This window comes from Rhizobium sp. Root483D2 (assembly GCF_001426685.1).
Taxonomy (GTDB): Bacteria; Pseudomonadota; Alphaproteobacteria; order Rhizobiales; family Rhizobiaceae; genus Pararhizobium; species Pararhizobium qamdonense.
Map to the genome: position 1 here is coordinate 57,672 of NZ_LMFB01000019.1, position 57,671 is coordinate 115,342.

49 protein-coding genes (2 of these 49 cut by a window edge) are annotated in these 57,671 nt (G+C 59.9%); 22 read left to right on the forward strand and 27 right to left on the reverse strand.

Going from position 1 to position 57,671, the window contains the following annotated elements; all coding sequences use genetic code 11:
• Positions 1-231: the final stretch of an FCD domain-containing protein gene (locus tag ASD32_RS16520; RefSeq protein WP_060639145.1), read on the forward strand. It extends 459 nt beyond the left edge of the window; only the last 231 of its 690 coding nucleotides appear in the window; the start codon falls outside the window, past its left edge; the stop codon is at positions 229-231.
• Between the two features lie 51 nt (positions 232-282).
• On the opposite strand, the gene ASD32_RS16525 is transcribed toward ASD32_RS16520, so the two are convergent.
• Together ASD32_RS16525 and ASD32_RS16530 are read right to left on the reverse strand one after the other, a co-directional pair.
• Positions 283-1,371 (reverse strand): aldo/keto reductase, encoded by a 1,089-nt coding sequence (locus ASD32_RS16525; protein WP_060639146.1) that lies wholly within the window; start codon positions 1,369-1,371, stop codon positions 283-285.
• A 26-nt stretch (positions 1,372-1,397) separates the two neighbouring features.
• Positions 1,398-2,390: an MBL fold metallo-hydrolase gene (locus ASD32_RS16530; RefSeq protein WP_060639547.1), complete on the reverse strand. Its 993-nt coding sequence runs from the start codon at positions 2,388-2,390 to the stop codon at positions 1,398-1,400.
• A 124-nt stretch (positions 2,391-2,514) separates the two neighbouring features.
• Between ASD32_RS16530 and ASD32_RS16535 the strand changes: the two genes are divergently transcribed.
• The gene (locus ASD32_RS16535; RefSeq protein ID WP_060639147.1) at positions 2,515-3,420 is read left to right on the forward strand and encodes a LysR family transcriptional regulator; all 906 of its coding nucleotides are present in this window, start codon (positions 2,515-2,517) and stop codon (positions 3,418-3,420) included.
• 94 nt (positions 3,421-3,514) lie between these two features.
• On the opposite strand, the gene ASD32_RS16540 is transcribed toward ASD32_RS16535, so the two are convergent.
• Together ASD32_RS16540 and ASD32_RS16545 are read right to left on the reverse strand one after the other, a co-directional pair.
• Complete coding sequence (locus tag ASD32_RS16540) at positions 3,515-4,012, reverse strand: lipocalin-like domain-containing protein (RefSeq protein WP_060639548.1); 498 nt, start codon at positions 4,010-4,012, stop codon at positions 3,515-3,517.
• A 55-nt stretch (positions 4,013-4,067) separates the two neighbouring features.
• On the reverse strand, positions 4,068-4,904 hold the full coding sequence (locus ASD32_RS16545) for an SDR family oxidoreductase (protein ID WP_060639148.1): 837 nt from the start codon (positions 4,902-4,904) through the stop codon (positions 4,068-4,070).
• A gap of 94 nt (positions 4,905-4,998) precedes the next feature.
• On the opposite strand from ASD32_RS16545, the gene ASD32_RS16550 reads away from it, so the two are divergent.
• On the forward strand, positions 4,999-5,937 hold the full coding sequence (locus ASD32_RS16550; RefSeq protein WP_060639149.1) for a LysR family transcriptional regulator: 939 nt from the start codon (positions 4,999-5,001) through the stop codon (positions 5,935-5,937).
• 21 nt (positions 5,938-5,958) lie between these two features.
• Here the strand turns inward: ASD32_RS16550 and ASD32_RS16555 are convergent, their stop codons facing one another.
• From ASD32_RS16555 to ASD32_RS16565, 3 genes are all read right to left on the reverse strand, one after another.
• Positions 5,959-6,561: an rRNA adenine N-6-methyltransferase family protein gene (locus tag ASD32_RS16555; RefSeq protein ID WP_060639150.1), complete on the reverse strand. Its 603-nt coding sequence runs from the start codon at positions 6,559-6,561 to the stop codon at positions 5,959-5,961.
• A 111-nt stretch (positions 6,562-6,672) separates the two neighbouring features.
• Complete coding sequence (locus tag ASD32_RS16560) at positions 6,673-7,653, reverse strand: SDR family oxidoreductase (protein ID WP_060639151.1); 981 nt, start codon at positions 7,651-7,653, stop codon at positions 6,673-6,675.
• Positions 7,654-7,809: 156 nt separating this feature from the next.
• The gene (locus ASD32_RS16565; RefSeq protein WP_060639152.1) at positions 7,810-9,123 is read right to left on the reverse strand and encodes an MFS transporter; all 1,314 of its coding nucleotides are present in this window, start codon (positions 9,121-9,123) and stop codon (positions 7,810-7,812) included.
• Positions 9,124-9,285: 162 nt separating this feature from the next.
• Here ASD32_RS16565 and ASD32_RS16570 point away from each other — a divergent pair, with 162 nt between their 5' ends.
• The 13 genes from ASD32_RS16570 to ASD32_RS16630 all read left to right on the forward strand — a co-directional run bounded on the left by ASD32_RS16570 (position 9,286) and on the right by ASD32_RS16630 (position 25,213).
• Positions 9,286-10,209: an AraC family transcriptional regulator gene (locus ASD32_RS16570; RefSeq protein ID WP_060639153.1), complete on the forward strand. Its 924-nt coding sequence runs from the start codon at positions 9,286-9,288 to the stop codon at positions 10,207-10,209.
• Positions 10,210-10,532: 323 nt separating this feature from the next.
• Complete coding sequence (locus ASD32_RS16575; RefSeq protein ID WP_082546800.1) at positions 10,533-11,039, forward strand: 2Fe-2S iron-sulfur cluster-binding protein; 507 nt, start codon at positions 10,533-10,535, stop codon at positions 11,037-11,039.
• The gene (locus ASD32_RS16580; protein ID WP_060639154.1) at positions 11,036-12,022 is read left to right on the forward strand and encodes a xanthine dehydrogenase family protein subunit M; all 987 of its coding nucleotides are present in this window, start codon (positions 11,036-11,038) and stop codon (positions 12,020-12,022) included. Before ASD32_RS16575 ends, ASD32_RS16580 begins: the two co-directional genes overlap by 4 nt.
• Positions 12,023-12,072: 50 nt before the next feature.
• Complete coding sequence (locus ASD32_RS16585; RefSeq protein WP_244490197.1) at positions 12,073-14,364, forward strand: xanthine dehydrogenase family protein molybdopterin-binding subunit; 2,292 nt, start codon at positions 12,073-12,075, stop codon at positions 14,362-14,364.
• Positions 14,365-15,055: 691 nt separating this feature from the next.
• Positions 15,056-15,916 (forward strand): helix-turn-helix domain-containing protein, encoded by an 861-nt coding sequence (locus tag ASD32_RS16590; RefSeq protein WP_244490198.1) that lies wholly within the window; start codon positions 15,056-15,058, stop codon positions 15,914-15,916.
• 2 nt (positions 15,917-15,918) lie between these two features.
• Positions 15,919-17,016, forward strand: coding sequence for an extracellular solute-binding protein (locus ASD32_RS16595; protein ID WP_060639157.1), 1,098 nt, complete (start codon positions 15,919-15,921; stop codon positions 17,014-17,016).
• Positions 17,017-17,075: 59 nt separating this feature from the next.
• On the forward strand, positions 17,076-18,794 hold the full coding sequence (locus ASD32_RS16600; protein ID WP_060639158.1) for an iron ABC transporter permease: 1,719 nt from the start codon (positions 17,076-17,078) through the stop codon (positions 18,792-18,794).
• Positions 18,787-19,863 (forward strand): ABC transporter ATP-binding protein, encoded by a 1,077-nt coding sequence (locus tag ASD32_RS16605; RefSeq protein WP_060639159.1) that lies wholly within the window; start codon positions 18,787-18,789, stop codon positions 19,861-19,863. The genes ASD32_RS16600 and ASD32_RS16605 overlap by 8 nt, the downstream gene beginning before the upstream one ends.
• Before the next feature lie 7 nt (positions 19,864-19,870).
• Entirely contained in the window at positions 19,871-21,076 is a 1,206-nt protein-coding gene (locus tag ASD32_RS16610) for a CoA transferase (protein ID WP_060639160.1), read from the forward strand.
• Positions 21,073-21,921 carry a CoA ester lyase gene (locus tag ASD32_RS16615; protein WP_060639161.1) on the forward strand — a complete coding sequence of 283 codons (849 nt, stop codon included), beginning with the start codon at positions 21,073-21,075 and terminating at the stop codon, positions 21,919-21,921. Before ASD32_RS16610 ends, ASD32_RS16615 begins: the two co-directional genes overlap by 4 nt.
• A complete protein-coding gene (locus ASD32_RS16620; protein ID WP_244490184.1) occupies positions 21,918-22,934 on the forward strand; it encodes a hydroxyacid dehydrogenase in 1,017 nt (338 codons plus the stop codon). Before ASD32_RS16615 ends, ASD32_RS16620 begins: the two co-directional genes overlap by 4 nt.
• Before the next feature lie 7 nt (positions 22,935-22,941).
• Positions 22,942-23,619 carry an RraA family protein gene (locus ASD32_RS16625; RefSeq protein WP_060639162.1) on the forward strand — a complete coding sequence of 226 codons (678 nt, stop codon included), beginning with the start codon at positions 22,942-22,944 and terminating at the stop codon, positions 23,617-23,619.
• Positions 23,620-24,406: 787 nt separating this feature from the next.
• A complete protein-coding gene (locus ASD32_RS16630) occupies positions 24,407-25,213 on the forward strand; it encodes a PhnD/SsuA/transferrin family substrate-binding protein (protein ID WP_060639163.1) in 807 nt (268 codons plus the stop codon).
• A 520-nt stretch (positions 25,214-25,733) separates the two neighbouring features.
• Here the strand turns inward: ASD32_RS16630 and ASD32_RS16635 are convergent.
• Positions 25,734-26,528 carry a hypothetical protein gene (locus ASD32_RS16635; protein WP_060639164.1) on the reverse strand — a complete coding sequence of 265 codons (795 nt, stop codon included), beginning with the start codon at positions 26,526-26,528 and terminating at the stop codon, positions 25,734-25,736.
• A gap of 203 nt (positions 26,529-26,731) precedes the next feature.
• Here ASD32_RS16635 and ASD32_RS16640 point away from each other — a divergent pair, with 203 nt between their 5' ends.
• From ASD32_RS16640 to ASD32_RS16655, 4 genes are all read left to right on the forward strand, one after another.
• Positions 26,732-27,025, forward strand: a complete 294-nt coding sequence (locus tag ASD32_RS16640) for a hypothetical protein (protein ID WP_060639165.1) — start codon at positions 26,732-26,734, stop codon at positions 27,023-27,025.
• Positions 27,026-27,290: 265 nt separating this feature from the next.
• Entirely contained in the window at positions 27,291-29,087 is a 1,797-nt protein-coding gene (locus tag ASD32_RS16645; RefSeq protein ID WP_060639166.1) for a hypothetical protein, read from the forward strand.
• A gap of 104 nt (positions 29,088-29,191) precedes the next feature.
• The gene (locus tag ASD32_RS16650; RefSeq protein WP_060639167.1) at positions 29,192-31,726 is read left to right on the forward strand and encodes an SH3 domain-containing protein; all 2,535 of its coding nucleotides are present in this window, start codon (positions 29,192-29,194) and stop codon (positions 31,724-31,726) included.
• Complete coding sequence (locus ASD32_RS16655; protein WP_244490185.1) at positions 31,727-32,737, forward strand: transporter; 1,011 nt, start codon at positions 31,727-31,729, stop codon at positions 32,735-32,737.
• Positions 32,738-32,782: 45 nt separating this feature from the next.
• Here the strand turns inward: ASD32_RS16655 and ASD32_RS16660 are convergent, their stop codons facing one another.
• The 16 genes from ASD32_RS16660 to rsgA form a co-directional block, all read right to left on the reverse strand.
• The gene (locus ASD32_RS16660) at positions 32,783-33,877 is read right to left on the reverse strand and encodes a DUF1254 domain-containing protein (RefSeq protein ID WP_348270742.1); all 1,095 of its coding nucleotides are present in this window, start codon (positions 33,875-33,877) and stop codon (positions 32,783-32,785) included.
• Positions 33,864-34,286 carry a DUF1214 domain-containing protein gene (locus ASD32_RS31015; protein WP_348270743.1) on the reverse strand — a complete coding sequence of 141 codons (423 nt, stop codon included), beginning with the start codon at positions 34,284-34,286 and terminating at the stop codon, positions 33,864-33,866. Before ASD32_RS31015 ends, ASD32_RS16660 begins: the two co-directional genes overlap by 14 nt.
• A gap of 110 nt (positions 34,287-34,396) precedes the next feature.
• Positions 34,397-35,266: a DUF1254 domain-containing protein gene (locus tag ASD32_RS31020; RefSeq protein WP_348270744.1), complete on the reverse strand. Its 870-nt coding sequence runs from the start codon at positions 35,264-35,266 to the stop codon at positions 34,397-34,399.
• A gap of 61 nt (positions 35,267-35,327) precedes the next feature.
• Positions 35,328-36,302 (reverse strand): HAD family hydrolase, encoded by a 975-nt coding sequence (locus ASD32_RS16670; RefSeq protein ID WP_060639168.1) that lies wholly within the window; start codon positions 36,300-36,302, stop codon positions 35,328-35,330.
• 11 nt (positions 36,303-36,313) lie between these two features.
• On the reverse strand, positions 36,314-37,273 hold the full coding sequence (locus tag ASD32_RS16675; RefSeq protein ID WP_060639169.1) for a formylglycine-generating enzyme family protein: 960 nt from the start codon (positions 37,271-37,273) through the stop codon (positions 36,314-36,316).
• Positions 37,274-37,417: 144 nt separating this feature from the next.
• Positions 37,418-38,659: a BatD family protein gene (locus ASD32_RS16680; protein WP_060639170.1), complete on the reverse strand. Its 1,242-nt coding sequence runs from the start codon at positions 38,657-38,659 to the stop codon at positions 37,418-37,420.
• Positions 38,660-38,739: 80 nt separating this feature from the next.
• The gene (locus tag ASD32_RS16685) at positions 38,740-40,296 is read right to left on the reverse strand and encodes a VWA domain-containing protein (protein WP_060639171.1); all 1,557 of its coding nucleotides are present in this window, start codon (positions 40,294-40,296) and stop codon (positions 38,740-38,742) included.
• Positions 40,293-41,282 (reverse strand): VWA domain-containing protein, encoded by a 990-nt coding sequence (locus ASD32_RS16690; RefSeq protein WP_060639172.1) that lies wholly within the window; start codon positions 41,280-41,282, stop codon positions 40,293-40,295. Before ASD32_RS16690 ends, ASD32_RS16685 begins: the two co-directional genes overlap by 4 nt.
• The gene (locus ASD32_RS16695; RefSeq protein ID WP_060639173.1) at positions 41,269-41,781 is read right to left on the reverse strand and encodes a DUF4381 domain-containing protein; all 513 of its coding nucleotides are present in this window, start codon (positions 41,779-41,781) and stop codon (positions 41,269-41,271) included. Before ASD32_RS16695 ends, ASD32_RS16690 begins: the two co-directional genes overlap by 14 nt.
• On the reverse strand, positions 41,781-42,731 hold the full coding sequence (locus tag ASD32_RS16700) for a DUF58 domain-containing protein (RefSeq protein ID WP_060639174.1): 951 nt from the start codon (positions 42,729-42,731) through the stop codon (positions 41,781-41,783). Before ASD32_RS16700 ends, ASD32_RS16695 begins: the two co-directional genes overlap by 1 nt.
• A gap of 9 nt (positions 42,732-42,740) precedes the next feature.
• Positions 42,741-43,715, reverse strand: a complete 975-nt coding sequence (locus tag ASD32_RS16705; RefSeq protein WP_060639175.1) for a MoxR family ATPase — start codon at positions 43,713-43,715, stop codon at positions 42,741-42,743.
• Positions 43,716-43,780: 65 nt separating this feature from the next.
• Complete coding sequence (locus ASD32_RS16710) at positions 43,781-45,397, reverse strand: arylsulfatase (protein WP_060639176.1); 1,617 nt, start codon at positions 45,395-45,397, stop codon at positions 43,781-43,783.
• A 336-nt stretch (positions 45,398-45,733) separates the two neighbouring features.
• Positions 45,734-47,269, reverse strand: a complete 1,536-nt coding sequence (locus tag ASD32_RS16715; RefSeq protein WP_060639177.1) for a SpoVR family protein — start codon at positions 47,267-47,269, stop codon at positions 45,734-45,736.
• Positions 47,270-47,284: 15 nt separating this feature from the next.
• Positions 47,285-48,595: a YeaH/YhbH family protein gene (locus tag ASD32_RS16720; RefSeq protein WP_060639178.1), complete on the reverse strand. Its 1,311-nt coding sequence runs from the start codon at positions 48,593-48,595 to the stop codon at positions 47,285-47,287.
• Positions 48,596-48,620: 25 nt separating this feature from the next.
• On the reverse strand, positions 48,621-50,570 hold the full coding sequence (locus ASD32_RS16725; RefSeq protein ID WP_060639179.1) for a PrkA family serine protein kinase: 1,950 nt from the start codon (positions 50,568-50,570) through the stop codon (positions 48,621-48,623).
• Between the two features lie 425 nt (positions 50,571-50,995).
• Positions 50,996-52,018 carry a ribosome small subunit-dependent GTPase A gene (gene rsgA, locus ASD32_RS16730; protein ID WP_244490186.1) on the reverse strand — a complete coding sequence of 341 codons (1,023 nt, stop codon included), beginning with the start codon at positions 52,016-52,018 and terminating at the stop codon, positions 50,996-50,998.
• 276 nt (positions 52,019-52,294) lie between these two features.
• On the opposite strand from rsgA, the gene ASD32_RS16735 reads away from it, so the two are divergent.
• Positions 52,295-52,588 carry a hypothetical protein gene (locus ASD32_RS16735; protein WP_060639180.1) on the forward strand — a complete coding sequence of 98 codons (294 nt, stop codon included), beginning with the start codon at positions 52,295-52,297 and terminating at the stop codon, positions 52,586-52,588.
• 82 nt (positions 52,589-52,670) lie between these two features.
• Here ASD32_RS16735 and ASD32_RS30695 read toward each other — a convergent pair whose 3' ends face one another.
• On the reverse strand, positions 52,671-52,925 hold the full coding sequence (locus tag ASD32_RS30695; RefSeq protein WP_060639554.1) for a hypothetical protein: 255 nt from the start codon (positions 52,923-52,925) through the stop codon (positions 52,671-52,673).
• An 89-nt stretch (positions 52,926-53,014) separates the two neighbouring features.
• Complete coding sequence (pepT, locus tag ASD32_RS16745) at positions 53,015-54,247, reverse strand: peptidase T (protein WP_060639181.1); 1,233 nt, start codon at positions 54,245-54,247, stop codon at positions 53,015-53,017.
• A 362-nt stretch (positions 54,248-54,609) separates the two neighbouring features.
• Here pepT and ASD32_RS16750 point away from each other — a divergent pair, with 362 nt between their 5' ends.
• Positions 54,610-56,232, forward strand: a complete 1,623-nt coding sequence (locus ASD32_RS16750; RefSeq protein WP_060639182.1) for an ABC-F family ATP-binding cassette domain-containing protein — start codon at positions 54,610-54,612, stop codon at positions 56,230-56,232.
• Between the two features lie 28 nt (positions 56,233-56,260).
• On the opposite strand, the gene ASD32_RS16755 is transcribed toward ASD32_RS16750, so the two are convergent.
• Positions 56,261-57,671, reverse strand: the 3' portion of a protein-coding gene (locus tag ASD32_RS16755; RefSeq protein WP_060639183.1) for a hypothetical protein. Its footprint extends 785 nt past the window's final position; the window shows 1,411 of its 2,196 coding nt (coding positions 786-2,196); the start codon falls outside the window, past its right edge; it ends in the stop codon at positions 56,261-56,263.

Sequence of the window (57,671 nt, forward strand, 5' to 3'; positions counted from 1 at the left end):
TCGGCGTGCAGCAACACGATGCTGCGTGCGCTCTATGAAACCGTGCGCGAACAGCTGACGGAAACACAGCGCCAGCCAATCCCGATAACCGACCCGGCCCGCATGAGCGCGTCCATCGCGGAGCACCGTCGTATCATAGCGGCCCTGCGCTCCAATGATCCCACTTCTGCGCGTGCTGAAATGGAAACGCATATCCGCAATACGGCGCGCTGCGCCGGGCTCGAACCCTAGAAAGAACGTCATGCGGCAGGAGCCCTGATGCGTGCGGCGATTGACGCCGCTTTATTGGAGGCGCCTTGAAGCGTTTGCCTGCGCCTCTCTAATAAGGCCCGAATACATTTTCTCCTTGCCCGGATACCAGGGCATCGTTCCAATGGAGCCGAAGCCGGCGATCGTTTCCATATGCGCGACCATACGGGCGCGCATGCGCTCGTCTGGAAGCGGACCGGTCATCGCCTGCACGTTGTCGCTCATATGATCCGGGTTTGATGTTCCGCACAGCACGCTCGTGACAGCAGGATGCGCCATGACCCACTTCAAGAAGAACTGCGCCCAGCTCGTCGCGCCAAATTCCTGCGCAAAACCCGGAAGAGGCTGGCCTTCAACAACTTTCATGAGCCGCGCCTTTTCGAGCGGCAGATTGATAAGCACGCCGACGCCCTTATCGGCAGCCAATGGCAGCAGGCGCCGCTCGGCGTCGCGGCTGAAGATCGAGTAATTCGTCTGGATGAAATCGACATCGTCGCGTTGCACGATGGCCGCGAGTTGATCCTGAGCGGAGGTCTCATGATGCGTCACGCCGACATGGCGGATCAATCCTTCCTTTTTCCATGCCTTCATCAGCGGGATCACGACCGGCGCATTGGTAATGCTGTGGCATTGCATGAGATCGATCATGCCCCGCCAAGTGCGCAGCCGCGATTGCCGGAAGCTCTCCTGCGCATGGCTTTCATCGCCGAGATATTCTCCCGTCGACCACACCTTGTTGGCGAGGAATAGCGCGTCTGAGCCCGGAAATTCACCCATGAACTGGCCGACGCTCACTTCTGCCGAACCATAGAGAGGCGATGTGTCGACGACGCGACCGCCGGCCGCGACATATCTTTCGAAAACCTGCCGGAGGCTATCGCGAGCATCGCCGGGCCTCAGATCGAATGTCAGAAACGTACCAAGGCCAAGTGCCGTCACCGTTTCACCGGTGCGCGGCAAAATGCGGGTCAGGATATCGGGCTTGGGGGCGGATTTTGGCAAAGCTGAATTTGCGCCCTGCGTCTGCGCCACGGCGGTGGCAGGACCGGCGAGGGCCAGGCCGGTTGCTGCTGCACTCACCGTTCCGAGGAACTTGCGTCTGTTGATCTTCGACTGGTCCATGGGAGATCTCCTGTGTGAGCTTACTGTCAAAACTGCCAGTTGGCAGGCACCCAGGCGTAACCGCCATCGGTCTTGAGCATTCGGCCAAGGCCGGGAAACGGATAGTGGAAACCGAGCACCGGAATCTGATCGGCGGCCGCCCTGTCGAAAATGCGCCGGCGAGAGGCAAGTGCGGTCTCCTTGTCGCGGTCGGGCCCCGGAAGCCAGGACCTGTCCACGTTGACAACAGGGTGGTAGGCAAGGTCGCCGGTCAGCATCAACTGATCATTTCCCGAATGCACGAGGAACGTCGCCATACCGGGCGTATGCCCTGAGGCGACAATTGTCGTCAGTCCTGGCAGGATTTCGGCGCCGGCCTCATACAGTTCAACGTCGCTTGTAACCGGCTGCAGGCTGCTCTTGATGGCTGCAGCAAAGCGCAGGCGGAATTCTTCCGGGACCGGCATGTAAGATAGGTCAGGATCCGTGAGGACGAAGAAATCCCAGTCGGCCTTCGGCAGGAAAACGGTGGCGCGGGGAAAAGCCCTGCCACCGTCAGCAGCCCTGAGATTACCAACGTGGTCTGGATGAGTGTGCGAAATGACAATTGCGTCGATATCGGCTGCGCTGAGCCCGATCGCAGCCAGGTTCTCAAAAAGTCGGCCACCATTTGGACCCATCGTGCCACCGGCCCCGGCTTCGATGAGGATGCGCCGGCCGCCTGTTTCGATCAGGAGGGTGTTCAAGTTGAGTGCCAGGTGGTCGGTTGGAAGAAATGCGCGCCGCAGAACCTCCTGTAGCTCTGCCTCTGTAGCGTCGCTTGCATAGACCCGTGGCGGACCGCCAATCATACCGTCGCTCAAAACCGTTGCGCTGATTTCGCCAACGCGAAAGCGATAGTGACCGGCATTGCCGCTAAGAGAGGATTTTGTCTGTGCTTTTGCAATGCCGTTGCCGCTCACGCCTGGCAAGAGCATGCTCGAGGCGCCGGCGACGGCAGAGAGCATCACGGCCCGTCTCTTGATGGTGAACGCGTTCATCATGGTTCCTTTCAAAATCAATGAGACGCCGAGGCGTATCAGGACATCTCGAAAGACCATGACATCCACGCGCTGCGCTGATAAGTGATGTAAAATAGATCGGCTTGATAAGGTGAGCTTCGCAATGAGTGCGTTACGTCTCGATAGTTTTGATGTTTTTGCCGCTATTGTCCGCTGCGGTGGTTTCCGCGCTGCGGCGCTGGAACGTGGCGTGTCTTCGTCGGCATTGAGTCAGACCATCAACGCGCTGGAAGAGACACTTGGTATTCGGTTGCTCAATCGGACCACCAGAAGTGTCTTTCCAACTGAAGCGGGGCAACGTCTGCTGGACCGCCTTAATCCGGCCTTGACGGACATCAGGCTTGCCATCGCCGAGGTCGATGAGTTGAGGGATACGCCTTCGGGAACCTTGCGGATCAACGCGCCTGCCCCTGCCGTTGATCATCTTCTGTGTCGCCTCGTCTTCGAGTTCATGGAAACATATCGCGAGGTAAAAATAGAAATCATCAGCGACGCTGCAGTGATCGACATCGTCGAACAGGGATTCGATGCTGGCGTGAGGTTCGGCAAGCAGTTGGCCCAGGACATGATTGCAGTCCCGTTAGGGCCATCGCTCAGATATGCGATCGTTGCCTCTCCGGATTACATCGAACGGCGAGGGCGGCCCGAAACGCCGCACGATCTCGTCAATCATGATTGCATAAGGCGACGGTTCCCTGGCGGCACGTTGGTGACATGGCGGTTCACCAATGCAAGCGAAGAGCTCGATGTCACGCCGGACGGACGGCTGACACTCAGTTCGGCGCATAATGAGCTTCAGGCAGCATTGGCCGGCAAAGGCATCGCGCACGTTCTGGACGACTACGCGAAACCTTATGTTGAAAGCGGTCATTTGGTTGAACTCCTCATCGACTGGAGCCCTTCCTTGCCAAGCTGGTTTTTGTATTACCCCAACCGCCGTCTTCCGAGCGCGGCCATGCGCGCATTTCTGGACTACATCAGAGGCTATAAATGGGACACCGGCACATAACCGACCGGCCCGGCGAGCACACCGATTTTGAACAGCAAACGACGGTGTACGGTCATGTGGTGTCTCTTCTGGTACGATTTCCGCTGTTGACGGCTTATTGGACGCGTTCCCATTCGATGACGATCTTTGTGCCTTCCGGACGTTGAAAGCTCTCATGCATGCGATCGCCGACAACGGTCAGAGTGAGTTCCTGTGTCGTCCGTGTTCCGCCGACCCAGTTCGGAAACGTTGAAGCCTCCACGCGGTTACCGCTGAATGCACCGTTTTCATCGACCGTATAGGTGCCGAAGAAACCAATATTGCGCGCCATCGCATCGCGATTTTCCGTATCGGTACCGCCGCCTCGGGCATTTGATGTGAAGCGAGGCGTATCGGCGTCCGTCAGCACTTCGACGAAATGCATGTCCGGTGTGAACACGAGCAGTCCGAGTGGGCGCTGCCCGTAAGCCGGGGTATTTGCGCCCTCCGGGTCGATCTGCGCCGAGATCATGCGCCAGGTTCCAACGATCTGATTGACTTGAGCCGTCTGCGCGGCGGCGGCGACCGGAGACAAGGCGATGAACGCGCAGAGAAGCGCTGATCGAAGTTTCATGAGGAATTCCTTTGCGATAACGTTGTTGGGTGCGAGCAAGCTTGATCTCCAAGCATCAAAGGTCCTGCCGGTCAGCGGAGTGTGCAATCTGCTGTTGCCCTTTGATTGCCTCCAGACGTGCGGCGAGTGCTGTCGAAATGGACGCGTAGGCGGTGCTCCCAAGCGCGAGACGCAAGCCGGGTCTGGCGCTGTCGGCGGCCGAGATGATCGCCGTGACTGTTCGAGCGGCGTCACCCTTCACGACGAAGCTGCCGTCGCTGATTGCTCGCCGCACGGCGCCCGCTGGGGTGTTCTCGTAGATGTCCATAGGGGCGGCGCGCACGAGACCGGCACCGAAATTCGTTCCCGTCGGGCCTGGTTCGACAATGATAAAATCTATGCCGAGAGGCGCAACTTCCTGTGCGACCGACTCCACAAACCCTTCAATGCCCCATTTGATCGCATGATAGAGGCTGAAACAGGGATAGGCGATCTGACCCCCTTCCGACGAAATCTGGATGATGCGTCCACCGCCCTGTTGGCGAAGCCACGGCAACGCCGCCCGGATGATTTGTATCGAGCCTGTCAGGTTCGTCGCGATTTGTTGATCGATCTGATCGTTGGTCAGTTCTTCCGCTGCGCCGAACAAGCCATATCCCGCGTTGCTGACGACAACATCAATCTGTCCCATCTCCTCGAACGCCCTGTCGATCGCTTTTTGGATGCTGGCAACGTCGGCCAGATCCAGGAGCGAGGCACAAAAGTTTCCGCCGTAGCGTTGCTCAAGATCCAACTGCATATCTTTTTTGCGTACCGTGCCGACGACCCTGTCGCCGCGGGCGAGGAGCTGTTGTGTCATCTCTTGACCTAAGCCAGAGGACACGCCGGTGATTAGCCAGGTCTTCATCGTCATAAACCCTTTCATAAGAACTCAGTTTAATGTAGCGAAGACCAATTGGTGCAATAAGACATCCAATTCAGGATGACCAAGTGCAAAGAATTCACGAATGGTTCGGCCAACCCTAAACGACCTTGCGTCATTCGCTGCGGTGGCCAACCATCGCAATTTTCGCATCGCCGCAGAGACACTCGGCATCTCGCGGTCGGCTCTGAGCCATGCCATCATCGCTCTCGAGAGCAAGCTCGGTATCCGGCTTTTCAATCGCACCACGCGCAGCGTGTCCCTCACGCAGGCGGGGGCGCAGTTGCTCGCGCGTCTTGACCCCGTTCTTCAGGATCTGGATGCGGCGCTCGACACGCTCGCCGAAAGCCGCGGAACGCCCAGCGGAATTTTGCGGATCAACGCCAACAAGAGCGGCGCGCGCATTCTTCTTCGCAGCGTCATTCCTCATTTTCTCGATAGCCACCCGGAAGTCGAAATCGATCTCGTTTCGGAAGGGCGCCTCGTCGACATCGTCGATCAGGGATTTGACGCCGGAGTACGGCTGGCCGAAGCCGTGCCGCAGGACATGGTTGCCGTGACGTTCGGCGGCACCGTCCGTTTCATAACAGTTGCCGCGCCGCGTTATCTCAAGGACAGGGTGCCCCCTGGCACGCCGGATGACCTCCAGGCCCACGCCTGTATCCGGCAGCGCCTGCCCAGCGGAAAGCGGTATCGGTGGGAGTTTTCGAGACGAGGGGCGGAGGTTGCGATCGACGTTCCAGGTAAGCTCACATTGGACGACAACGACCTTCTCGTTCAAGCTGCAGTGGACGGCCAAGGCATTGCCTACGTTCCGGATAGCTTTGCACATCCGTTCCTGGCCTCGGGGCAACTTGTCACGCTCCTGGACGAGTGGTGTCCGCCAGTCCCCGGCTTGGTCCTCTATTACCCTCGCAACCGCCATGTCCCGGCAACATTGCGGGCGTTCATCGATACCATGAAGGTCATCTTCCAAGATGAGGACAACAGGAAGCAACACCGCCATTCAACGCGTAGCGAATGAATGGCGTTATCGTCAGGGAGGTCATGTCACCTCATGGACGGTGCGCCTTGGAGCACGGCGGCTAACACGATAGACTGCCGCAGGCGGGACGTTTGCAAGTGTGCGCCCCACATAAGTGGCTTTAAGGCCCAATCGGTCGAGTAATGGTCTTGGTATCGGACATCTTGGGCCATACGTAAACTGATAAAAGGCGCCGTTCTGGCGCAGGTGCGAGAACGCACCATCAAGTATGGCAATAACCTTTCGCGCCGGCATCGAAAGAAGCGGGAGCCCACTCACGACTGCGCCCACTGGAGTGTGCGGTTGGAGCGCCAGTGTGATTAAATGCGCGGCGTCCATCTGAATGGTTCTGGCCTTGGGAAACCGAACTTCGAGCTGCACCGCAAAGTCTGAACCGTATTCGACCAGTACAAGGTTTTCTTCTGCGACGCCCCTGCCGAGCAGAGCCGTCGTGAACACTCCGGTTCCGGGCCCCAGTTCAATAACCGTCCCGGTTTCTTGCGAAATCTCCGTTGTCATTAAAGCTGAAAGCGCTCGGCCAGACGGCGTGATGGACGCGACCTGTAACGGCGCAGAAAGCCAGGCTCGAAAAAACAAAGAGGCTTCGGCGATCCTGCTTGTCATCACTTGTTACTCGCGATGGCGGGTATAAAACGCTCCGCCAGTCCCATCGCCATCAAACCAAATAGGCCATAGAGCCCAATCCATTCTACGAGGGTGCCAAGAGGATCCATGTCAGAGATCCCCGCTTGTTGCCGCACCGAGATGAGCGACCGCCGGGGGCGGAACCTGTCTGTCGAAGGCAACGCCGGTCAATTGTTCGGACGCCTGCCACAGACGGTGCGCGACATGCGTTTCCAATGCTTGGGCGGGGATTTGCGATATCGCGGGATATCCTCTCGTCTCGCCGAATTTATGGGGGCCGTAATAGGCGCCACAGCGTGCCGCAGTTGACGTGGCTGCGAAAAGGGTGGGCAGTGCGCCTTGCGCCGCCGGCTGAAACAGGAACCACAGCAACGATCTGATGCGGCCTTGGGCGCTCACCCGTCCCGGCCCGTTGTGAAGCAGGTCGGTGCGTGAGATGCCGGGGTGTGCTGCGATGCTCGTGATGCCCCAGCCGGCCGACTTGCTGCGACGCTGAAGCTCGAGCGCGAACATCAAACATGCCAGTTTCGACTGGCTATAAACGGGCATGGGCTTGTAGTCATGCTCCGCTTGCAAATCGCTGAAGTTGATTGCGGCATTGCCGCCGCGCACGGCCACGCTCGACAGAGTCACTAGCCTGGGCGTTTCGCCGCGCATCAGCAGTGGAAGAAGCTGCGCGGTGAGCGCAAAATGGCCGAGATAGTTGGTGCCGAACTGCAATTCAAAGCCGTCGACGGTTGTCTTGCGGGTTGGAGGCATCATTACACCGGCATTGTTGATGAGAACATCTATATGATCTCGTTCACCCTTTAACCGCTGGCTGAAAGCCGCAATCGACCCAAGGTCGCCAAGGTCGATTGCCTCGAAAGTAACGGAAGCGTTCGGCACATCCTGCCTGATCCGTCGCATCGCCTCGGCGCCTTTGGCAGGATTGCGGCCGGCGATGATGACGTCACCGCCCGCCCGGGCCAGGGCTACGGCATCTTCGAAACCTAAGCCACCTGTGCCGGTGACCACAATCGTTCGGCCCTTCTGGGACGGCATATCCTCAAGTGTCCAGAATTTGGTCATTGTCTTTCCTTTCGGGAGAGAAGCAAGATTTGCAGGTCCGCCGAAGATGCCAATTTGCGGGGCATTTTCAGCGCACTCCGGAGTCGCCATGGGGTGAAGGCGACCTTCTCAGATCGGGAATGGGGCGATGTCATCGTTTGACGCAGTTGGGCGCGGTCAGCGATGGCGGAGGAAAGCCGCGATGCGTTGATTTGTGATCAGGTAGACGATGCCGGTCAGAACGCTCGCCAAGGGCACGATCAACAGGCCAAGTCCGAGGCCGTTTGGAATGTTGGCTGCTGTAGCTGCATCACTGACGATGCCAACGATGAGGGGGCCGAGTGCCGGGCCGGCGAGACCGGTTCCGATCATCACGAGGCTGGTCGCTTGTGCCTGACGTCCCGGACCAGCAATCAGATGCGCAGCCCCGAAGCCCCAAGGCAACATGAACGAAAACGACAGCATTCCGGGGACGAAGAGCGCGATGGACATCCATCCGGTTGGTGCAAACAGTGCTGCCGTCGTCGTTACGCTGGCGACCAGGAAAAGAATGGCCGGGGGGCCGAGCACCTTGCCGGTGCCGGAGCGAACAGCGTAGTCAAACCAGCGTCCACCGCCCAGTGTCCCGATAATCCCCATCAGCCCTTGCAACATGCCGAAGGAAATGCCGACCTCGGTTGCGGTGAAGCCATATGTGCGGATCAAAAACGGAATGGAAAAGGCATAAAAGGGCGCTCCTGCGAAGCCCAGGAAAACGGCACCTGTGAACAGCCAGCGGAACGGCGGAGACGATAGCAGATCAAGGCTGGTTCGCAGAAAGGGTTCGTTGCGACCGGCTGTCAGGGGAAGCGGGGGAGTAGGGCCGGTGACAAGAATGGTCAACAACCCGATCAAGACGCCGATCGCTCCCGCGCCCATCAAAACGATGCGCCAGCCGAATACATCTGCAATCGCGCCGCCGGCCGCAAATCCCACCATCGTGCCCAGGGGGATGCCCATTGCGAAAAGACCGATGGCAAGACCGCGCCGCTCCGGCCCAATTTTGCGGACGATGAGAGCATGACCCGCCGGTACTGCGCCTGCCTCTCCGAATGCGACACCGAAGCGTGTGAGGGCCAGGAACATGAAACTCGCGGCAAAACCGCCGAGTGTCGTCATGACGCTCCAGATCAAAACGCAGGACACCAGCACCAGCCGCGGTGATCCCCGATCCGCCGCACGGGCAAGTGGCAATGATAGGAGTGCGTAACACACGGCAAATGCAAGGCCGGTGAGCAGGCCCATCTGCGTGTCGCTCAACGATAGGTCTGCTTTGATTTTTTCCGCCAGGATGAATGGAAGTATTCGATCGATCTGCGAGAACACGTTGATGAGCAAAAGTATGATGCATATGGCAGCCATTCGCAGGCCTTTTGCGTAGTCCCGGCTGGCGGCAGCGGGTAGGGGTCGTATCTCTGAAGGGTCTATTGACCGGGCGACAATTTCTGTCATCTTGGGGTCACTCCTCGCTTGGTTGCACCCTTAAGCTAGATGGAGTGTCCCATGACCAGAATGCCCGAACCCTCAAGAAACTTGCCTATTCCTACAGAAGGCGATACCGTCGCGGGTGACGGCCGCGTGTTGCCATGGCCACAAAAACAACCGGAATCGCGCTTGGCATCACCGATACTCAACGCTGTAACGACGTATATCGAGAGTCAGGGTGGTGGACAGGGTTTGTTTCCGACCGCCATTGATGGGTTCAGCATCGTGCGTTCGTACCAGGCGATGATGCCGATGCGTGCGCTCTATCGTCCTTCACTTTGTGTCGTTCTTCAAGGCGCGAAGGAAATCCGGTTCGGTGGCGACCGGCTTGACTACCGCGCAATGGAATGCCTCGTTGTCAGCATTGGGCTTCCAGCGGCAGGACGCATCGTGGAGGCCAGTCCCGAGTATCCGTATGTGGGCGTCCTGATTGATTTCGACGTCGTCACGATGCGGCAGGTTCTGGAACAGCTCGACACCCCGCCTTCTCCAGCCACTACTTCCGGCCCTTGCGCGTTCGTGGGAAAAGTGGATCAACCACTTGCGGATTGCATCCTGCGTCTTGTCAGGATGACAGAAACGCCGAAAGCAATTCCGATACTGGCGCCCTCAGTCATGCGCGAAATTTGCTATTGGTTGCTCAGCGGTCCACATGGCGGGGAACTCTGCAAACTGGCATTGCCCGAATCGAACATCGAGCGGGTCGTCAAGGCAATCGCGACGCTGCATGTCAACTTTGCGCAGACATTGCGTGTCGAGCAGCTGGCAGATGTGGCGCGCATGAGCCCGTCGTCATTTCATCAGCACTTCAAAGCGTTGACCTCGATGACACCTCTGCAGTTCCAGAAACAACTCCGGCTCCTGGAGGCAAGGCGCCTCATGGTGGCCGAGGCCGCCAATGTGGCCGATGCTGCCTACAAAGTGGGATACGAAAGTCCTTCACAATTCAGCCGGGAATACTCACGTGAGTTCGGGATCGCGCCGAAACAGGATGTTCTAAACCAGCAGCGGCTCTACAATGAATATGCCAGCCGCACGGTTCGAACCGCCTGAGCTGCAGGACGCGACGTGGCAACCGATTTCGAGAGTGCAAATCCTGAGACCCAACACCAAGTTGTCCTCTGACGATCGGCTAGCACGAAACTAGCCGCTCAACGAGGAACGACAAACGCGACGATCCCATCTCTACAAACAACCTCAGTATCTCCGCGCGAAAATGAGCGAATGCACCAAGCATTTGTGATGGAGGCGCTGGCAAGCGGGATCAGGTATTGCATTTTCTTACACGGTTGATGTTTCGCGGAACCATCATTGAAGCTGCGTGTTTCGCTGTGTCGGACTGATAAAAATACGCTGTGCAATCACGAGGCCATCACATGTCGATAATGATTAACGGGTCGCCGGCCGAACTACCGCGCGATGCACGCATATCGCTTCTGGATTTTCTGCGTGAGGAACTGCACCTCACCGGCACCAAAAAGGGTTGTAACCAAGGCGCATGCGGGGCCTGTACGGTGCTGGTTGAGGGGGAACGGATTTTGTCCTGCCTGGCGCTGGCCATCCAATATGACGGGCGCGCGGTCACGACGGTGGAAGGACTTGCGGCGCCTGATGGCCTGCATCCGTTGCAACAGGCCTTTATCGACCATGACGGCTTCCAATGCGGCTATTGTACGCCTGGCCAGATCTGTTCGGCAATCGGGATGGCCGCAGAGGCAAAGCGCGGCGTTCCAAGTCATGTCAGCGCCGATCTGCGCGCCGACGTGGTTCTGACGCGTGAGGAACTGCAGGAGCGCATGAGTGGCAACCTCTGTCGCTGCGGCGCGCATAATGGGATCATCGATGCGATCCGCGATACGGTCGCTGCGGAGATGGTGGCATGAACCCGTTCGAATATGTGCGTGCGGCTGACGCTGCGGAAGCGGTGCGGCTGGGGCAGGGAAGTACAACTGCTTACCTTGGGGGCGGTACCAATCTAGTCGATTTGATGCGCGAGACGATAGCGCGTCCCGACAACCTCATTGACGTAACGAGCCTCTCAGCGGCGATCGAGGAAACAGAAAGCGGAGGCCTGATGATCGGCAGCGCGGTTCGTAACACCGCATTAGCCGAGCATGACATGGTGCGAAGCCGTTACCCGGTGCTCTCACGCGCAATTCTGGCGGGCGCTTCGGCGCAGATCAGGAATATGGCGACGGTTGGCGGCAACCTGCTCCAGCGGACTCGATGCACTTACTTCTACGACACCGACGGTTCGAGCTGCAACAAACGGACGCCGGGTTCGGGGTGCGATGCAATTGAGGGGTTCAACCGAATTCATGCGATTTTCGGCGCGTCCTCCGCATGCGTTGCGACACACCCATCTGATATGTGTGTTGCGCTCACAGCGCTGGATGCGACCGTCCATCTCCAAAGTACGGACGGCGTACGGACACTCCCCTTTGCCGAATTGCACAGGCTGCCGGGCGATCATCCGGAATTCGATACGGTACTCAGGCCCGGCGAACTTATCACCGCCGTCGAATTGCCCGCTTTGTCGTCCGAAGTTCGTTCGAGCTATCGCAAGGTTCGCGACAGGGCAAGCTATGCCTTTGCGCTGGTGTCAGTCGCTGCCGTGCTTGAAGTGGAGGATGGCCACATCAAAGATGTGCGCATCGCGCTGGGTGGCGTCGCACACAAGCCGTGGCGCGCGTCAAAGGCTGAAGCAGTGTTGCTTGGCCGTCCTCTGACGGAAAAAATTCTTCAGGATGCGGCGAGTGCCGAACTGAGCGATGCCAAGCCACTCCGCGATAACGGCTTCAAGATCGAACTTGTCAACCGCACCCTCGTGGCCGTCCTCGGCGATCTTACAGGAGCAACAGCATGAGCATCGTCGATACCGTCAAGGGCGCGGCCCAGGCCGCGGTGCAGGGAGCGATGGCAAAACTGGTGCCACTGGCGCCCGACAGCTGGATTCCGGGCGGCGTTCCCGATCCTTTGATACGCCGCCAGCATGGGTTAATCGGCAAGCCGGTCTCGCGTCTCGACGGCATGTTGAAGGTGAAGGGCGCAGCGACGTTCGCCGCCGAGTTTCCGCTTGAGAACATGGCCTATGCTGCACTTGCCTATGCAACGATCCCGCGCGGACGGATTGCGACGCTCGACACATCTGCCGCGGAGGCGGCGACCGGTGTCGTGGCCGTGATGACGCACAAAAACGCGCCAAGAATGAACGCGCCCGCAGTTTTTGGAACGTCGCCGAGCGCGGCCGGCCCCGCCGATTTACCGATCATGCAGGATGATCGTATCCATTGGAACGGGCAGCCCATCGCGGTTGTGCTTGCTGAAACTCAGGAGCACGCGGATCACGCCAAATCCTTGATCGTCGCGACTTATGCTATTGAACCATCGACCACCTCGCTTGCAAAAGCCAAAGCCGCAGGCGCACAACCAGCGCTGTTCATGGGCGAGCCATTGCTGACCGAAATTGGCGATGCAGAGGCGGTGTTGGCGGCGGCCGCACACAAGGTCGATCACATCTACACAACACCGAGGCACAATCACAATGCGATCGAGTTGCACGGCGCGAGCATAGCATGGGTTGACGGCGAACTGGTCATTCACGATGCCAGCCAGCTCGTCACAATGGAGGCCGCAACAATTGCAGGCGTATTCGATCTCAAGCCGGAGCAAGTTCGCGTGACGTCCCCCTTTGTCGGTGGCGGTTTTGGCGGTAAATGCCTGTGGGACCATCAGATCCTCGGTGCTGCCGCAGCAAAGGTTTCGGGACGCCCGGTTCGCATTGCGCTGACGCGTGAGGGAGTATATCGCGGTGTCGGTGGCCGCACGCTAACCGAACAGCGTGTTGCGATCGGAGCGACCGCAGACGGTCATTTCCAGGCGATGATCCACACCGGTATTTCAGCTGTAAGCCCGCACAACAACATGCCCGAGGCTTTCATCATGGGAACGCGCTCGGGCTATGCGGCGGATAGTTTCAAGCTGTCGGTCGAGACCGTCACGATGAACATGCTCGCCAACACCTTCATGCGCGCGCCGGGCGAATCCGTCGGGACATTTGCGCTGGAATCGGCAATCGACGAGTTGGCAGCCGCGTTGCAGATCGATCCGGTCGAACTACGCATCCACAACGAACCCGAGAAAGACCCGACCTCGGGCTTGCCTTTTTCCGCGCGCCATATCGTCGAGGCATGGCGGTCAGGCGCTGAGCTTTTCGGGTGGGACCAGCGGAGCAAGACGCCCGCCACCCGGCGCGACGGAGAGTGGATGGTCGGCATGGGCTGCGCGACAGCGACCTATCCATATAACCGCATGCCAGGGGCTGCTGCACGGATCACACTTCACCGGGACGGACCGGATGGTGTTGGCGCGATCATTGAGGTCGCAGCGCACGAAATGGGAATGGGAACGTCCACCACCACGGCCATGGTTGCGGCAGAGCGTCTTGGCCTGCCGATGGACGCGATCGAGGTCCGCTACGGCGATTCAAATATTCCCGGCGCCATTCTGGCGGGTGGATCGCAACAGACCGCAGCGATCGGAGGTGCGATGATTGCGGCGCATAACGCCTTGGTCGCCAAATTGTTGAAGCTTGCAGGCAACGATTCGCCGCTTGCGGGTTTGGCACTCGAAGAGGTTGGCAGTGAGGATGGAGGCCTGGCCAAGCTGGACGATCCCACACGCAGGGAAGGCTATGCCTCGATCCTCGACCGCGCGCAGTGCGACAGCATCACTGTTGAGGAAAAGGCGTCGCAGCCACTGGAATCGATGCACTGGTCGATGCATTCACATGGCGCGGTCTTTTGCGAGGTCCGCGTCAATACGGTTACCGCAGAGACGCGCGTCAGCCGCATCCTGGGATCCTATGATTGCGGCCGGATCCTTAACCCAAAGACTGCGCGCAGCCAGTTCCGTGGTGGCATCATCATGGGGCTAGGGCTGGCGCTGATGGAGGAGACGCAGTTCGATGAGCGCAATGGCCGGATCATGAACCCTAGCCTGGCCGAGTATCACGTGCCGGTGCACATGGACGTCCCCGAAATCGATATAATCTGGACCGACATCGCCGATCCCCACACGCCGATGGGAGCGCACGGCGTCGGCGAGATCGGCATTACCGGCGTCGCTGCCGCCGTGGCGAATGCGATCTACAACGCGACAGGCAAGCGCATCCGCGACCTGCCGATCACGCTCGATAAGCTGCTGTGACACCAGACGATCGCGCGCGTCGGGCAATGGGTCGACATCGACGGTATACAACACGACTTGCTCCAAGTTTCGTAATTGGCGCCGTTCAGACGGACTAAGTCCCTATGGTAAGCTGGAGAAAGCCGGTCATTAATTGGCCGCCTCAAACCAAAGATTAAACCGGGTCTGGCGTCTCCAAACAAGACGAGTGACCAACCGTTGCGATGCGGGCGTCCCGACCGATAGCCCATCACTCGATCCCCTGTCTTGGGATCATCTCCTGACATTGAAATCGGCGGATCTCAGGCTCGCAAGATGTCGGCCGTAACTGTAGGCGCTGTCCCGCTTGGCGATAGCGCCTTTGAGGCCGCGGAAGCGGGCATTTTCCATAATATGGCGTCGAACCGAAGCTTCAAAGGCAAACAGGACCGACGCCATTGCCGCCCGCTGCACATCGCGGCGGCCTCCGCAATGCGCCGAAATCGGAGTGCCCTTCAGCGCTTCGTCTGGCGGGGGACGAGGTAGGGCTTTTACTTGATCCTTGGGCCCCCGCATCCAGATGTCCCTTCTTCCAGTGCTAGCAGCAGAACAAGTATCGCCTTTTCATGGATGCTTGACCACGCAAGGTGTTCGAATCGGTGGTCAGAAACCCATAGGGATCATCGCTTGCCGGACCGTTCTTGACCTTGCGAAGGATGGTCCATTGAGCGGCATGAATGAACTTTGCGAAATTCGACATTGGCCACATGGGTTGACAACGGACCTCATGTTCATTATTACGAACTCATTCATTATAGTGAACAAAACGGGAGAAGTTCTGTTGAGTGGCCGTGGTGTGGAGCGCGTTCTTGATATGATCGAATGGTTCGCAGCCACGACTGCGCCTGCCGGGCTGTCTGAGATCGCGGCGGCATTGGTGATGCCCAAGTCAAGCGCGCTTCAGATGCTTCAGTCTCTGACAGAGCGCGGCTATATCCAGCGTCTGGACAATGGCGAATACGAGTTGCGCCGTCTGCCAGGCGAGATTTCGGCGGACGGCCGAAACTACGGCGCGCTTATTGCACTGGTATCGCCTTATCTTCTCGAGGCTGTGCAGCAGACCGGAGAAAGCGGCTTCATCGCCGTTCTCGAAGACCAGTCGATCCGCTACCTCAACAAAGTCTTGCCGAAGCGCGAAATATTGTACGACCGGGATATCGTTCCAACGCGCCCGGCGCACAAGGTCGCGAGCGGCATCGTTTTGCTATCGCGCGCAAGCAAGGCGGAAATCGATCGCTACGCGGTGTTGGCATCGCTCACCGAGCAGGAACATTCCAAGCTTCAGGAAGCCATCGCAAGTGCCTTGAGTTCGGGGTTTTATCTCAATCCCATGGGGATTGTCGAAGGTGCGGCGGGTGCGGCCGCTCCGATTATCGGCGCTGACGGCAAAGTTGTCGCCGCATTCAACATATCCGGTCCGCAGGCGCGGTTCGTCTCGAATTCCGACCGCATCAGTCAAGTGGTCCGGGAAGCCGCAGTCGCCGTCAGCGAGGAGCTGGCGCGGCGTGGTCGTCGCTTATCCAAAGGGAGGTAACAATGAAATTAACAACGCTTTCGGTCATGGCCGGGCTGTTTGCTGGCATTGCCGGTTTCGCTCAGGCGCAAGAGGTGCCGGCAGGCTATCCCGCCGACTATTCCAAGATCATCGAAGGGTCTCGCGCCGAATCCGGCCTGATGATCTATTCCAATATGGCCGACAACAACTGGCAGCCGATCCTCAAGGGGTTCAGCGCCAAATACCCCTGGGTGAAGGTCGAGACCATCGACCTGGGTTCGGGCACCGTTCATTCGCGCTGGGAGGCCGAAAAGGGATCGAAATCCCGCACTGCCGATGTGCTTGTCTCAGGTGCAAACGACCGCTGGGCCGCCTATGGCAAAGATGGCTTGATGGAGGATTACAAGAGCCCGGAGATCGCACAGCTGCCGGAATTCGCCTATCCTTATCCTGGCGTCAACGTCCTTTCGACAGACCCGCTGGTCATCACCTATAATGCGGCGCTTCTCCCGGATACGCAGCGGCCGAAGGGCTTTGCCTCGCTGGTTGCTGCTGCGACGGCAGACCCTGACACTTTCACGGGCAAAATTACGACCTATGATGCCGCGCGCAACAGCTTCGGTCTCAGCGCCTGGTGGAGCTACATGGACAAGAAGGGCGAGCAAGGCTGGAGCGACCTTCGCAAGATCGGTCCCATGATCCGTGGCGAAACGTCCGGCGGTCCAATGAACGAAAAGATCGCCACCGGTGAATACCTGATGGGCATTGCCGTTTCCGGCATCACCATCTTCCCGCGTCTGGAGCAGCCAGGCGGCGAAATCCTCGGTTTCGCCTTCCCCGATGACGGCACCATCATGATGTTGCGCGGCATGGGCATTCCGAAGGGCGCAGCCAACCCGAACTCGGCCAAGCTGTTCATTGACTATGCGCTCAGCCAGGAAGGCCAGACGCTGGTCGGCAAGGGTGGTCTCGTGCCTTATCGTGAAGACGTGCCGGAAGACCAGGTTCGTTATACTTTCCAGAAGATCAGCGAAATCGTCGGAAAGGACAACATCATCACTGCCGGTTTCGACCAGCGCCTGATCACCGAAGCGGGTCCCTTCGTCGAGAAGTGGAACGCGGCAATCGCCGGCAAGTAAGCCGAGCCAAGGGGCCGGCTTCCCGTCGGCCCTTCTACCAACCCTGACAGGAAAATTCGATGACGGATATCAGCCACCCCGGCACGGCCGGACGGGGGATGGACCGATCGCGTGCGATCTACTGGGGCGTTGCGGCGCTGACGACGATCCTCGTATTCGGTCCGATCACTCCGATTGTCTTCCAGGCCTTCCTCGACAAGCCGCTCTACGACGATACCGCAGTCATGACGCTTGGCAATTTCACCCGCCTGTTCAGCGAACCGGGCATGGCCGGCGTCTTCGTCAACACGTTGTATTTCGGGGCGCTGACGATGCTTATCGCCCAGGTGTTTGGGGCGGTCATGGCGGTTCTCGTCGGGCGCACCAATCTTCCGGGCCGCAAGTGGCTCGGCGAAATCTTCATCTGGCCGCTCTTCGTCTCGAATCTCGTCATCGCCTTCGGCTGGTTCACCATGTACGGCCCATCCGGCTTTATGACGCTGGCGGCCAAAACCTATCTCGGCGGCGCGCCCTGGAACCTTTACACCGTTACTGGAATGGGCATCGTCGCCGGCCTCAGCCAGGCGCCGCTCACCTATCTCATGTGCCTCGCCGCCGTAACCAAGGCCGATCCGTTGCTGGAGGATGCCGCCCGTTCCACCGGTGCCGGCCCCTTCCGGGCGTTGTTCTCGGTCACCATTCCGATGATCCGTCCCGCGATCATCTATTCGGCCGTCCTCAATTTCGTCGTCGGCATCGAGATGCTAGCAATTCCGCTTCTGTTCGGCGGCCCGTCCGGCATTCAGACGGTCACGACCTTTCTCTACAATGCAGGCATCAATGCCGCCGTGCGCCCGGAATACGGTATCGTCGGTGCCGCCGCCGTGATCCTTTTGATCGTGGTTGCGTTCCTGGTCTGGTTGCAGGGGTTCCTGATGAAGGGGGCCGGCCGTTTCGTCACCGTGCGCGGCAAGGCCAGCCGTCCCTCAACGCTCGATCTCGGCGCCTGGCGCTGGCCGGCCTTTCTCTTCGTCTTCGCCTTTGCCTTCCTGACGATCATCTCGATCTTCGGCGGCATCTTCATGCGCTCGGCGGTCAGTTTCCTGACGCCGCTCATTCCCTTCTGGAAAGTGCTGACGACCGCCAATTTCGAGCATGTGCTCGGATCGGCGAACTATGTGCGCTCCATCGTCAACTCAGTCATGGTTGCGACAATCGGCGCTGCGATCGGCACGTTTTTCATCCTCGTCATCGCGCTCGTCGCACGTCGTTCGGATTTCAAGCACAACCGCGCTCTGGAATATATCGCACTCTTCCCGCGCGCTTTGCCCGGCATCATCGCAGGTCTCGGCTTCTTTTATGCCGTTATCTGGCTGCCTGGAGCAGACGTCATCCGTGGGACGATCGCGGTGCTGATCCTCGCCTTCATGATCCGCTACATCCCGGTCGGCTTCGGCGCCATCGCGCCGGCTCTCGCCCAGGTCGGCGAGGAACTCGACCGCGGTGCGCGCATTTCCGGGGCCGACTGGTGGACGACGGTGACCCGCATCATCGTGCCCATCCTCAAGCCTGCGCTCTTCAGCTGTTACGCGCTGCTGTTCATTCACTTTTTCAAGGAATACGTGACGGCAGCCTTCCTCTATCAGCCGGGGTCCGAAATCATCGGCACCACCATGCTGCAGCTTGTCGCCCAGGGCGACAACGGCCCGGTGTCCGCCCTTGCAACCATCCAAGTCGTCATTACCGCCGCGTTCGTTCTCATCGCACGCCGCGTCATGGGAGCCAAAATCTATGGCTGATCTCGTCCTACAAAACCTCACCATCAAGTACGGCGCCGTCACGGCCGTCGATAATCTCAACATCCACGTCGCGTCGGGCGAGTTCCTGACGCTGCTCGGGCCATCGGGTTGCGGCAAGTCGACGTCGCTGTTTGCAGTTGCCGGTCTCAACCACGCAACATCGGGCACGATCCGTGTCGGCGACCGGGTGCTGTTCGACGGCAACCCGAACAACACGGTGCCGCCGGAAAAGCGCAATATCGGTCTGGTCTTCCAGTCCTACGCGCTCTGGCCGCACAAGACGGTCGCGGAAAATCTCGCTTTCCCGCTGACGCTGCGCAAGATCGGCCGGGCCGAACGTGACGAGCGCATCAAGGAAGCGCTCGGCCTCGTGGAAATGCTGCCTTATGCGGATCGCTATCCGTTTGAACTGTCCGGTGGCCAGCAGCAGCGCGTGGCGCTGGCCCGCGCGCTCGTCTATCGCCCGCCGCTTCTGCTTCTCGACGAACCGCTCTCCAACCTCGACGCCAAACTGCGCGAACGCGCCCGCGTCTGGCTGCGCGAACTGCAGGAGCGGCTGAAGGTCACCACGATCTACGTCACCCACGATCAGGCGGAAGCGCTTGCCGTTTCGGACCGGATCGCAGTGATGAGCATGGGCCGTATGCGCCAGCTCGGCACGCCTCGCGAGATTTACGAGCGTCCCGCGGACAGCTTCGTCGCCGACTTCATCGGATCGTCGAATTTCTTCGATGGCACCATGATCGAAAGCGGAGCGGATACAGCGCGTATCCGCCTGGTCGATGGCAGCGAAATCGCCACGCCGCCCGCACCGGCCGGCGCAAACGGCGCAGTGGTCGTCGCCATTCGCCCGGAAAAGATAGAGCTTGCCAGTGAAACAGGCCCGAACACGATGCGGGTGTCGATCGAGCAGCGGACCTATCTCGGCTCCGTCTGGCAATATGCGGTGCGATCCGGTCCAATCGAATTCCGCATCCAGACACCGGCGGAATTGAAGGAAGACAGCATTCTTGTGCGTGTTCCCAAGGAGCATTGCGCCGTCTTCCCCGACAAGCCCGGCGCGAAGTGAGGTCTTCATGGCAGAGCCTGACAAAACAGTCCGTTTCGATGCCACACGCAAAGGGCCGCTGCACGGCATCCGCGTCGTCGATCTCAGCCGTGTCGTTGCCGGCAACATGCTGTCGCTGCAGCTCGGCGATTTCGGTGCCGACGTCATCAAGGTAGAGCCGCCGCAGGGCGACGCTCTTCGTGAGTGGCGCGACGAAGGGCACTCGCTGCACTGGAAGACGTACGGCCGCAACAAACGCTCGATTGCGCTCAACCTGCGCCAGCCAAAAGCGCTGGACGCCCTCAAGAAGCTGATCGGGAAGGCCGATGTCTTCATCGAGAATTTTCGACCGGGCACGCTGGAGGAAATGGGCCTTTCGCCGAAAAGCCTGCTGGAACTCAATCCGTCGCTGATCATCGTTCGGATCTCCGGCTTCGGCCAGACGGGACCCTATGCCAAGTTTCCGGGATTTGGCACGCTGGTCGAAGCGATGAGCGGCTTTGCCTCACGGACCGGTTTCCCGGATCGCGAGCCGGTTCTTCCTCCGTTGGCGCTGGCGGACATGATCTCCGGCCTGACCGGGGCCAATGCGGTGATGATGGCGCTTTTTGCCCGTGAACGTGGGGACGCGAACGGGCAGGTCATCGACCTTTCGTTGCTGGAGCCGATCTTTGCTTCGCTCGGGCCGGAAGCCTCCATCTATCGTGTCACAGGCAAGGTCAAGCAAAGATCCGGATCCGGTTCCAACACAGTATCGCCGCGAAACGTCTACCTGTGCAGCGATGGCAAATACGTGGCGTTGTCCGGGTCCACGCAGGTGATTGCGATGCGGATTTTCGACATTGTCGGACGCCCCGAGATGAAAGACGATCCGCGTTTCTCCAGCAATATGGAGCGTGTCAGACACAGGGAACTGGTGGACGAGGCACTCGGAGCGTGGTTCGTGACCCGCAGCCGCGACGATGCCCTGGCGGCGATGCGTGCGGCCGGTGCGACCGTCGGTCCGGTCTATGACATTGCCGACATCAGCACCGACAAGCACTTCGCCGAACGCGGGATCGTCGTGGAAGTCGAGGATGCCGATCTTGGCAGCATTCCCCAGCATAATATCTTCCCGCGCTTCTCCGCGACGCCCGGCGTCTTTCGTCATCCGGCACCTGACGTCGGCGAGCAGACGGACGCCATTCTCAAGGAAATCGGGCTGACGCCGGGTGATCTGGAAGGTGACGAATGATCGCCTCGCTTCTCTATGTTCCCGGCAACGCACCCCGGTTTCTGGAAAAGGCCGGTACGCGCAGCGCCGATGTCGTGATCATCGATCTGGAGGACGCGGTGCCGGAAGGCGCCAAGACCGGAGCGCGTGAAGGCCTGGCAAAGTGGGTGCCCGAGATCAAGCGCAGCGGCTGTCAGGTTTTCGTTCGGGTCAATCAGTCGGACCGGATCATCGACGATTCCGTTGCGGCGACGCTTGCCGGTGCCGACGCGCTTTACATCCCCAAGGTCAACAGCGCGGACAGTCTCGTCCGGCTTGCTGAAAGCCTTGTCTCACATGAGCAAGGCCGTAGCCCGATCGCCTTCGTGCCCTTGATCGAGGACATGAAAGGCCTGTTTGAGGTGCGGACCATCGCCCATGGGCCGCGTGTGACAGGACTGACATCCGGCGGAGAAGACCTCGCGACCGCGATGAACGCCAAGCCGACGCCGGAGGTTCTGCGCTATCCCAAGCTGATGATCCATTACGCAGCCAAGGAGGCCGGTATCCTGTCCTTCGGCATGCTGCGGACGACGGTCGATTTTGCCGACAAGGATGCGCTCCGTGCAGCGGCGATTGAAGCGCGTGATTTCGGCTTCGATGGTGCGACCTGTATCCATCCCTCCGTCGTGCCGATCCTCAACGAATGTTTTGCGCCCACGCCGGAAGAGATCGCCTGGGCCCGAAAGGTGGTCGCAGCCAATGAGACAGAGGCCGAAGCCGGGCGCGGCGCTTTCATGCTCGACGGCAAATTCGTCGATGCGCCAATCGTGATGCGAGCAGCAAATCTTCTTGCCAGAGTTGAGAAAGGATGGGCTATCTCATGACCCATGACATGATCCAGGGGGCGCAGCACGGCCAGCGTGGCCGGCGAATCCTCGTCACCCATAACAAGATCGCTGAAAAAGCGATCCAGCTGCTGAATGAGCACAATATCGACGTGTTCTTCTCGCCGCCCTACGATCCGTCCGGCGTGGTCGCCAAACGCGCCGCCGACCTCGGGATCGACGGAATGATGGTGCGCCAAGGCCGCATCACGCAGGAGGTTATTGCTGCGTCGGCCAATCTGAAGGTGATCGCCAAGCATGGCGTCGGTATCGACAATGTCGATATCGCGGCGGCGGCGAAACTTGGCATTCCGGTGTTGAGGGCGATGGGTTCGAACTCCCGCGCTGTGGCGGAACACACGATCGCGCTGGCTCTGAGCCTCATCAAAGAAGTGCTGCCGCTCGACAAGGCGGTCAAGGCCGGCGAATGGCCGAAACCGACCTTCACCGGCAAGGATTTCCTCGGCGCGACGATTGGCCTGATCGGGTATGGCGGGATCGGCCGCGAGACAGCCCGCATGGCAGAGGCGCTGGGCATGGAGGTAGTCGTTCACGATCCCTTCGCGCCGGGGGCGGCCGAAGCCGACGGCTTCGCGTCCGCAACGGACATCGACGCCATGCTGCCCTCGCTCGATATTCTCAGTATTCATTGCCCGCTGACGGCGGCAACACGCGACCTCATCGACGCGCGCCGTCTTGCCCTAATGAAGAAAAGCGCGGTGCTCGTCAACACGGCCCGGGGCGGGATCATCAACGAGGCGGCACTTGCCGGGGCGCTGGCCGCCGGAACGGTTGCGGGGGCAGCTTTGGACAGTTTCGCCACCGAGCCGCCCGCCGTCGATAGCCCGCTCTGGGCCTTGAACACGCTGATCGCGACCCCGCATATCGGCGGCGTGACCTATGGCTCGGCCGAATCGATGGCCGTGATCGCCGCGCGGCACATCATTAGTGTTCTTGACGGCAATGCGCCGGACGAACACTCGATCGCCCATCCAACCGAACTCTCTGCCTGAGGTATCCATGACTTACGGATTTCGCGTCAAACTGAACTGGGATCGCATCGAGCCGGCGCTTGTCGAATCCTTTCGCAGCCTCCCCGTGGCCAATGTCAGCGATTCCATGTCGCGCATCTGCGCGCTCGGCACAGGAATGCGGCCGATGCATCGGTCGGGCAATCTCGCCGGTCCGGCGTTGACGGTGCGGACCCGTCCGGGCGACAACCTGATGCTGCACAAGGCGATCGACATGGCGCAGCCAGGCGACGTGATCGTTGTCGATGCGGCTGCGGACATGGCCAATTCCCTGATGGGCGAGCTGATGCTGGCCCACGCCATCCGCCGCGGTGTGGCCGGCTTCGTACTCAACGGCGCGATCCGTGACGCCGAGGCGTTTCTGGAACGTAACGTTCCCATCTTTGCGGTCGGCGTGACCCATCGTGGTCCTTATCGGACGGGACCGGGAGAAATCGGCCTGCCGATCGCGATCAACGGCACTGTCATCGAACCAGGCGACCTCATCCTGGGCGATTTCGATGGCGTCGTGTGCGTCCCGAAGGCCGATGCGCCGGACATCCTTAAAAGCACTATCAAGAAACATGACGCTGAAACGAAGCAGATGGCCGAGACGCAAGCCGGCACGCTCGCCCGGGAATGGGTCGATCAGGCGCTGAAAGAGGCAGGGTGCGAGTTTATCGCGTAGCGCATGGAAAGAGCGAGATTAATTGGCAAATGTAGCCTGGAGAAAATTACGGCTTTTAGCTCCGGGCGCGTTTGAAGAAGAACGGGACCGGTTTCCACCGCGCTTGAATCCTTGGACAGGTGAACAATTCGATGGCGGTCAAACGCCATCGAACGCTGCGATTTGCGATGCTCACACAATTTTCAGTCCAGGTCGTGGACGTTCTTCCAACCTTGGCTGATTTGGTTAGCTTGAAGATAGACGCGAGTGACAGCGACGTCACCCTGCAGCCTTATTTCCGGAAGCATCGTAGGGTTTCTGATCCCTCGCCTGCGCAATGCAGATACGAGCGCGTATCGGACGGCGAAAGAACAATTGCCAGTGATAAAGCTAAAGCCGAAGGGGAATGGATCACCCGCCTCCGCGCTACCCCTGCAACCCGGCCAGCCGTTCGGATCGGGGGCTGACCCGCAGAGCAAGCCGGACGGCAATTTCGCGTTTCCAATTGGCGAGAATCGTTGCAGCTCCATTCAGCTTTGACTTATCATAGTAAGTATTGAATTACGCATTTATGTAGTGATTGCAGGCTTAAGTTTATCGCGGTGATCTATTTTACAAGCCTCTGTTTCATCAGGCCCCCGCAACCAAACACAACAAAAAGCCCGCTCGGTAAATCCGGCGGGCTTTTTGGCGTTTCGGCTTTCCTGAGATGGCTGGCTCATGGCAGGCATCCTTTCGACGAAATCTCGTTGCGGTTTAAACCTGTGCACGGCATAGGTTTTCGGATTGTTGTTCCGGAGCTTTGCCGATGCCGCTTGCCAGTCTCGCCATGTATGCCAGTCCTTTTCCGGTCGCTGAGGCGACGCGGCTGTTCTGGGTGGCGTTGGCCGGACGTATCCGTGCTTTCGGGCTCGATGCGCCGGAGGCGTTGAACGGCGATATCCGTTACGACGAGGCCTGGCTCCGGCCCGACCTGCTGTTTGGCCAGACCTGCGGATATCCTTATGTCCAGCATCTGCGCGGCAAGGTGCAGCTGCTGGCGTCGCCCATCTATGGGCTGCCCGGTTGCGACGGGCCGTTGAAATGCAGCTTCATCATCGTCAATGCCAACGCGCCGGTGCAATCGATCGAAGAATTGAGAGGCGCGCGGGCGGCCATCAACGAACCCGGCAGCAATTCCGGCTACAACCTGTTCCGGGCCTTCATCGCGCCCCATGCTGTGGAGGGCCGTTTCTTTTCCTCGGTTACGGAGACCGGCGGCCACGGGAGAAGTATCGATGCGGTTTCGAGCGGAGAGGCGGATGTCGCGGCGATCGACTGCGTGACCTTCGGCAATACGCTGCGCTTTGATCCCGATCGCCTCGCCGGTGTCCGCATTCTCGCGGAAACAGCGAAAGGACCGGGCCTGCCCTTCATCACTTCTGCCGCCACGCCGGCGAACGATCTCATGATCCTGCGCCGCGCGTTGGCGGAGACCATCGCCGACCCCGCGCTCTCTCAGGTCTGCGATACCCTTTCGCTTCGCGGCATCCGTGTTCTCGGCGATGCCGATTACGAAGTGCTGGCAGAATTTGAGCGATATGCCGTGCACCATGGCTATCCTGTTATCGCTTAAGGCATGGCTGCTTGAAGGCGGCGGTTGACTTGGGCTTGGCAGTTTGCGGGACGGCAGGCTGCGCTTCCGTAGGGGAGTGGGGTCAAGCACTGGGTTGGCCGGAGGCAAATTCGGGATCAACCGGGTTTACCGGCTCGCCGGGACGAGATTGGAACGTTCCCCGTCGATACGCTCGGTGACCTCGATCGACCAGCCCCTGCAACGGCAGGATGATGAACGCTGACGGCCGTAAAGTGGTGCTGCCTTGTAAAGCCGGGCGGGCAGTGAATGTCATGAAATGTTCCTCCGACCGTGAGCGCTCGACCCAAGGTGAAGGTGCCCGTCAATGCGATGGAGGGATTAAATCCAACAACCTATCAAATATATAGATTACTATTTGCCGTTTGGAGCTGATAACGCAACCAGTTTTCCGTTTTAGGCACCGCTTCGGCAAAGCCATGTGGTGCAGTTCGTGATGTCGTCCTTTTGCGGCCAATGCTGGAAGCCAGTTCGGCCCAGCCCGCCTTATCACCGACGCTGATCACTTCCCAATCGGAAACTGAAAGTTTAAACCAGCAAAAATCTGCCAGCGGGGTGCGCCGGGGCCGTCGTGCCAGATTGTGTATTGCGGTTCGATGAAGGCGTTCATGGTGATGCCATTTTCGAGCTGGAAGACTTTGCCGATGCCGAAGCCGACCGGGATGTAGCTGGTGCCCGCTTCCATGTTGAAGTTCCAGGTGGCTGTAGATCGAAGATAAAAGCCCTGGTCGAGGTTGATGTTGACGATGGGCTGGACCGTCAGGAGGTTTACGCCGTCACGCAGATCGCTGCCGGCAAAGGATGCCTGGTAGGTCACAAGCCCGCCGAGCAGGCCCCAGCTTTGCGGTGCAACGATGACGCCCGCAGCCCCGGCCTGCCATTTGCCGCTGCCGAGTTCATCCGCCGTTGCTGTGGGCAGGACGAGGACGGGACCGGCCGCGAGCGTGACATCGCCGATCTTGGGAAGCATGAACAGGTCGATGAGGGTGAGATCGCCAATGCCCGTCACATAACCGCCGGATGCCTGCGGCGATGTGGCGATGGGCAGGGTGAAGCGGATCAGCTGCGGCAGGCCGAAGACATCGGATGGTATCAGGCCGCGCAGCAGGAACTGGTTGGCGTGCTTGTCCTGCGGCACGTCGATGAATTCCGGAATGTAGAAATTGTGGAAGTTGATGGTGATCTTCGGTGTCAATGGGTTGTTTGCCGCGTTAATGTCCTCGTGCTCGTGGGCGGCTGCGGCCGCGACCATGCAGAGACCTGCAAACGCCGCCCACACGATCCGATCCAGCTTCATCGCACGTCTCCCTCTGTCACCGGATGGGAGCTAAGCACGCAGCGCAAGCGAGCGGGAGTACGTTACGGTAACAGCGTCTGTAACAAGGCGGATGCATGCGGGCAGCACGTAACAATCCGGCCTGTTACCGTAACGTACTTACCTGCGCCGGCAGCCGGAGTACACTTTCGGCATGACAACCTGTCAGGGGCGGCAGCAAGCCGATGGGGCATTTCAGCGATATATCCCCGCAAGGGGCCGGACAGCGCGGCTTGTGGCGGCTGATGCTCAAGCTGCCTGCCATACGCGGCGGCCTGCAGCTTCTGATTGTCAAACGGCCTTCGCTGGTTGAACTCTGCCAGGCCTATGAAGACGCCTGTGTCACGCTTCAGCGTTTGCGTGCAGAGCCCGGCGACGTGAATTGCCCGAGGATCAGGGAATACGAGACGATTTGTTTAGAGATCGAAACCGAGGTCATCGCCTGTTGCCTGGAATTTAAAGCGTCCCACGATCAGTGAGGCCCGTTTCGATATCTTACATCGGCGGCTTCCTGCGAAGAATGGCGCTTCACCGTCACACCATTCGAGCCGTCACACGGCGTATTTCAGAACACCTGCAGACCGGCTCTCCTGCAACTTTCATCCGAAATTTTGGTATCAGCGTGCCGGAATAGGTCATCTTTATCGTGAAGTTTCATTTTATTAGCATTCTGGGTTGCAACTTATTGCCATTGGCGCGATAAATTCGTCTGTTCTGCTCAGGGTAGAGTTGACGGAGGCGTCTATGAACACCGCAGACCAGCCGGCATCATCGCGCGAAATCTCACATGTCAAGGCAAAGGCCGAACTCGCCCGTTTGTGCGACGACCCACGCTTTCGCGGCACCGACAGGACGCGAAGCATCCTGCGTTATCTGGCGCAGCGCCGTTTCGAGGGCAATGATGACAGCGTGAAAGCCTATTCCGTCGCCATCGACGTCCTCGGCCGGACCTCGGATTTCGATCCGGCGACAGACCCGATCGTGCGCATCGAGATGAGCAGACTGCGTCTGGCGCTTTCGCAATATTATGAGGCATTCGGGGATGAAACGGACGTTTCCATCGCGCTTCCCAAAGGTCATTATGTCACGGTTTTTACCGCCATGGCGGAACAGCCAGCTGGAGCGGATGACCGTGAAAACATTGAAGCACCCTGCTTAGGCGGCGACGTTTCAGTCCACACATCTCCACCGGCGGGCGATACCGTGGAACAGCCGTCCGTCCCGGAACACCTGGCTTTGGCACACCCGGCTCCAAGCGGCGCTCCCCGGCAGGGCGGGCGGCATGGTTGGAGCGTTGCCGTGGGCATCGGCCTGATCGTTGCCGTGGCCGCTCTATGGCAGCTTTTTCTCCCTGCCACGATCACGCTGAAGCCGACGGTGCTGGTCACGGTAACCGCCGATGACGAGCGCATGGCAGGTGAAGCGAGCCAGACGCGCGACATGCTTTTGACGGCGCTCACGCAGTTTCAAACATTGATCGTGGCGAGCGGTTCAGCGCCTGATCATGTCTTTCACACTGCGATGCGTTCCTTCCCGCAAAACGCCTATACGATCGATCTGAAATATTATTATGCCGGCGAAAAGACGCCGCAGGTCCGGTGGCAGGTCATCAGCGCCCGTGGCGGCAAGCTGCTTGCGTCAGGATCCGAAAGCCTGCAGCGGGATGACAACAGCCCTCTCGTGGCGCGGTACGATCTGGTGAAAACCCTGTCGCGGCGGTTTGCGACGAGCCGGGGCATCATCAACACGATCGAAGCCAATGAGAGTCCTCAGGACGCGCTTGGAAACGCCTGTGTGCTGCGGGCCGAGCGCGAACTCGATGCCGGGCGGATCCATGATCTGGCAGCGTCCTCCTCCTGCCTGATCCGCACGATCGCCGTTGACCCGGCAAACACGGACGCCATCGCGGCGCTGTCGCGGGTAACGACAGCGCAAGCCGGCGGGCGGCCGGACAAGGCGGTGACAGAACGGTCCGTGGAATTGGCACGGCAAGCCGTGACGCTGACGCCGCTTTCCGACCGGGCTCAGATTGCTTTGATGATGGTACAGTTTTACGGCGGCCGCACCGAGGCGGCCGTCAATGCGGGGCGCCGCGCATTGGAGCTCAATCCGAACAATCCGGAGGCGGCCGCCAAGCTGGCGATGGTGCTGTTCACGTCCGGTGGCTGGGAGGCGGCGGTGGCGCTGGCGCAGGATGCCACGCATGGGATCGATGTCGTTCCGCGCGACGCATCGCTGGTCCTTGCCATGGATGCCTATCGCCGTGGCGACTGGACGTCCGCATCGGCGCTGTCCGAAAAGATCAACGATGGCGGCTTTACGACGGGAATGCTCAGAGCTGCGTCGCTCGGCGAGATGGGATCGCCGCAGGCCGCCGACAGCCTTGCCGATCTCCGGTCGATCATTCCCGACTTCGAGAACCGCTATTTGGAAATCATGGCCGCGCGCCGCTACGATCCAATACTTGCGGCGTCTTTTGCGCAAGGGCTCGAAAAGGCCGGCGCGCGCATCGTGCCGCGAAATATCGCAAGCGCCTTCTAAGGCGGGTTGTTACATGTAAATGCGCCGCTGTTACCGTAACGTACTTGTTACGGTGGCTCGCTCTGCCACTCTCGCAGCCATGACTAAGCGGCGGGAGCAATGCGATGAAACGGCTGGCTTCATATCTCGTGACGGCATCCATGGTTGCGACATCGGCGGCGGCAGGTCCGGGTGTGATCACCACATCCGTCAATTTCAGATCAGGGCCGGGCACCGGTTATGCAAGTCTCGGCAAGATCACCGAGGGTGCAAAGGTCGATGTGTCCGAATGCGATGCAAGCGGCGCCTGGTGTGCGGTGACGTTTGATGGGCGCAAAGGCTTTGTCAGTGGCAAATATGTCGAACAGGCCGACCCGCAAAAACCGAACTGGCCGCGCAGCTTCACCACCGGCAATGGCGCAACGCTCACGCTTTTCCAGCCGCAGATTACCGGCTGGCCTGACTTCACGACGCTGAATGCGTTGATCGCCACGGAATTCAAGGCAACGGCGCAGGCAAAGCCGATCTATGGCGTGATCGGCGTCAGCGGCAGAACCGTGGCTGACGATGCCACGGACGAGGTGGTGCTCACCGATGTCACCGCGACACAGGTCGATTTCTCGACGCTCGATCGCAAGGAACTGACGGACCTTGCCATCGAGGTCGGCAAGATCATGCCGGCCGGTCCCATCACCCTGTCGCAGGAGCGGCTGACGGCGAGCCTTGCCGATTATCAGCGTCTTGCCGATGTCAACGGCATTAAATCCGATCCGCCGCATATTGCTGTCAGCACCGATACCGCCATTCTCGTCCAGACCGATGGCAAGGCGGTTCTGTCGCCGGTGAAAGGCGTCGAAGGGCTGCAGTTTGTCGTCAACACGAACTGGGACATCTTCAAGACAGCCGATCCCGATGGCGCTTATGTCCTGCGCGACGAAAAGAGCTGGCTGACATCAAAGACACTCGATGGCACCTGGGAGGCGGCAGTCCAGCTTCCGGCGATCCTGTCTCAATTGCCGGATGACGAAAGCTGGAAGGATGCCAAGGCTGCAATACCGGCTGCGCCGTTCCAAGGCGGAAAAGTGCCGCGTGTCATTTATTCTGCTTTGCCGGCGGAGATGGTTCTGTTTGACGGCCAGCCGGCACTCGAGGCCGTTCCCGGCACCGGCCTTGAATGGGCATCGAACACGACGAGTGACGTGTTCTTCCATAAGGCCAGCGAGACCTGGTATGTGCTTTTGTCCGGACGCTGGTTTTCCGCAGCCAGCCTGGATGGACCCTGGACATTTGCAACACCGAGCCTTCCTGCCGATTTCCAGAGCATTCCCGACGACGCGCCCTATTATCAGGTGCGGGCTTCCGTTCCGGGCACTTCCGAAAGTGCCGAGGCGCGTCTGAAGGCCAGTATTCCGCAGATGGCGCGCGTGGCGACCGATGGTTCGGTAAAGGTCGATGTGAGCTATAGCGGCGATCCGAAGTTCGAACCGATCGACGGCACGGCACTTGCCTATGCTGTGAATTCCAACGAGCAGGTCATCAAGGTCGGCGAGACCTATTTCGTTTTAAAGGACGGCGTCTGGTTCACCGGAACCTCGCCGTCCGGGCCATGGACGGTCGCAAAGGCGGTTGCCGAGGAGATCTACAAGATCCCGCCGTCCTCGCCCGTCTACAACGCCACCTATGTGCGGGTCTATAACACGGCGCCTGACGCGGTCTGGTTCGGTTACACGATGGGCTATCTCGGTGCCTATCTCGCCTGGGATACGTTCGTTTACGGAACCGGTTGGGCCTATCCGCCCTATTGGGATTTCGGCTGGGCCGGGGGTGGTTACTGGCCCTATTATCCGCGTCCGCTGACCTATGGCGTCGGCGCCTTCTACAATCCCGTCTATGGCACCTTCGGGCGCTACGGATATGCCTATGGACCCTACCGGGGCATCGCCGGGGGATCGGCATACAATCCGCGGACGGGGACCTATATCCGGGGCGGGGCGGTGGCCGGGCCAAATGGTGCACGCGGTTTCGTGGCGGCCTACAATCCGCGCACCGGCAATGCCGGTTTTGCACGCGGAGGCCAGAATATATATGGTTCGTGGGGGACGGCCGGCGTGAAGCATGGCTCCGATTTTGCGCGCATCTCAGGCGGAGCGACCGGCAATGCCGCAGGCATGAACTGGCGCACCTCGGACGGAAACCACGGCTTCGTCGCGGCAGGCAAGGGCGGTGATGTCTATGCGGGCCGGGATGGAAACGTCTACCGCAAGGATGATGGCCAATGGCAAAAGCATACGGATGACGGCTGGAAGCCGGTCAACCGCCCGAATGCGGAAACGCTGAAAGATCACGGTCAGAATTTTCAAGACAGGCATCCGGATGCAGCCGGCAAAATCCGCAACGATGCACAGATCAGGCCCGGCCGGCAGCCGGATGCCCAGCCGGGGCAGCGCGCACGTCAGGCTCGCGAAAGGGCGCCAGACCATCTTGCCATCGACAGGGCGGGCCGCCAGATCGGCAACCAGCGGGAATTGCGGCATGATTTCGGGCGTCAGGATATCGGCCAGTTCCGGGGTGGTGGCGGCAATTTCCGGGCGCATGAATTCAGCGGCATCCGGGCGGGAGGCTTCCATGGCGGTGGCGGCGCGCGCTTCCGGCGCCGGTAGATGGCGAAACAAGCAATGGGGGTAATGACGATGGGAACAGGCAACAGAACGATCGCAGGGTTGGCGCTCGCCGGTGCGGTTTCGTGCCTGGCATTGCCTGTGCAGGCAGCGGAGGGCGGGGCAGGGTTCTATCTGCTTGGCTCGAAAGGACCTGCAGCCGCGATCATGCCGCCACCCGGCGTGTTTTTCCAGAATGATCTCTATCTCTACTCAGGCGAACTGGGCGGCGGCACCCAGCTTCCGACAGGCGGCAAAATCGCTGTCGGGGTCGATGGTAAGGCAGCCATCGAAATTCCGACTTTCATCTGGGTTCTGCCGGAAGACGTGATGGGCGGGCGTTTGGGATTGTCAGCCTCGCTCCCGGTCGGCTGGAAGGAGACATCCGCCGACCTCACACTCAACCGGCCGCTTGGCGGCGTGATATCGGGATCGACCACGGACGCCGTCTTTACCGTCGGAGACCCAATTGTCAGCGGCTTTGTCGGCTGGGAGGCCGGCAATTTCCACTATCAGATCGGCACGCTGGTGAACGTCCCGATCGGCGATTATCAGGACGGCGAAATCTCCAATATCGCGTTCCATCATTGGGGCGCAGACGTATTTGCAGCCGCGACCTGGCTTGACCCGAACATCGGGCTCGATCTCTCCGGCGTCATCGGCATGACCTTCAACGCCGAAAATCCGGCCACCGATTACCGGACCGGCAACGAGTTCCATTTCGAATGGGCTGCAGTCCAGCATTTCAACGAGCAGTTCGATGCAGGCCTTGTCGGGTACTACTACAAGCAGGTCACCGGCGACAGTGGCGAGGGTGCCGCGCGGCCGTTTAAGGGCGAGGTGGCAGCCATCGGCGCGACCATCGGCTGGAACCTGAAAATCGGCGAATTGCCCGTCTCCACCCGCATCAAATATTTCCACGAATTTGCCGCCGACAACCGCGCCGAGGGCGATTCGGTGATCTTGACCATCTCGATGCCCCTGGCGATTACCCAGCCCGCAAGTTCCCGGTAAGCCAGCGAAACGGATGCAGGGGTGTGGAAGCTTTTCACGCCGCGATCAGGGAACAGCAACAGCCTCGGGGAATTTCCACGTACCGTCGAGTATCTCTGGGCGCGGCCTATAAAGCCGCACCATGTAGTTCCAGCCGGAAACCGTCGGCAGGCAGTTGACGGTTTTGCTGCCGCAGGCGCCGAACTGGATCGTGTTGCCGCCGTCCGCATTGCTTTTTGCCGTGATGTTGTTGATCGTGTATGCGCCCAGCGCATTCTTCTCGTAAAAGCCGTCCCTGTTGTAGACGCTCACGGACCAGAAGCCGTCCACCGGCACATCCTTCACGTTCAAGGTATAAACCGTTTTACCGTCGTTTTTGGTTGGCGCGAAATTGAGGTAGGTCGCGTCCTTCGGGGGATTGGCACCCCAGGCGGATGCCGAACCGATCAGCCTTTGAACGGGATCGACCTGGTCCTTCGTTCCAAATGCCTTGGACGTGTCCTTGATCGTCGCCGCAAGCACGAGAAGTGCCTCGCGGATTGTCTTTTGAGCTTGCTTGTCCCATTTGGGAGTGTCGAACGTACCGGGACCACCGGGCTGCTCAGCCTTCATCGCATCCTGCAACATGTGCGCCGCTTTCAGATCCTCGGGATTGGTGGGATCAACCAGCGTCCGGACGGCCGTCACGACATAGCGCGTGCCGATCGCCTCTTTCCTGATCGTGTGATTGACCGGCGCATAAAGAGCCGGAAGCGTGTAATGATCTTCCGTGATCAGCTGCAGCGACATGAACCGCTTGCCGGCATCCGGCAGAGTGATGGTGACCGGTCCGGCATCCAGGTCAAAGACCGCAGCGGAATAAAGCGTATCGCGGTTTTGACGGATGACCTTTTGGCTGTCGACCGGGGAGAGTTCGCGGTTATGAAAGAATTTTCCAAAGCCGTCATCCTGCAGGGCGATCGCGCTGAAATACTGGTCGGACTCCGCCCGGATAAAATTCTCGACAGTCACGGGTACGGCATCCGCCGCCATTGACGGCAGGCTGGAGAGCGTCATGAGCGCGGCGACGCCCGGTGTCAAAATCTTCGTGGCGCACTTCATCATCATGGTCTCCTGGGAGCTATCGGTTTCCAAGTGCCGGGCCTGATCATTCGTGGACATGGACGATGTCCGGAAGCACCCATGTCTTGTCGAACAGGGCTTTTGTCGGAGCATAAAGCCGGAACATGACCTCAAATGTTCGCTGAGGGTCCGTCGGTATCCAGTTGCTGTCCTTGCCATGGGGAGCCTTCGGCCCGACGAAAATATCGACGGTTCCGTCCGGGTTCTCTTGCAATTCGGCAACCTGGGACGAACGGCTTGCCCGATCCACATTGCGGATGAGGGCATGGGTTTGGCGGTCATAGGCAGTGAGCGACCAGTATTGCTGGACAGGGACGTTGGCGGGGACCGTCAGCCGGTAGGTCTTTGAACCGTCAAAGTCGTGGCCGTCCTTGTCCTTGATGGAAATCAAGTAGAATTGGCCTGTGCCCAACCGCTTCAGGCCGACGAAAGCATAGCTATATGCCATGCCCCTCAGATCGACCGGATAGGCATCCGGCCCGCCATAGGCCGCCTGCGCGCTTTTGACCAGCTCCGGGTTGGCAGCATAGTTCCACTTGCTGTTCTCATAGAAAGGGATCAGGCCGGTGTCGTATTTTTCCTCCAGCCATGCGTGGCCTTCCTTGGCACCCGCACAAGCAACCTGGTCACGGCCGGTGCCGGAGAAAAGGGCTTTCCCTTTTCGATGCCAAGCGATTTGAGTTGGCCGATCATCACGCGGTCGCGCGTGAGCCAAGGCTCGGACTGGATGATCCGGTCAAGAGACGCGTAGAAGCTGGCATCGTACCGGATGGTCGAATCGAAGATGACGCCTTCCGCATCCGTGAACACTGTCTCCGGCGGTTTCTCAGCCTCAGACAGCGGGTAAATCTTCAAGCGCTTGGCATATCGAACCGATTTGGCGACATCCGCATCGCTATGGCTGGCCAGATTTGACCGCAGGAGGGCATAACCGCCGAAGGTATCCGACTGCAGCGGGATATAACCGTCTGGTATCGTTCCGGAATAATCCGGCGGCAGGACGAGATATTTGCCGCCTTTGCCCTGGTCTGCGCCGGATGGCCCTGCATCCTCAAGCGCCATTTGCCAGACATTGACGATGTTGCCGTTGATCGAACCGCTATCATCCGCCGGCGGGACTTCAATGACGACAGGACCCTTCCTCGTGTCCGTAAACGCCATCACATAGATCGCATCCGGATTGGGCGTCAGGGTCTGATTGTGCCAGTCGAGCGGTTTTGACCAGTAGACGATTTCATTGACCTTCGCTTTGGTCTTGGTCAGAGCCTCTTGCAGCATCAGATCGTAGTTGACGGCCGGGATACCCCAGATGACGGCCTCGACCGCGCGGCGTTCGATGGTCCGCTCGCTAAGTTCCTGCGGTGTGAAAGCCCAGCCTGCCGAAGGCATGAGCGCCAGAGCCGCCATCATCAAAACAGACTTTTTCACTGTCATCTCCCGTTTGAAAGTTGTGGCGGTCTCCTAGCCCAACTTTGCGGATGCTGAACGGTCATTCGAACGCATAGATTTTCTTCCAATCCGCCTTCATATCGACCAGCAGCCAGTTGCGCGCCTCAGCTTCATCCATGGCCTTGTCGAGCTTACCGAAGGCAGACCGGCGGTCGTAGGCAAATTCCCGGTCGCCATCCGTGTGATGAATGATCATGCCGAAGCCCTTTTGCGGACCGCCTGTGACCCAGCGGAGCATTTCGTAGTCGCCATCCGAATTTCCGGCGACGAAGATGGGGCGGCGGCCGATGAATTTGTTGATGCCTGCGGGTTTGCCTGGGCCATCATCGATGAAGTCGATCTTCGGCAGCCTGTTGAGAACAGGCACGTCACCGGCGAGCGCGTATTCGGTCGCGATGGTGCTGCCGATCACCTGTTCGGGCGGAATACCGTAGGCGGCTTGCGTGATCGGGCGCATGAACTCGACGCCGCCGCCGGAAACGATATAGGTCTTGAAGCCGTTGGCGCGCAGATAGTCGAGCAGTTCGCGCATCGGCAGGAACGTGACCTCGTTATACGGCTTGTGGAATTTCGGATGCCTGGCCGTGGCGTACCAATCCGTGACGATCTTGGTGAACGCGTCGCTCGTCATTCCGGCATGGGTCGTCATGCCGAGTTCGACGATGCCTTTCTCGCCGCTCTCGGCGAGGCCCTTCAGGTCGCCGGCCAGAATGGATTTAAAAGGTTCCTTCTCCCCCCATTCCGGATGCTGTGGTGCGAGCGCCTTCACCCGGTCCAGCATGAAGCCGAGCTGGAAATAGAAGGGCTGCTCCGACCAGAGCGTGCCGTCATTATCGAAGACGGCGATGCGGTCTTCGGGCTTGACGAAGCCATCCCCACCCTCGGTCGTCACTTTCGTCACGAAATCGACTATGGCCTCGCGGGATTTCCCCGCATTCCAGGATGGCAGGCCGTCGGCCAGAACGGACAGTGGGGCGAGCAGCACGATGAGCAGGGCGCGAAGGATGAGGTTCATGATCGGTCCAATCAGGGGCTGGGTCTCTTGATGCAGCGGAAGCCCACATGGCTGGTGGAGGTATCCTCCGGCTCAGCGTGGCGGGCTGCGGGGCGATAGCGGCGGCAGTAATTTGGGGCGCAGAGATGCGACCCGCCCTTGAGAACGCGGCGCGGAATGCGGATATCCAGCTGGCGCGGATCGTAGCTTGCCTCGATGGCAGCGCCGCGCGGGTTTTGCGGAATGCAGCAGGACTTTGCCGCAGGCTCCGGGTGCCGCGTCGACCAGTAGTCGGATGTCCATTCCCAGACATTGCCGATCATGTCGTACACGCCATAGCCGTTGGGCGGGAACGTGCGGACCGGCGAGGTGCGATCCTTGCCTGCAGGTTTCGTGCTGTGGGTCGGGAAAGTCCCCGCCCATGTGTTGGCCATGGCAATGCCACCGGGCGTCAGTTCGTCACCCCAGGCAAACTCGGTGTCATCGCCGCCCCCGCGCGCGGCCAGCTCCCATTCGGCCTCGGTGGGAAGATCGAGCCCCGCCCATTCGGCATACGCACGGGCGTCGCAATGGGCGATGTGGACGACGGGATGGTCGAGCTTGCCGCGCAGGTCGCTCAAGCCGCCATAGGGCCTGCGCCAATTGGCGCCGAATTTGAAATTCCACCACTGGCTGATATCAGGGCCATTGAGGGTTTTCGGCGGCGTGAAGACGAGAGAGCCTGCTTTCAGCATCGTTGAAAGCGCACCGGGATAGTCCTTCGGGTCGGGCGCTTTCTCGGCAAGCGTGACATAGCCGGTCGCCTTGACGAATTCAGTGAAGCTTCTGTTGGTCACCGGCGTCGCCTGGATCCAGAAGCCGTCCACCTTGACCGGATGCGCGGGTGCCTCCTCCGGATAGTGGCTGTCGGAGCCCATTATAAAGGTGCGGCCGGGTATCCAGGCCAGATCTTCGTCTGCGGCCTGCTTTGCCGTCGGAAAAGCCAGTGTCATCGCCGTCTCCGCATCCTGATGCCAGAGCCTCGTACGAGGCTCTAAAGCATTGCCGAGAGAGAAGGGCGGCGGAAGTACGTTACGGTAACAAGGACGCGTACAGGGCGTAAACGTGGCGTAAATGCCGCCGCGTCCGGCGGTGGATCAGATATCGGTGCTTGAGACGTTCAATTGCGGAAGGCCGCCGGCATGGCGGTGAACGTGTGATGAGGGAACGGCTTTAGGGGCTTTGCGGATGGCGTTCGCCAAAGCCGCGCGGTTCAAGCTGGGGTAATCGGGACCAGAGCCGAAAAGCGTGCGCTGAAGCGTCTCGGTTTCCCGTGCGGCGTCCTGGTTGCCTGTTGTGGCAGCCCAATGTGTGATCGTGCCATATCCTGCACTTTTCGCCCAGTCGTCGAGGCATTTATAGATCGTCATGGGATCGTCGCGGCGCACCGAGGCGAGAAGGTGTTTCCGTTTTTGGTGCAGGGAATTTTGTCTCGCTTGCCTAAGCGCCACCCATTTCCGCCGCACCCAGGGATATGCTTTAACGGATAGCCATGCTGCAACGGCAAGGGCAAGAATGGCTGCGGCGATGAGCAAAGCTGGCTTTGATCGCCATCCCCGATCTGTTGCTTCCGTCTGCTCGACCTGTGGAGCAAGACCAGTCGTTGCCGGTGCAGATTTGCTGACCTTGACCACCGTGGCTGGAAGATCGGCCAATTGGCTTGACTGCGTCTCCACGTCAAACCAGGGATAGGACACCGCGGGGATTTCGAATGTGCCTTCGGCCTCTGCGACATAGGTGATCGTCTCAATCCGTGTGCTGCCCGTGGTGCGGTCTTCGGCCTGAGCGCCATCGGCGAGTTTCGGGGATGCCGGGTACGGCTTCAAACCCGGTGCGGCTGCTGATGGTATGGCGGGGATCATCATTGCCTGCGTGTTTTCGGCAAATATCGTGATTGTCCGGACAATGGCGTCTCCGGCTTTCAAACTGGAGGGGTCGCGGTCGAAGGATTGCCCGATCGTCAGGCCGCGCGCCGCAAATATAGGGGATGCCGCAGTGCCGCCAGGCGCTGCCTCCACGGTGAAACGCACTGCAGGCAACGCTGTTTCCCCTGCGACCGGCTTGCCGTCCTGCGAGTAGCCGAGCGTGATCACCACAGGCGGCAGGGTGAAGGTGCCCGATGTCTCCGGGATCACGGCATAAGTTCGCCGTATGCCCGCATATTGAACGCCGTCGATGGTCTCGACCATGTTCTGGGCGCGGTCATCGGGCAAGGTGACGATGGCATCCGGCACATCGAACAGCGGAAACTGGGGCGGCGACGTGAAAAAGTCCGGCACCAAGATATCGACATCGATCAGCACCTGCTGGCCGGGAACGATCCGGCCCGTGCTCTCCATTTTTGCTCGCGCGAATGGTTCTACTGCGGATGCGGTTGATCCCAGAGTAAGAAAGATGGTGATCGTGATCCAGGCCCTGATCATGGCTTGACCTGTTGCGCTTCGATGGCGAACTTGCGCGCCATCAGGTCGGCCGGGCTGACGATGATGTTCTTCATCCACAGTTCCGACGTCTGCTCGGCAATATTCATCTTGCCCGCCTTGCCCTGCTTGCCCTTGCCGTCGAACTGGACACTGTCTGGCGGCAGGTTCGGTTCGTCCTGCTGTTCCTCTTCATCGTCCTTCTTTTGGTGGATCAGTTTTTGCGCGACAGCGAGATTGAAGGCAGCGTCCGGCCAATCCCTGCGTTTCTCGAGCGCCTTTTTATAAGCGGCGGCCGCCTCTTCAAACTTGCCGATGTGGAGCAAGGCGTTTCCCTGATCGTACCAGCTGTCTGCGCTATCCACGGCGGCGAAGGAATCGAGCGCTTCGGCAAACTTGCCTGCCCGGTAGAGTGCTGTACCCTTCCACATCGGATCGGCAAAATGCGACGATGCGGCCTCGAAGTCGCCCTTCTCGTAGGCGAGCCGTCCTTTTTGGTCCGGCGTCAGCCACATGCCGGTTAAGTCCGTGGCTTGGACCTCGCCGGGCATAAGGAAACGGGCGATGAGCAGAGCGGTGCCCACACGCACGACCCACCCTTTGCGAAACGAAAAGGCAAAGAGGATCGCCAAGGGAATGACAAGCCACCAGCCGAGGTCGCGCCAGCGATCACCTTCGGCTGCCCGCATCTGCGCAAAGTTCGTCCGGATTTTTTGCGACACCCATCGAATATCGGTATCGTCGTCCGTCATGGTCGCGACATCGACCCCCGTCAGCGCGTGCAGGTTCTTCAAACCTTCGACATCGAGCCTGGAAAACATGCGGCTGCCCGTCGCATCGGTCAAAAAGCCGCCGTCCGGCGTCTTCACCGGGCCGCCCGTCTGCGTGCCGATCCCGAGGACGGCGATGGCGTGTTTCGATTTGCGTTTGAAGGCATCGAAGGCTTGCTGTTCCACGCCATCGGTCAGGAACAGGATGGTTCCGGCCGCGTCCTCGCCCGTCAAGGCTGCTTCGGCTCGTTCAAGCGCCCTCGCGGTGTTCTTGCCATCGACGGGCATGATGCGTGTCGCCAGCGCGTCGGTATAGGTCTCGATCAGGGAGCCGTCTTCGGTGAGCGGCAGCACCAGATGGGCTGATCCGGCATAGGCAACGACGGCGGAGCGTGCGCCGATACGGCCCGCAACGATGTCCTTGATCTTCAGCTTGGCCCGCTCCAGCCGGGAAGGCGTGACGTCGATCGCATCCATTGTCGGCGAAAGATCGACGGCTATGACAAGCGGCGCGGTATCTTCCACGAAGGGGGGTGTCTCGCGCTGCCAGGCCGGGCCGGCTGCGGCCAGGCTTGCCAGGGCGAGCGCTGCGGCCAGCAGCCATGAGGGGCGGATGCGGGAACGTTGAGCCCCCTCGACCATCAGGCTGTCGAGAAGATGCGGTTCGATCAAGCCTTTCCACTGGCTGCGCACATCGCTTGAGCGTCCGGCCATCCAGATGATAATGGCTGGCAAAGCGAGCGCCAGCAGCCACCAGGGTCTGAGGAAATGAAAGGCCTCGATCATGCGGACGCCCTCCGTCCAAACAGGCCGGTCAGTCCGCTGATCAGGTAGAATAGCGCAAGCACTGAAATCGCAGCAGTGAGCGGCCAATGGAACAGTTCAATGCGCGGCCGCCAAGACAGGTTCTTCTGGTCCTGCGGCGTGATCGTGTCGAGCGTGTCATAGATCGCGGAAAGCTGTGTCTGGTCTCCCCCGAAAAAATAACGCCCACCCGTGTCAGCGGCGATCGTCTGGAGGGTGGCTGTATCGAGCTTGTCCTCGCCGGTGGCTTCCGGATCACCGATGCCGACCGTATGGATGACGACATTCTTCTGTTTGGCGATCTGCGCCGCCTTGGCGGGTGGCATTCTGCTGGCGGTATCATTGCCGTCGGTGAGGACGATCAGCACTTTTTCCGGCACGGTGGTCGTCTCAAACATCTTGATGGCAAGACCGATGGCATCTCCAAGTGCTGTACGCGGGCCTGCCATTCCAGGCAGCGTACCGGCGATCACCGCCTGGACGGTCTTATGGTCCATGGTGAATGGCACCAGCGGATAGGGTGCGTCGCCGAAAGCGATCAGCCCGATACGGTCTCCGCCACGCCTGGCGACGAAATCCGCCACCACCTTGCGCACGGCATCGACACGCGCTTCCAAACTGCCATCCGCAGAGGGGAAATCCCTGGTGTCCATCGACTGTGACAGATCGAGCGCCAGCAGCAGGTCTCTTTGCGGTTCGATCTTTTCGATCGGTGGTTCGACGAATTGCGGGCGGGCAAGTGCAAGCACGATCAGGCACCAGGCCAGCGTTTCGCAGGCAAGCTGAACCCAGCTGCGATGCGTAATGACGGAGCCCTGCGTCGGGTTGATGCCGGCGGCTTTTGCGACCTGCGAGAAAAACGGCAGCCTGACGGATGCGGATGTTTCGCGGTGCGCGGGAAACAGCAGCCAGACAAGCAAAGGCAGGGGCATGACGAGAAGCAGCCATGGCAGATCAAGCTGATACATGGTGGCGCCTGATCCATGTCCGGGCCGCCGCAAGGATGTCGCTTGAGGCCAAGGTGCCGGCGTTGCTGTCCTTCTGGTATTCGCCGTCGTCCAGCAGCGCGTTGAGGGCGTGGCCGCCCTCTCCATGCTCATTGAGAAACGCGACCCAGGCAGAGCCCGACAAGCCCGCAACCTCGGCCCGGCTCCAGCCGGCGATGGCAACGCGTTTGAGGATCGCGGCAAGCGCGCGCAAGGCTTGATCGCGCGTCGCCGTGCCGTTCAGGTCCTTCTCCAGGCCATCCAGAAGCAAAAGCGCTTCGCGGCGGTAAGCGTTGGCGCGATAATGCCGGACCCAGCGGATGAGCACGATCGTGACCGCCAAAGCCAGAAGAATGGCCGCCAATGCCCAGCCCCAGGTCTGCGGCATCCACGAGACCGGTTGCGGCACCGCAATGTCCTTTAGCGATTCAAGCGCAACTTTTGTGAGGGGATCGAGCGGTGCCGCCTTGTCCGGTTCCATCAGCGCCTCCGCTGCCGCCAGGCGGCCTGCTCGAGAAGCCGCCTGAGTTGTGGTGCGGTATCTTCCGCCGCTGACACCGGCAGCATGGGCAGGCCCAGCGCGCGCTGCCAATCCCGCAGCGCGCGGCCCCTGTCTCGCGCGAAGGCGCCGATCCCCTGGCGGACATCGGCACGGCGTAGCGGCAGTTCCGCCTGCAGGCCACCACCGCTGACGACGATGCCGCCGGACGCCGGGAGATCAAGGAGGAAGGGATCGTAGACGAGAATGCAGATGACATCGTTGCGGCCCGACAGCTTCAGCAGGATATCGCGCGTCGTGGCGCTATGGCCATCAAAGTCGCTGATGACGATGATCAGGTGATCATGATGCGCGATGCCGGCCACGCGTTGAAGGCTGACGTCCAGCGCGGAGGGAGAGGCCTGCCCCGAAAATCCTGCATTCAGCTCTCCGTTCTGCGCTGCGATCTTGCCCGCAAGCTTGATCACCGCCTCGCGGCTGCGATGCGGCCGCAGCTCGTCGATGTCGCTGTTGTTGAACACGAAACCGCCGACGCGATCGCCGGAACCGAGGATGCGCCAGGCGCACAGCATCGCCGCCTGCGCCGCCGTCACTGATTTCATCTGACGCTTGCTGCCGAAGAACATGTTGATCCGCTGATCAACGACGATGAGAGCCGGCCGTTCCTTCTCTTCGCTATAGACGCGCACCACCGGCTTGTTGGTGCGCGCCGTCACGCGCCAGTCGATGGAGCGGATATCATCGCCGGGCAGGTAGTCGCGCAATTCCTCAAAGGTCAGTCCCCGGCCGCGCATGGAGGACTGCATTCGTCCGGCGAGCTGCTGATGGCTGCGGGATTTCTGCACGAAGCTTAGGTCGCGCGCCCGCTTTTCGAGCGCCACAAGCGCGTCAGTGGAAATATGGACACCTTCGGGGGTGGATGCCGCCGCCATCTCATCTCCTCACGATACCGCGACCAGTTCAACGATGCGGTCAATAACCGTGTCGGGCGTGGTGTTCGACGCATGCGCCTCATAGGACAGGATGAGCCGGTGGCGGAAGACATCATGGACGACGGCTTTCACGTCATCAGGGGTGACATAGTCGCGGCCTTTCAGCCAGGCATAGGCGCGTGAGACCTTGTCGAGACCGATGACACCGCGCGGGCTGACGCCGACCTCAAGCAGCTTGGCCAGATCCTTGTCATAGCGCTCCGGATAACGCGTGGCAAAGACGAGGGCGACGATGTATGTCTCGATCGGATCGGAAACGGTCACAGCGCCGATCTCCTTGCGTGCGTCGAACACGGCCTTCGGATCGAGCCGCTCCGATGCCTCCGATTTTGCATGCTCTGCGGCATTTTCCTCGCCACGCACCAGCCGCATGATGGCAGCCTCCGACGCCTCGTCGGGATAGCCGACCTCGATATGCATCAGGAAGCGGTCGAGTTGGGCTTCCGGCAAGGGGTAGGTGCCTTCCTGCTCGATCGGGTTCTGCGTCGCCATGACCATGAACAGTGCGGGCAGCGGATAGCTCTTGCCGCCGACAGTGACCTGGCGTTCCTCCATGGCCTCGAGCAAAGCCGACTGCACCTTGGCTGGTGCCCGGTTGATCTCGTCGGCAAGGATCAGGTTGGCGAAGATCGGTCCCTGCTGAAACTTGAACGCGCCCTTGCCGCCCTCGCTATAGTAGATTTCCGATCCGGTGATATCGGCGGGTAAAAGGTCCGGTGTGAACTGGACGCGGGAGAGTTCAGAATTGAGGTTCCTCGCTAGGCTCTTGATGGCGCGCGTCTTTGCCAGGCCCGGCAGGCCCTCGACCAGGAGATGGCCGTTGGCCAGGAGACCAAGCAGCAGGCGCTCGACCATTTCTTCCTGACCGATGATGGATTGGCCGATGCGCTGGCCAAGGGCCAGGATGTCGTCACGAGCGGTCATGCAAGGACCCTATGAGAAACAGGTTGGCGAGACGCGCCGATTGCCCGGCGCGTCTCTTGGGATGACTATTTCTCGATGCCGCGATCCTTGAAGGACTGGTCAATCGCCTTGTTCACCTGGTCACGGACGCCCTCGATGTTGAAGCTGGCGACGCGCTGGCTGGGCGGATATTTCACGAAGGTTTCGAGGAAGGCCGCACTTTTCAACTGGCCCTTGACCAGAAGGAAATCGTTCCTGACCACCCAGTCATTATACTGGTCGGAGACGACATCGGCCCGCTCGTAAGGGTCCATCCGCAGATTGAACAGCTTGGGAAGACGCCAGGTGATCAGCGGGGTCTGCCAGACCGCGAACCCGCCCGGTGCCGGCTGTTCCTTGAACACGACCTTCCAGTCGTCATAGCGGATCCCAACCAGATCGCCGTCATCATCGAAATAATAGAACTCGTTGCGGGCGCTCTTGTCCGATTTTCCGGTGATATAATCGAGCTGGTTGAAGCCATCGAGATGGTTCCGGAAACTCGTGGCACTTCCCTCGGGCTTCCAGCCAGTCAGCAGACGGCCTTTCACATCGGGATCGCCGGCTGCCGCCAGCAGCGTCGGGAACCAGTCGAGACCGGACACCATGCCGTTGGCAACCTCGCCTGGTTTGACATGGCCGGGCCAGCGGACGATTGCGGGAACGCGGAACGCGCCTTCCCAGTTGGTATCCTTCTCGCTGCGGAAAGGCGTGGTCGCCGCGTCCGGCCAGGAAAACTGGTTCGGGCCATTATCGGTGGCGTAGACGACGATCGTGTTGTCGGCGATGCCGAGTTCGTCGAGCTTGTTCAGCAGTTTGCCGACATCGCCATCATGCTCGATCATGCCGTCGCCATACTCGTTGCCCGGCATGCCGCTTTGGCCTCTGTATTCCGGGCGGACATGGGTGAACAGATGCATGCGCGTCGTGTTCATCCAGGTGAAGAAAGGCTTTTTGGCCTTGGCTTGGCGGTCGATGAAGTCGATGGCCGCCGCCGTCGTCTCGTCGTCGATCGTCTCCATGCGTTTCACGGTCAAAGGACCGGTGTCCTCGACCTTGCCATCGGCCGATGCCTTGATCACGCCACGCGGATTATACGCTTTGAGAAATTCGGTATCGTCCTTTGGCCAGTTGGCGGCTTCCGGTTCCTCCTCGGCGTTCAGGTGGTAGAGATTGCCGAAGAACTCGTCGAAGCCGTGTTTTGTCGGCAGATATTCGTCGCGGTCGCCCAGATGGTTCTTGCCGAATTGACCGGTCGCATAGCCAAGCGGCTTCAGCGCCTGGGCAATGGTGATATCACCGGCCTGCAGGCCGACCGTGACGCCGGGAGCCCCGACCTTGCAGAGGCCAGTCCGCAGGCATGTCTGCCCGGTGATGAAGGTCGAGCGGCCCGCCGTGCAACTGTTCTCGGCATAATAATCCGTGAACATCATGCCTTCCTTAGCAATGCGGTCGATATTCGGCGTCTTATAACCGATGACGCCCAGCGAGTAGGCGGAAATATTGGTCTGGCCGATGTCGTCGCCAAAGATCACGAGAATGTTGGGCTTGGCAGCCGTTGCATCCTGGGCAAGGGCGGGAACGCCGGCGAGGGATGCGGCTGTCAGGGAAATCGCAAGACCCGTGGTGGCGCTCAGCATGCGCCGTGTGATTGATCCGGTCATGATGGTTTCCCCATCAATTTCAGGCGGAAGTCGTTCGGCATCGTACTCTCCTTGTTTCCGGGCGTCCGGACCGCTCCTGCAGGTCAGGCATTCGACGCTGCCACTCTCGCCGCAAATCGCGCGTAAGGAAGTACGTTACGGTAACAAGGACGGGGGATTACGTAACAGAGGGCGTAAATTAGGCGGGGTGCCAAAACGGATGCCGCAGGGCCACATGACGGTCCGCGACGGTTGCCGGGAGATCACAGCGCTTATAGGGTCGATGCCGGTTGACGCCGGTTTATGAAGGCTGGCCGCGCTGGCAGATATTCCCGAAGCCTGCGTAAATCGAGGACCTCACCCCGTCGAGCACGCATAGCGTGCCGCGCCTGTTTTCCCATCGACGCCCGCAAGCGAGACGCCGTAGCCCCATAGGTGCCGGATGTGGGCGAGCGTTGCGTCGCGGCTCGTTTCTTCCAGAAGCACGCCGTTCTTCATCCGGTGTTCCAGCCGCAATTGGCGGTCTCCCAAGAGATCGACGTCGACGACCTGGATATCCTGGCTGTTGGCGCTGACGTCGTAGCTTCTGGCCAGTGCCTTGCGGATTTCGGAATAGCCCCGCTCGTTGTGGATCGAGGCGACCTCGCAATATTTGTTGCTGGCCTCGTCGGTCAGCTGGAAGAGTCTGAATTTGCGGATCAGCGCCGGGCTCAGATATTGCAGGATGAAGGATTCGTCGCGGTGGTTGGCCCAGGTGTCGATCAGGGTTTCGCGCCAGCGGCCGCTGCCGGCAATATCGGGGAACCAGTCGCGGTCCTCCGATGTCGGCTGATTGCAGATGCGCTCAATGTCCTGCATCATCGCAAAACCCAGCGCATAGGGGTTGAGCCCGGAAAAACGGGGATCGTCGAAATGCGGCTGGAACACCACGCTGGAATGGCTGTGGAGCATTTCCAGCATTGCGCCTTCGCTGATCTTGCCCTGATCGAACAGCCTGTTCATGATCGTATAATGCACGTAGGTGGCACAGCCCTCGTTCATCACCTTGGTCTGGCGCTGCGGATAGAAATACTGGGCGATCACCCGCACGATGCGCAACAGTTCGCGTTGCCAGGGCTCAAGAATGAGGCTGTTTTTCTCCAGGAAATAGAGAAGGTTTTCCTCCGGCAGATTGAGGACCTTCTTGCGCTCCATGGCGTCGCGTTCGGCCTCTTCAGGGTCGGGCCTGCCGGTCGCGCGTGGAAGGGTGCGCCATAGGTCGCTATAGGTCTGTTCCTCATATTCCAGTCTCTCGCGTGCGCGTTCCTGCTCCTTCTTCGAGGACAGGCGCGGCGGGCGGCGGTAGCGGAAAACACCCTGATCCATCAGCGCATGGGCGGAATCCAGAATGGCCTCGACGGCGGAGGTGCCGTGCCGTTCCTCGCATTTGGCGATATATTTCTTGGAAAACTCCATATAGCTGAGGATGGCACCGGCATCGGTCCATTGCTTGAAGAGATAGTTGTTCTTGAAGAAATGATTGTGGCCGAAGGCCGCGTGCGCGGTCACCAGCGTCTGCATCGCCATGGTGTTTTCCTCCATCAGATAAGTGATGCAGGGATTGGAGTTGATCACCAACTCATAGGCGAGGCCGTGATGGCCCTTGCGATAACCGTTTTCCTCATAGACGAAGCGTTTGCCGAAGGACCAGTGCTGATACATCAGCGGCATGCCGACGGACGAATAGGCGTCCAGCATCTGCTCCGACGAAATGATTTCGAGCTGGTTGGGATAGACGTCGAGGCCAAGTTCGTCGATTGCGATCGTCTCGATCGCATCATAGGCATGCGACAGCGTCTTGAAGTTCCAGTCTGAACTGTCAAAAAGCAGTGTTGAGCCTGCGTTCTTTATCATACCCGGCTCCGTTCATTATCGAAATTGCAGGGTTGGCTGCCTGGCGAAAAGCTTCCGGAAGACAGGATAGATGTCGGAGGGTCTTGCGATCCGGGTCATCTGGAAATTCGGCCATTCGCCATCGACGGTGCGATAGGCGCGCCAGAGCGACGTGCCGTTGTCGGTCGAGCCGAAAATTTCGCTTTCCCGTTCGTCGATGATTTCGACATAGGCGTAATATTGGCAAAGCCGCATCAGTTCGGACGTCAGCAGCGAGGCGCAGCGATCGGAATCACGCGAAACATTGTCGCCGTCGGAGGCTTGGGCCGCGTAGATATTCCATTCCTTTGCCGGATAGCGCTCCTGAATGATCCGCAGCATTTCCTCCAGCGCCGTTGAGACGACGGTGCCGCCGCTCTGGGTGCTGTAGAAGAATGTGTCCTCATCGACCTCGCCCGCCTCGTCCGTGTGGCGGATGAAGACGATATCGATCCGGTCGTAGCGCCGTTTTAAAAACAGATGCAACAGCACGAAAAAGCGCTTGGCGAGATCCTTCTCCCGCTCGCCCATCGAGCTCGACACATCCATCAGGCAGAACATCACCGCATTGGCGTTGGGCAGCGGCTGGCGCTCGAAGCGGTTGAAACGGATATCGACGGGATCGACATAGGGAATGCGGCGGCGCCGCCGCTCCAGGAGGTCCAGTTGCGCCCGCAGGTCTTCCAGATGCCGGCGCTCTGCGATGCCGAGTTCCGGTTCGGTTGCCAGAGCCTCGATCTCCTGCGCCAAGGCTTCCAGCGTCTTTCGCTTGGGGCGCTGCAGGGCGATTCGGCGGCCATAGCTGTTGCGCATGGTGCGGCTGACATTGATATTGGTGGGCGACCCGCTGGTGGCAAAGCCTGCCCGGCGTGGCTTGAAGGCGACGGCTTCCTTCAGGCTGAGCTTGATCATGTCGGGCAGCTCGAGATCCTCGAAAAACAATTCGAGCACTTCCTCGCGCGACAAGAGGAACTGGAAGTTGTCCTCGTCCTCGCCTTTTCCAGCAGACGAGCCGGAGCCGCCACCGCCCTGCGGCTTGTCGATCCGGTCTCCCGGCATATAGTCGCGATTGCCGGGCAGGACATATTGCCGGTCGCCGCTGCCGCGCGCCGGCTGGAATGTCGGCTCGCTGGCGCCGCGCGCCGGCATGGGAACCGCGTGGTCGGAGTCCACGTCGGCGATCTTGTCGGTCTTGACGCGATCCTTGATGAAGCGTTTCAGCTCCTCGCGGGCGCGCTTCAGGAAGCGCTGGCGGTTTCCAAGGCTCTTGTCCTTCGGGTTGAGGCGTCGGTCGATGAAATTCGGCATTGGCTACCCCCAGACATCGGATCTCTCACCCCGCCTTGTTGACGCGCATGTACCATTCGACCAACCTGCGCACCTGCCGCTCGGTATAACCCCGCTCGATCATGCGATGGACGAATTCGGCATGCTGCTTTTCGCTGGCGCTGTCCTTCTTGGAGCCGAAGCTGATGACCGGCAGCAAATCCTCCACTTGGCCGAACATGCGTTTCTCGATGACTTCGCGCAGCTTTTCGTAACTCATCCAGGATGGATTGCGGCCGCTGTTTTTGGCGCGGGCGCGCAGCGTGAACTTGACGACCTCGTTGCGGAAATCCTTCGGATTGGCGATCCCGGCCGGTTTTTCGATCTGCGACAGCTCATTGTCGAGGATGGTCCGGTTGAGGATCTGCCCGGTGTCCGGGTCCTTGAAATCCTGATCCTCGAGCCAGGCGTCGGCATAAGCGATATAGCGGTCGAACAGGTTCTGGCCGTATTCGCTGTAGGATTCCAGATAGGCTTTCTGGATCTCATGGCCGATGAACTCGGCATAACGCGTGGCGAGTTCCGATTTGATGAAGTTGAGATAGGCGGCCTCGGTTTCCTTGGGAAACTGCTCCCGCTTGATCGCCTGTTCGATGACATACATCAGATGCACGGGATCGGCGGCGATCTCCTTGCTGTCATAGTTGAACGTCTCCGACAGGACCTTGAAGGCAAAGCGGGTGCTGACGCCGTTCATGCCTTCATCGACGCCGGCCGCGTCGCGGTATTCCTGCACCGATTTCGCCTTGGGATCGACATCCTTCAGGTTCTCGCCGTCATATACCCGCATCTTGGTATAGAGCGGCGAGTTTTCATGCGGGGTGAGCCGGGTCGAAACGGTGAAGCGGCTGAGGCTTTCCAAAACTTCCGGCGCGCAAGGGTTTTTCGCCAACTCGCTTTCGCGCAGCAGCTTGTCGTAGATCTGCCGCTCCTCGGTCACGCGCAGGCAATAGGGCACTTTAACCACCAGGATGCGGTCGAGAAAGGCCTCGTTGTTGCGGTTGTTCTTGAACTGCAGCCACTCGGACTCATTGGAATGGGCAACGACGATGCCCTGATAGGGGAAGGCGCCGAAGTTTTCAGTGCCGTTATAGTTGCCTTCCTGGGTCGCGGTCAAAAGCGGGTGCAGGACTTTGATCGGTGCCTTGAACATCTCGACGAACTCGAGCAGCCCCTGCGTCGTGCGGTTCAAGCCGCCGCTGTAGGAATAGGCGTCGGGGTCGGCCTGGCTGAAATTTTCCAGCTGGCGGATATCGACCTTGCCGACCAGCGAGGAGACGTCCTGGTTATTTTCGTCTCCGGGTTCGGTCTTGGCAATGCCGATCTGGCGCAGACGTGACGGCATCAGCTTGACGACGCTGAACTTCGAGATATCGCCGCCGACTTCATCCAGGCGCTTGGTTGCCCAGGGCGATATCATTCCGGTCAGACGCCGTCTGGCGATGCCATATTTGTCTTCCAGGAGATCGGACATGCGTTCGGGATGGAAGAGGCCAAGCGGTGATTCAAACACCGGGCTGATCTGGCCGCCGACCATCAAGGTGTAGATCGGCCGCTGTTCCATCAATTTCTTCAGGCGCTCGGCCAGAGAGGACTTGCCGCCGCCGACGGGGCCGAGCAGATAGAGTATCTGTTTGCGCTCTTCGAGGCCCTGGGCGGCATAGCGGAAGTAGCCGACGATCCGCTCGATCGTGTCTTCCATTCCATAGAAATCGGCAAAGGCTGGATAGACCTTGATGGTTCGATTGGAGAAGATGCGGCCAAGGCGCTCATCGGCGCTGGTCTCGACGAAGTTGGGCTCTCCAATGGCGGCGACCATGCGCTCCTGTGCGGTGGCGTACATGCTTTTATCGTCGCGGCACGCGAGCAGATATTCCTGGAGACTGATCTCCTCCTGCGCGGTGCTGGTATAAATCTCCGAAAAGAGGTCGAAGACATCGGACTGGGTATTTTGCATCATGCTCTCCCGCGGCCGGTTCGTTGAGACGGGATCGCTGCCTATCGGCTCGCTCAACGAGATTAACGTTCCTTATGCTCGAAAGTTTCTTCAACTAAGTGTTACTGCTGACATCTTACAGCGAAGAGGGCCGCACCATCTGGACGGGGCCAACGGATCCTGGATCCTTGCCGAAGGGGCGCACCGGTGATCACCCACCTCGCTCAGATCCGAATCACCGCCTGGATGATCGTTCCGAAATCTTCCCGTCCAGCGTAACACAATAGTTCACACAACCATCATGCCATCGGTGATGTTCACAATTTTTGCGCACGTGTTGCAGGCGTCACACGCCGGTTGCGTTCCAGGCAATTGATGCCTGCGTGGCCTGTCATGGCGACAGCCGCCCGATCCAGGGAGAAAAAATGCGGTGAAAATGTCCGGCTTCAGTATTTCTTTTTCTGAATGACCTTGTTGCCGCGTGGCCCCGTCTGGACCGGCGTGTTGCTGACGTTTTCCTCCAGCAGCTTGCGCCAGCGGGCGAGCCGTTCGGCCGGTAGAGTGCCGGCCTTGATGGCGGCCTGGACGGCGCAGCCCGGTTCGTGATCATGGGTGCAGTCGCGAAACTTGCAGGACGGGGCAAGGTCGGTGATTTCGGAGAACAGCGTCTCGATGCCGCCGGAAACGTCGCTGACATGCAGGGTGCGCATTCCCGGCGTGTCGATCACCCAGCCGCCGCCGGCAATGGCGTGCAAGGAGCGGGCCGTGGTCGTATGGCGCCCTTTGGCATCGCTTTCGCGGATATCGCCGGTTTCCTGCGCTGCCTCATGCCTAAGGCCCGCCAGCGTGTTGACCAGCGTCGATTTGCCGACGCCGGATGATCCGACGAGCGCTACGGTCTGCCCTTCGCCGCACCAGGAGGCGAGTGCGGCTGCGGCATCGGCGGAGCGGCCGTTGAGCGCCACCACATCCAGGTCGCGCTGCAATGCTCTGGCTTGCTGCTCGAAAATTTCGGCATCGTCGATCATATCGGTCTTGGTGAGCACGATCACCGGGTTGGTTCCGGCCTGATTGGCCATGGCCAGATAGCGTTCCAGCCGCGCCGGGCTGAAATCGGCATTGCAGGAGGTGACGATGAACAGCGTATCGACATTGGCTGCGGCCAGCTGCTGGAGATGCCTGCCCTCTGTGCGGCGCTGCAGCAGGGTGCGGCGCTCCAGCCTGCGAACAAGCAGATGCGTGCGGGGGTCGGCCAGGATCCAGTCTCCCACCGCAAAATCGGCAGTGTTGGTTTTATGGGGCAGAACCAGCTTTACCGGGCCTTCGGCGGAAAGCGCGCCAAGCCGGGCGCGGTGGACTTCGGCGATGCGCATAGGCAGGAGACCGGCTTCGGATCGCTCGATCTGGGAGGAAAAAAAGCTGGACCAGCCATGCGACGCCAAAAAGGCCGCGTCTGCGCGCTCCGTCACACTGCCGCTCCCCGACACAGTGTCGCGTTCATGGATAACCTTTCTGAAAAACAAGTTCAGACGCTGATACCAGAAGCGCCAGGATGGTGCCAATCGTTTCGCAGATGACAGTTTTTCAGTTTTGTCTGGGAAATGCCGCAAACTTGCGGTAGGGAAGGGCATGCGGGCCAGCTTGGCCCTTTTCATTTCGCATTGGCGACATTCGCAAACGGGCCTTCCCATTCTATCCGGGTTGCGTGTCGATGCCTCTTTCACCATTTCTACCAAGGACAGAATATGATTTCGCTTGAATTGACGCCGGTTCAAATCCGGGGCCTGAAACTCGCCAAGGAAGGAAACCTCTTCCCGCAGCCGGCGAAAAAATGGACGCATGAAAATGCGACGGTCACCTATGCAAAGACCGACCGGTTCAAGGAACGTCCGCAGAAGATCCGCTTCCTGACGACGACGACCCTGAATGAACTTGAAGAGCTCGGTTTTCTGGAACGCAGCCATCTCGACGACGACGTCGCCGCCGATCCGCGCGGGATCACGATGGCCGGCAAGATGTGGCTGATGGCCAACAAGTAAACCGGAAACAAGGGGCGCCGGCGATACCTTCGAATGCATCCGCATTGGAGGGCCGGCCACCCAACTGAATTTTCGAGCGGCTCTAGGCCCTCGGCTCTCCACCCGGCGCATAAGCCGTGGTCTGCTCGAACTTGAACTTGTGGCCGCAGCGGCACCGGATCACATGCTTGCGCGGATTGCTCGAGGCAAATTCGGTTTCAAAGCCCCCGGGCAGGGCATCTATTTCAAATCCCCGCGTCTTGCGGCTGGGGGTGTCATCCTCCGAAACCTCGGCAAAGCCTGTATTCCCGCAATGGGAACATTCCAATTTCCGTGAATATCGATCTCGGGCAGCCATCTTCATTCCTTTGACAAGAGGCGCGTCATACCAAAATGGCGGCGGGATGGAAGGGCTGATTATGGCCCTCCGAGATTGGCTGCTTCATCTTAGCTGCGCTCTTCCCAGACCTTCGCCAGCTCGACGATCGTTTTCACCGCTTTTTCCATGTCCTGGCTGCTTACCCATTCGAGCGGCGAGTGAAACGCATGGCCGCCGGCAAAGATGTTGGGGCAGGGCAGGCCCATGAAGGACAGGCGCGAGCCGTCCGTGCCGCCGCGAATGCTGCCGCGCACCGGCTGCATGCCCGCCCGCCGGATTGCCTCGACGGCGTTATCGACAATTTCCGGATGCCGGTCGAGGACCACCTTCATGTTGCGATATTGCTGCGTGACCTTGAGCGTAAAGGAGGAGCCGGGATAATCCGGCATGACGTCCCTGACGATCGCCTCGATCATCGCTTCCTTGCTGGCCAGGCCTTCGTCGTTGAAGTCGCGGACGATCAGGCTGATCGTCGCCTTGTCCATCGCGCCGGTGACGCCGGTCGGGTGGACGAAGCCGTCCTTGCCATCCGTGGTTTCTGGCGCCACATGCCTGGGCAGGCGGTCGATGATGGCGCCGGCGATCTTGATGGCGTTTTCCATTCTGCCCTTGGCAAAGCCCGGATGGATGGCAACGCCCTGGATGGTGATATCGACACCATCGGCCGAAAATGTCTCATCCTCGATATGCCCTGCGGTTTCACCGTCCATCGTATAGGCGAATTGCGCGCCAAGCTTCTGCAAATCGACCTTGTCCACCCCGCGGCCGATTTCCTCGTCCACGGTGAAGAGGATCTTGATGGTTCCGTGCCGGATATCCGGATTGCCGATCAGGATTTGCGCTGCCGTCATGATTTCGGCAATGCCGGCCTTGTCGTCGGCGCCGAGCAATGTCGTGCCGTCGGTGGTGATCAGGTCGTTGCCGATCTGGTCGCGCAGCGCTGGATGCTCGGAAACACGGATGACCTGCTGCGGATCGCCGGACAGCTGGATATCGCCGCCGGCATAGGCGCGGATCATCTGCGGCTTCACATGGGTGCCGGTGAAATCCGGCGCGGTGTCCATATGCGAGCAGAAGCAGATGACCGGCACCGGCTTGTCCACGTTCGACGGGATGGTCGCGTAGATATAGCCGTGCTCGTCGAGATGCGCGTCCGCAATCCCGATCGCCAGCAGTTCCTCGACCAGCAGGCGGCCGAGGGTCTTCTGCTTTTCGGTGGAGGGCTGGCTTGCCGATTTGGCGTCCGACTGGGTGTCGATCACGACATAGCGCAGGAAACGGTCGGTAACGGTATCGGTCATGGCTCACTCCATTCCATAAGCGTCGGGTGGTCTTCTCTAGAGCGCTTCATCTTTAAACGGAAGCATTCTGCCGAAATTCATCCGGCCCTTCGGGTTGGCTGAAAGCGGCCGTCCACTATGTCGGATGGCTGGCCCGATGGATCGGCATCGCCCTGCGCCATCCTTCGTGTGGAACGGCCGTTTTGAGCCAACAGAATCGCTTCCGTTTAAAGATGAAGTGCTCTGGCTTCCACCGGCTGCGGCGTGAAGGCATTTCCAGGAAAAGACGCTTCAAAAAGCCGTGTTTGATCCTATCGAAAACCTGCGACATTCCTTGAAACACGTGGCATAAGGGCGCCGCAACATTCTTGGGCACCGCACACATGATCCGTATCGAAAATATCAGCAAGCAGCTGAGCCATCGCATTCTCTTCATCGAGGCGTCCGCCGCCCTCAACAAGGGCGAGAAAATCGGCCTTGTCGGACCCAATGGTGCCGGCAAGACCACTGTCTTCCGGATGATCACCGGCGAAGAGCAGCCCGATGAGGGGCAGGTGGCCGTCGAGAAGGGCGTCACGATTGGTTATTTCAACCAGGATGTCGGCGAAATGGAAGGCCGCAGCGCCGTCGCCGAGGTGATGGACGGTGCCGGTCCGGTCAGCATCGTTGCCGCCGAACTGCGTGAGCTCGAAACGGCCATGGTCGATCCCGACCGGCTGGACGAGATGGATGCGATCATCGAGCGCTACGGCGAGGTGCAGGCGCGTTACGAGGAGCTGGACGGCTACGCGCTCGACGGCCGGGCGCGCGAAGTGCTGTCGGGCCTGAGCTTCACGCAGGAGATGATGGACGGCGATGTCGGCAAGCTGTCGGGCGGCTGGAAGATGCGCGTGGCGCTCGCCCGCATCCTGTTGATGCGCCCCGACGTCATGCTGCTTGATGAGCCGAGCAACCATCTGGATCTGGAAAGCCTGATCTGGCTGGAGGAATTCCTCAAGAATTACGAGGGCGCACTTTTGATGACCTCGCATGACCGCGAGTTCATGAACCGCATCGTCACCAAGCTGATCGAGATCGACGGCGGCGGGCTGACCACCTATTCCGGCGACTATGAATTCTACGAGCAGCAGCGGGCTTTGAACGAGAAGCACCAGCTTGCCCAGTTCGAGCGGCAGCAGGCGATGCTGGCCAAGGAAATCAAGTTCATCGAGCGCTTCAAGGCGCGCGCCTCGCATGCGGCGCAGGTGCAGAGCCGGGTGAAGAAGCTCGACAAGATCGAACGGGTCGAGCCGCCCAAGCGCCGCCAGGTCGTTGCGTTCGAATTTCAGCCCGCGCCGCGCTCCGGCGAAGACGTGATCAATCTGAAAAATGTCCACAAGAGCTATGGCAGCCGCAGCATCTATGAGGGACTGGATTTCATGGTCCGCCGCAAGGAACGCTGGTGCATCATGGGCATTAACGGTGCCGGAAAATCGACGCTGCTGAAACTGGTGACCGGATCGACGGAACCGGACAAGGGAACCGTGGCGCTGGGCGCCAGCGTCAAGATGGGCTATTTCGCCCAGCACGCCATGGATCTGCTCGATGGCGAGCGCACAGTGTTCGAGACGCTGGAGCACGAATTCCCCCGTGCGGGCCAAGGTCCGCTGAGGGCGCTTGCCGGCTGCTTCGGCTTTTCCGGTGACGATGTGGAAAAACGCTGCCGTGTTCTGTCGGGTGGTGAAAAGGCGCGGCTGGTCATGGCGATCATGCTGTTCGACCCGCCCAATCTTTTGGTGCTCGACGAGCCCACCAACCATCTGGACCTCGACACCAAGGAAATGCTCATCCAGGCACTTTCCGAATATGAGGGTACCATGCTGTTCGTGTCCCACGACCGGCATTTCCTCGGTGCCCTGTCCAACCGGGTTCTGGAACTGACCCCGGACGGCATCCACGAATATGGCGGCGGCTACACGGAATATGTGGCGCGCACTGGCCATGAAGCCCCAGGCCTTCGGAGCTGATCGGCTCCAGCCTCATGTCGGGGATGTGTCAGTCCCTTTCGAGAAGAAAGAACGTCGTCGGGCCGGACGGCGCGTCGTTGGAAAGACGGAAGCCGGCGGGGGATATGACCTGACCGGCCGCCTTCGAGGCGACGCCGTTCAGCGTGACCGGCGTCAGCAGCCATTCTCCTTTTGAAAGCTGCAGCGACAGATCGACGAAACCCTTGCGGATCAGGACCGGAAGACGGCCGAAATCGGCGATCACTTTTTCCTCATTGTCGCTGAACTGCATGCCGGTATTGCGCGCGTCAGTGGCATAGATGATGAGAAGCCTGCGGCTTTGCGCAATGCTTTCGGCGTCGTCGATGACGGAGACCGACAGCAGTCCATTGCCATCCGATGCCTCGACGCGGACGCTGCCCAGATTGACCGGCTCCCGCAGCGTGGAAAAGGCCACCGCTTCGGTCTTCGGCGTGGAGACGCGCAACTGGCCACGCAGGCGGTCGAGCAGCAGTTCGCCCGTATCGCTCTCATAGAGGCCGGTCTTCAGGTCTGTCTGATTATTCTTTGCCAGAAGCCCGGCTGCCTTGGCGGCATCCAGGATGGCTTGCGGATCGGCTGACGATCGCGGCTGGGCGACGACCAGGCTATCGTTGGCCGCTTTTGCCATGCCGATCGCACCGACAAGGCCAAGTTCGGTCAGCCGCTCGGGTTCGCGTTCCTGCATATCGTCAGTGACGTCTTCCGGGCCGCGCACAAGAAAAGGGATCGTCAGTTTCGAGGTGGCGACATCGCCGCGGCGGAAGAGAAGTGCTGCCAACGTTTCGCCGGCGCGCGCGACAGGATCGAGCGCGATGGCATAGGGCAGCATCGCCTTCTTGTGGGGATAGGGCTCGCCATATTTCAGGATGATCGGGCCATGTGCGTGGCGGCACAGCACGTCCCAGCCTTGCTGGGCTGCATAGGCCGGCATTACCAGTCCTGCTTCGTAGCGATAGCGGTTCCAGAAGAGATGGTCGTATTCGCTGACGACGAACGGCTTGCCGAGCCAGCGGGCGGCGGCGATCAGGCGCATATAGCCGGCGCCGTCATCGATGGAGCTTTTCTGCGTCATGGTCGCACCGGGGGAATAGCTGCCGACCCAATCCTGGTAGGTGTTCATCGTGACGACGCTGAGATCCTTGCGGCTCAGCGTCGTCTGGATCGTCGGCCAATTGTTGAATGTGCTGATCCCGCCCTTGTAGCCGAGGCCGCGCAGGGCGCCGGTCATGCGGGCGGCGCTGCCGGTTTCGACAGAGACGAAAAAGGCCTGCAGGTCCCTGAGGCGCGGCGTATCCTCGTAGCGTGATTGGGGCAGTGCGATGGACGCATCTTCCAACCGCTCGCTCGAATTCAGGTCCGGCCACGCTTTTGCCAATGCTTCGGTCGAGCCATAGCGCTGTTTCAGCCAGGTGTTGAAA

Excerpts from the sequence above, each read along its gene's own strand:
- ASD32_RS16615 (WP_060639161.1), top strand. The coding sequence starts at position 21,073 with ATGATCGCCTCGCTTCTCTATGTTCCCGGCAACGCACCCCGGTTTCTG.
- ASD32_RS16700 (WP_060639174.1), bottom strand. The coding sequence starts at position 42,731 with ATGGCGGCGGCATCCACCCCCGAAGGTGTCCATATTTCCACTGACGCG.
- ASD32_RS16550 (WP_060639149.1), top strand. The coding sequence starts at position 4,999 with ATGGTTCGGCCAACCCTAAACGACCTTGCGTCATTCGCTGCGGTGGCC.
- ASD32_RS16680 (WP_060639170.1), bottom strand. The coding sequence starts at position 38,659 with ATGGAGAGCACGGGCCGGATCGTTCCCGGCCAGCAGGTGCTGATCGAT.
- ASD32_RS16690 (WP_060639172.1), bottom strand. The coding sequence starts at position 41,282 with ATGTATCAGCTTGATCTGCCATGGCTGCTTCTCGTCATGCCCCTGCCT.
- ASD32_RS16685 (WP_060639171.1), bottom strand. The coding sequence starts at position 40,296 with ATGATCGAGGCCTTTCATTTCCTCAGACCCTGGTGGCTGCTGGCGCTC.
- ASD32_RS16600 (WP_060639158.1), top strand. The coding sequence starts at position 17,076 with ATGACGGATATCAGCCACCCCGGCACGGCCGGACGGGGGATGGACCGA.
- ASD32_RS16710 (WP_060639176.1), bottom strand. The coding sequence starts at position 45,397 with ATGACCGGATCAATCACACGGCGCATGCTGAGCGCCACCACGGGTCTT.
- ASD32_RS16735 (WP_060639180.1), top strand. The coding sequence starts at position 52,295 with ATGATTTCGCTTGAATTGACGCCGGTTCAAATCCGGGGCCTGAAACTC.
- ASD32_RS16590 (WP_244490198.1), top strand. The coding sequence starts at position 15,056 with ATGAATGAACTTTGCGAAATTCGACATTGGCCACATGGGTTGACAACG.
- ASD32_RS16720 (WP_060639178.1), bottom strand. The coding sequence starts at position 48,595 with ATGCCGAATTTCATCGACCGACGCCTCAACCCGAAGGACAAGAGCCTT.
- ASD32_RS16715 (WP_060639177.1), bottom strand. The coding sequence starts at position 47,269 with ATGATAAAGAACGCAGGCTCAACACTGCTTTTTGACAGTTCAGACTGG.
- ASD32_RS16535 (WP_060639147.1), top strand. The coding sequence starts at position 2,515 with ATGAGTGCGTTACGTCTCGATAGTTTTGATGTTTTTGCCGCTATTGTC.
- ASD32_RS16705 (WP_060639175.1), bottom strand. The coding sequence starts at position 43,715 with ATGACCGCTCGTGACGACATCCTGGCCCTTGGCCAGCGCATCGGCCAA.
- ASD32_RS16575 (WP_082546800.1), top strand. The coding sequence starts at position 10,533 with ATGTCGATAATGATTAACGGGTCGCCGGCCGAACTACCGCGCGATGCA.
- ASD32_RS16625 (WP_060639162.1), top strand. The coding sequence starts at position 22,942 with ATGACTTACGGATTTCGCGTCAAACTGAACTGGGATCGCATCGAGCCG.
- ASD32_RS16640 (WP_060639165.1), top strand. The coding sequence starts at position 26,732 with ATGGGGCATTTCAGCGATATATCCCCGCAAGGGGCCGGACAGCGCGGC.
- ASD32_RS16635 (WP_060639164.1), bottom strand. The coding sequence starts at position 26,528 with ATGAAGCTGGATCGGATCGTGTGGGCGGCGTTTGCAGGTCTCTGCATG.
- ASD32_RS16530 (WP_060639547.1), bottom strand. The coding sequence starts at position 2,390 with ATGAACGCGTTCACCATCAAGAGACGGGCCGTGATGCTCTCTGCCGTC.
- ASD32_RS16750 (WP_060639182.1), top strand. The coding sequence starts at position 54,610 with ATGATCCGTATCGAAAATATCAGCAAGCAGCTGAGCCATCGCATTCTC.
- ASD32_RS16630 (WP_060639163.1), top strand. The coding sequence starts at position 24,407 with ATGCCGCTTGCCAGTCTCGCCATGTATGCCAGTCCTTTTCCGGTCGCT.
- ASD32_RS16585 (WP_244490197.1), top strand. The coding sequence starts at position 12,073 with ATGGCAAAACTGGTGCCACTGGCGCCCGACAGCTGGATTCCGGGCGGC.
- ASD32_RS16670 (WP_060639168.1), bottom strand. The coding sequence starts at position 36,302 with ATGAACCTCATCCTTCGCGCCCTGCTCATCGTGCTGCTCGCCCCACTG.
- ASD32_RS16525 (WP_060639146.1), bottom strand. The coding sequence starts at position 1,371 with ATGGACCAGTCGAAGATCAACAGACGCAAGTTCCTCGGAACGGTGAGT.
- pepT (WP_060639181.1), bottom strand. The coding sequence starts at position 54,247 with ATGACCGATACCGTTACCGACCGTTTCCTGCGCTATGTCGTGATCGAC.
- ASD32_RS16675 (WP_060639169.1), bottom strand. The coding sequence starts at position 37,273 with ATGACACTGGCTTTTCCGACGGCAAAGCAGGCCGCAGACGAAGATCTG.
- ASD32_RS16650 (WP_060639167.1), top strand. The coding sequence starts at position 29,192 with ATGAAACGGCTGGCTTCATATCTCGTGACGGCATCCATGGTTGCGACA.
- ASD32_RS16555 (WP_060639150.1), bottom strand. The coding sequence starts at position 6,561 with ATGACAAGCAGGATCGCCGAAGCCTCTTTGTTTTTTCGAGCCTGGCTT.
- ASD32_RS16655 (WP_244490185.1), top strand. The coding sequence starts at position 31,727 with ATGGCGAAACAAGCAATGGGGGTAATGACGATGGGAACAGGCAACAGA.
- ASD32_RS16560 (WP_060639151.1), bottom strand. The coding sequence starts at position 7,653 with ATGACCAAATTCTGGACACTTGAGGATATGCCGTCCCAGAAGGGCCGA.
- ASD32_RS16565 (WP_060639152.1), bottom strand. The coding sequence starts at position 9,123 with ATGACAGAAATTGTCGCCCGGTCAATAGACCCTTCAGAGATACGACCC.
- ASD32_RS16620 (WP_244490184.1), top strand. The coding sequence starts at position 21,918 with ATGACCCATGACATGATCCAGGGGGCGCAGCACGGCCAGCGTGGCCGG.
- ASD32_RS16610 (WP_060639160.1), top strand. The coding sequence starts at position 19,871 with ATGGCAGAGCCTGACAAAACAGTCCGTTTCGATGCCACACGCAAAGGG.
- ASD32_RS16595 (WP_060639157.1), top strand. The coding sequence starts at position 15,919 with ATGAAATTAACAACGCTTTCGGTCATGGCCGGGCTGTTTGCTGGCATT.
- ASD32_RS16605 (WP_060639159.1), top strand. The coding sequence starts at position 18,787 with ATGGCTGATCTCGTCCTACAAAACCTCACCATCAAGTACGGCGCCGTC.
- ASD32_RS16725 (WP_060639179.1), bottom strand. The coding sequence starts at position 50,570 with ATGCAAAATACCCAGTCCGATGTCTTCGACCTCTTTTCGGAGATTTAT.
- ASD32_RS16540 (WP_060639548.1), bottom strand. The coding sequence starts at position 4,012 with ATGAAACTTCGATCAGCGCTTCTCTGCGCGTTCATCGCCTTGTCTCCG.
- ASD32_RS16545 (WP_060639148.1), bottom strand. The coding sequence starts at position 4,904 with ATGACGATGAAGACCTGGCTAATCACCGGCGTGTCCTCTGGCTTAGGT.
- ASD32_RS31015 (WP_348270743.1), bottom strand. The coding sequence starts at position 34,286 with ATGGCATATAGCTATGCTTTCGTCGGCCTGAAGCGGTTGGGCACAGGC.
- ASD32_RS16695 (WP_060639173.1), bottom strand. The coding sequence starts at position 41,781 with ATGGAACCGGACAAGGCGGCACCGCTCGATCCCCTCACAAAAGTTGCG.
- ASD32_RS16660 (WP_348270742.1), bottom strand. The coding sequence starts at position 33,877 with ATGTCCACGAATGATCAGGCCCGGCACTTGGAAACCGATAGCTCCCAG.
- ASD32_RS30695 (WP_060639554.1), bottom strand. The coding sequence starts at position 52,925 with ATGGCTGCCCGAGATCGATATTCACGGAAATTGGAATGTTCCCATTGC.
- ASD32_RS16580 (WP_060639154.1), top strand. The coding sequence starts at position 11,036 with ATGAACCCGTTCGAATATGTGCGTGCGGCTGACGCTGCGGAAGCGGTG.
- ASD32_RS16645 (WP_060639166.1), top strand. The coding sequence starts at position 27,291 with ATGAACACCGCAGACCAGCCGGCATCATCGCGCGAAATCTCACATGTC.